Here is a 53,290-nt window from a genome sequence, read left to right as displayed (position 1 = left end):
CCATATTCTGAACATCGGACGAACCCCCACTCGGGTTCGATACAAAGTTCAGACATCAGAAAGTAAAAAAGCCCTAGCCTTTCGGCGCGGACGGCCAGTCTAGGGCTTCAATAGTGGTCGGTGAAGAGCCATATTCTGAACATCGGACGAACCCCCACTCGGGTTCGATACAAAGTTCAGACATCAGAAAGTAAAAAAGCCCTAGTCTTTCGACTAGGGCTTCAATAGTGGTCGGTGAAGAGGGATTCGAACCCCCGACCCTCTGGTCCCAAACCAGATGCGCTACCAAGCTGCGCTATTCACCGACTTGTGTTTTATCTCGACTTTCATCAAGAATGGAAGCAAAGCTACCATAATAATGGGGTGGCTAACGAGACTTGAACTCGCGACAACCGGAATCACAATCCGGGGCTCTACCAACTGAGCTATAGCCACCATCAATTTTAGGTTTACCGCTTTAATGTAGCCATAAACTAAGATAGTGGTCGGTGAAGAGGGATTCGAACCCCCGACCCTCTGGTCCCAAACCAGATGCGCTACCAAGCTGCGCTATTCACCGACAAGTTATTTTTTTACTTGGTTTACGTTATAGAGGGTCAACCCTCTGGTCCCGCTTATTCCAAGAGCCGAGATGCGTTACAAACGACCTATTCACCGACTTGTGTTTTATCTCGACTTTCATCAAGAATGGAAGCAAAGCTACCAAAATAATGGGGTGGCTAACGAGACTTGAACTCGCGACAACCGGAATCACAATCCGGGGCTCTACCAACTGAGCTATAGCCACCACTGAAATTTTTACCGATACACCTTTAGACGAATGGCACGCCCGAAAGGATTCGAACCTTCGACCTTTGGCTCCGGAGGCCAACGCTCTATCCAACTGAGCTACGGGCGCATGCCCTATCGGCGGAGTGGAATAATACGTATATCACACAATGTCGTCTAGTACTTTTTCAACTTTTTTTATCGTTTGGTGCCTTTTTGGGCAATTAAAGTGTGATAAACCCCTATTTCCCACCAGATATACCCCTTGATGCGGTTAACTTGTTGTTTATTGCAACAAGTTATCAGGATATAATCACCCATTATTTACATTGATTTAACAGCAAATCATCTTATGAAGGGCTGTTGGTCAGTCACAATCTAATAATAGGTAAGCACGAACTTACCTTCAGGAATGTAAAGTGAGTTTAATGGATATGTCTCGAAAATTATTAACCGCTTTGGTCGCTGCGATTACTTTTTCTAGCGCCTCTTTTGCAGCCAGCGTAAGCCAAGAAGAATATGATGCAATTGCAGAACGTATCAAACCTGTTGGTGATGTCTATCTTGCAGGCGCAGAGCCAGTGAAAGCTGAACCTACTGGTCCACGCGATGGTGCGACAGTGTACGGTACTTTCTGTATCGCTTGTCACTCTTCAGGCGTAAGTGGTGCACCAAAAACCGGTGATGCTGGTGACTGGGCTCCGCGTATCGCTCAAGGTAAAGACGTGCTAACTAACCACGCAATAAATGGCTTCAATGCGATGCCTGCTAAAGGTTCATGTATGGACTGTTCAGATGACGAAATCATCGCTGCAATTGAGCACATGATTAAAGATCTATAAACCGTTCTATATCGATAAGATGGAAAAGGCTTGGATTGTCCAAGCCTTTTTTGTTTTTGCTACTTTTTGAACATCGCTCTTAGATTGGCGATATGTGCTTGGCCTTTTGCCATCCGTTCTTCGGCAGAGACTGGTTTCTTCGTTTGTTCCCACTCAACGTCGTCAAAAGGTAGTTCATCTAAGAATCGACTTTGAGTCGGCTTAATCAACTCACCAAACTGACGGCGCTCCTTACACATGGTAAAAGTCAGCTCTCGCTGAGCTCGAGTAATACCTACGTACATCAAACGGCGCTCTTCCTCGACATTGTCTTCATCTATGCTGGTTTGATGTGGCAGTATCCCCTCTTCACTACCAATTAAGTAAACATAAGGAAATTCCAGACCTTTAGAGGCATGCAATGTCATCAGTTGAACCGCATCGCTATCATCGTCCTCTTCACCACGCTCCATCATGTCGCGCAGGGTCAAACGCTGAACCACCTCTTTAAGGCTTTTCTCTTCTTGGTCATAGTTGTCACCTTCAAGATCCGCCACTATCCAAGAGTACAGATCGGAGACGTTCTTCATGCGCATTTCTGCCGCTTTCGGACTCGACGACGTTTCGTACAACCAATCTTCATAGTTAATGTCTCGAACCAAAGAGCGTACTGCCTCGACGGTATCGCCACGCTCAGCCTGATCCGCAATTTTAACCAACCAAGTCGTAAAGCGACGTAGGTTTTCTAGCCCTCTCCCTGAGAGCGTTTGCTCTAAGCCCATTTCGAAACTTGCGTCAAATAAGCTTTTGCCGCGCATGTTGGCATAACTGCCCAGTTTTTCTAAAGTTACTGGACCAATTTCACGTCTTGGCGTATTCACAATGCGCAAAAAAGCATTGTCATCATCAGGATTCACCAACATTCTCAGGTATGCCATGATGTCTTTAATTTCTGCGCGGGCAAAAAATGACGTTCCTCCCGAGAGCTTGTACGGCACACGGTTTTGCATCAACGACTTTTCAATTAAGCGTGACTGGTGATTACCACGATAAAGAACAGCATAGTCCTTGTAATCGGTCCGATTAAGAAACTTATGAGCAATCAGTTCGCCCGTGACACGTTCCGCTTCATGATCTTCATTCTTAGCCAGTAGGACTTTGAGTTTTTCCCCATCTGGAATTTCAGAGAACAATGATTTTTCATAAACGTGTGGATTGTTGGCGATTAAAATATTCGCCGCTCTCAGGATGCGGCTCGTTGATCGGTAGTTTTGCTCTAACTTAATCAAACGAAGATTCGGAAAGTCTTCACCAAGCAGAACAAGGTTTTGAGGCTTTGCTCCACGCCATGAGTAAATTGACTGGTCATCATCACCAACCACGGTTAAGCGTCCACGTTCACCTACGATAAGTTTGACCAAATCATATTGGCTAGTGTTGGTGTCTTGGTACTCATCCACCAACAAGTAACGAATTCTATTTTGCCAACGCTGACGAACTTCTTGATTGGTTTTTAGTAGCAATACTGGCAATGAAATCAGATCATCAAAGTCGAGCGCGTTATAGGCTTTCATCTGTTTCTGATACATCTCAAAGCAGAACGCAAACAGTTGTTGCTGCTCACCTTTCGCCTGAGCTTTTGCTTGCTCCGGCGTCAACATGTCGTTCTTCCAATTCGAAATAGTGCTCAACAATTGGCGTAACAGGTCTTTATCACCATCGAGCTGTTTCTCTGTCAGCTCTTTCAGTAATGCCATTTGGTCCTGATCATCAAACAGAGAAAAACCTGCTTTTAAACCGAGCGCTTTGTATTCGCGTTTAATGATGTTGAGACCAAGGGTATGAAAAGTCGAGACCATCAACCCCTTTGATTCTTGCTTACCCAATGTCTGGCCAACCCGTTCTTTCATTTCCCGGGCGGCTTTATTCGTAAAGGTCACAGCGGCAATGTTACGAGCCTTGTAGCCACACTGCTGGACCAAATAAGCGATTTTATTGGTAATCACGCGCGTCTTACCTGAACCCGCGCCCGCTAATACTAGGCATGGACCAGATACATACTTTACCGCTTCGTCTTGATTTGGATTCAGCTTCATCGTGTTCTCAGGTGAATAATTCAAATGGTGTCTATAATAATGCTGCAACACAGTGATTGCTATGCTCTCAACAACAAGAATTTTGCTTAGTTAGCTAAATAATTTGTTGCATATAACCATCCCTTTTGCATTATAATGAATGAACGTTCATTCACAACCAGATCAATGTAGAATATGTCTGACTCTGAACTCAACGTAGATAAAAGGCAAAAGATCATGGATGCCGCTGAAAAACTGATTGCAGAATCAGGATTTCAGGGACTATCGATGCAAAAGCTAGCTAAAGAGGCTCGTGTAGCTGCGGGCACAATTTATCGCTACTTTTCAGACAAAGAGGATCTCTTGCTGCAAGTTCGCCTAGCTGTCGTTCAACGCAATGCTGAGACTATTCAGCAAGGTGTTACGAACGAAATGACTCTCAAACAGCGTTTTCGAAAAATGTGGTTAAACATTTTCGATTTGTCAGGGTCGAATATCAGCACTTTGAAAAATCGAGCTCAATATGACTCTTTACCATGTGTTCGTAGCCATGAAACTAAAGAGCTTGAGCGCGCGATGTTCAGCAAAGTCGAACAACTGTTTGAAGAAGGGCGTGAACAAGGGATATTTAAACCTTTGGAAAATCCAGTACTTGCTGCTCTCAGTCTTGAGGTTAGCGTCACTCTGGCACGTAAACAATCTCTCGGATATTACCACCTGGATGAAAAAGCGATTGAAGCCGCTATTGAAGCCAGTTGGGATGCGATTACAAAACACTAATTTGGAGTTCTTATCAGAATGAAAAAGTGGACATTCTTTATGCTTCTTATCGCGGTACTGCTGTTTGGCAGCGTGATAGGTTTCAACTTATTTAAACAACAGAAGATTGCCGAGTATATGGCTAATCGCCCCGAGCCAGAGTTTCCTGTCACCGTTACAGAAGTCAAACCGGTTGATTGGGTTCCTGTCATTGAAGCCATTGGTTTTATTGAACCTAACCAAGGTGTTACGGTTGCCAATGAAACCAGCGGTGTCATTGATAAAATCGCATTTGAATCCGGTACTCAAGTTCAAGAAGGCCAACCACTGGTGTTACTCGATTCTGCGGTAGAAAAAGCGAACCTAAAGAGCTCTCAGGCTCGCTTACCTGCAGCTGAAGCGAAATACAAGCGCTACAAAGGTCTATTCACTAAAGGTTCTATCTCTAAAGAAGCCTACGATGAAGCAGAAGCTAACTACTTCTCTCTTCAAGCAGATATTGAAAGTCTAAAAGCTTCAATTGACCGCCGTGAAATCAAAGCGCCATTTGCTGGTGTCGTCGGTATTCGTAATGTTTACCTAGGTCAATACCTGCAAGCTGGTACTGATATCGTACGTTTAGAAGATACTAGCGTTATGCGTCTGCGCTTTACGGTTCCACAAACGGACATTTCTCGTATTTCACTTGACCAAGAAGTCGATATCTTTGTTGATGCTTACCCTGAAAAACCATTTAAAGGTTCTATTTCAGCAATCGAGCCTGCGGTAAATATCCAAAGTGGTCTGATTCAAGTTCAGGCAGATATTCCAAACAGCGATGGTCAGCTACGTAGCGGCATGTTTGCACGTGCGAACATCATCCTACCTAAACTTGAAAACCAAGTGACTCTGCCTCAAACCGCAATCACATTTACGTTATACGGCGACAACGTCTACATCATTTCAGATAAAGATGGTGAAAAGCGCGTAATACAGCAAGTCGTAAAAGTGGGTGAACGCACTCAAGATATCGCACACATCCTTGAAGGTGTTAAACCAGGTGATGTTGTGGTTACTTCGGGTCAAGTGCGTCTAAGCAACCACGCTAAAGTTCGTGTAGTAGAAAGCGATGCAACTACTCCACCAGCTGAAACACCAATGCTGTAACTGGAGGCCTCATGCGCTTTACTGATGTTTTTATTAAACGTCCAGTTTTAGCGGTATCGATCAGCTTTTTGATTGCGCTGCTTGGTTTACAAGCAATCTTCAAAATGCAGGTCCGTGAATACCCTGAAATGACGAATACGGTAGTTACGGTTTCGACCAGTTACTACGGTGCGAGTGCAGACCTAATCCAAGGCTTTATTACTCAGCCTTTGGAGCAAGCGGTCGCACAAGCAGACAATATCGACTATATGACTTCACAATCGGTTTTGGGTAAATCAACCATTACCGTCAACATGAAGTTAAATACGGATCCAAATGCGGCACTGTCAGATGTTCTAGCAAAGACTAACTCGGTTCGCTCTCAACTTCCTAAAGAGGCCGAAGACCCAACCGTTACTATGTCTACCGGTTCAACAACCGCGGTTCTTTACATCGGTTTCACCAGTGATGAGCTTTCTTCAAGCCAAATCACTGACTACCTTGAGCGTGTAATCAACCCGCAGTTATTCACGGTTAACGGTGTATCTAAGGTCGACCTCTACGGTGGTATGAAATACGCACTGCGTATTTGGTTAGATCCATCGAAAATGGCGGCGCTAGGCCTGACGGCTACTGATGTAATGGGCGTACTCAACGCCAACAACTATCAGTCAGCGACAGGTCAAGCAGTTGGTGAATATGTTCTGTACAACGGTAGCGCGGATACTCAGGTATCAAACGTTGATGAGTTGTCGAATCTTGTTATTAGTACAGACGAAGGCGATGTAACTCGCCTAAGCGATATCGCTAAAGTAACGCTAGAGAAAAGTCACGACGTTTACCGCGCAAGTGCTAACGGTCAGGAAGCGGTGGTTGCAGCAATCAACGCAGCACCAAGTGCTAACCCGATCAATATTGCTGCAGATGTACTAGACCTGTTACCTCAGTTAGAGCGTAACCTACCAAGTACAATCAAGATGAACATCATGTATGACTCAACGATTGCAATCAATGAGTCGATTAATGAAGTAATCAAAACGATTGTTGAAGCAGCGGTTATCGTACTTATCGTGATCACCCTGTTCCTAGGTTCGTTCCGTGCGGTCATCATCCCTATCGTGACTATCCCGCTTTCACTAATCGGTGTAGCGATGGTCATGCAAGGTATGGGTTTCTCGTGGAACCTGATGACACTACTGGCAATGGTACTGGCGATCGGTCTGGTAGTAGATGATGCGATCGTTGTTCTGGAGAACGTCGACCGCCACATCAAGTTGGGTGAGTCTCCGTTCCGTGCAGCCATCATAGGTACGCGTGAAATCGCAGTGCCTGTTATTGCCATGACACTCACGCTAGGTGCGGTATATGCGCCAATCGCGTTAATGGGCGGTATTACTGGCTCACTATTTAAAGAGTTCGCATTAACTCTGGCAGGCTCGGTGTTCGTATCTGGTATCGTGGCACTAACACTATCGCCAATGATGTGTTCAAAAATGCTCAAAGCTAACGAAGAGCCAAGCAAGTTTGAGCAGAAAGTTCACCACATACTGGATGGTATGACTAATCGCTACGCGAAGATGCTTGCAGCAGTTATGCAGCATCGTCCTGTTGTCATTGGCTTTGCTGTCATTGTATTCGCCAGTCTGCCTATGCTGTTCAAGTTCATCCCAAGTGAACTTGCACCATCGGAAGATAAAGGCGTTGTGATGTTGATGGGTACTGCGCCGTCTAACGCAAACTTAGACTTTATGCAGAACACCATGAATGACGTGAACACGATTCTATCTGACCAACCAGAAGTTGCGTTTGCCCAGGTGTTTACTGGTGTACCTAACTCGAACCAAGCGTTTGGTATTGCATCAATGGTACCTTGGAGTGAGCGTGAAGCGAGTCAGTCTGAAGTCGCAAACCGCGTAGGTGGCCTAGTTAAAAATGTCCCAGGTATGGCGGTTACTGCTTTCCAGATGCCAGAACTACCAGGCGCGGGTTCAGGTCTACCGATTCAGTTCGTTATCACCACACCAAATGCGTTTGAAAGTTTATTCTCTATCGCGACAGACGTACTGACTGAAGTGAAGTCTAGCCCTATGTTCGTTTATTCAGATCTCGATCTGAACTACGACTCTGCAACGATGAAAATCAACATCGACAAAGACAAAGCGGGTGCATACGGCGTCACAATGCAAGACATTGGTATTACGCTAAGTACTATGATGGCTGACGGTTACGTAAACCGTATCGACCTGAATGGTCGTTCTTACGAGGTTATTCCTCAGGTTGAACGTAAGTGGCGTCTAAACCCAGAGTCGATGAACAACTACTACGTACGCTCGGCCAATGGCAAAGCAGTACCTCTAGGCAGCTTGATTACTATTGATGTTGTGGCAGAGCCTCGCTCTCTCCCTCACTTCAACCAGCTTAACTCTGCAACTGTGGGTGCGGTTCCTGCACCAGGCACTGCAATGGGTGATGCAATCAACTGGTTCGAAGGTATCGCAGCCGACAAGCTGCCAAGTGGTTACAACCATGACTACATGGGTGAAGCACGTCAGTACGTAACAGAGGGTAGCGCACTTTACGCTACCTTTGGTCTAGCACTAGCGATCATCTTCTTGGTTCTGGCGATTCAGTTTGAATCACTAAAAGATCCATTGGTTATCATGGTGTCGGTGCCCCTCGCGATTTGTGGTGCTCTGATCGCTCTAGCTTGGGGTGCAGCAACGATGAACATCTACTCTCAGGTAGGTCTAATCACGCTGGTTGGTCTGATCACCAAGCACGGCATCTTGATCTGTGAAGTCGCGAAAGAAGAGCAGCTACACAACAAACTCAGTAAGACTGAGGCGGTAATGGAAGCGGCGAAAGTACGTTTACGCCCTATCCTAATGACAACAGCAGCGATGATTGCTGGTCTTATCCCGCTAATGTACGCAACAGGTGCTGGTGCTGCTCAGCGCTTTAGTATTGGTATCGTAATCGTTGCTGGTCTAGCAATCGGTACTATCTTTACGCTGTTTGTACTACCTGTTATCTACAGCTACCTAGCTGAGAAACACAAGCCACTGCCTGTGTTTGTAGAAGATAAAGATTTGGAAAAGCTGGCACGAGTTGATGAAGCGAAAGCGGCTCAGCGTGAACTGTCAGAAAGCAAATAATCTTGAGTAAATGAAAAAGGTCACTTCGGTGGCCTTTTTTATTGGGCACATTCACTGATGGTCGCTTCGAATTTTTACTATCCAAATAGCGACTTTCCCGTATCAATTACATAGAATGAGGGCAAATTGAAAGGAGTTTTAGTCACATGTTTGATCCAAAGAAACTAGAGCAAATTGCTAAACAAATTCACGACTCTATGCCAACACCAGTAAAAGAGCTTGGCGCAGACGTTGACCAAAAAGTGCGTCAAGTTATTCAAGGCCAACTGAACAAACTAGACGTTGTTAGCCGTGAAGAGTTCGATGTCCAAACTCAGGTTCTACTGCGTACTCGTCAGAAGCTTACTGAAATGGAAAAGAAGCTGGCAGATCTAGAAGAGAAGCTAAGCGAGAAAGAATAGCGAGAAGCAAAGCGTTCTTTAAAAAAAAAGCTTGGTCAACGGAGACCAAGCTTTTTTATTAGATGTTGTGTTTTATGTTGTATTTATTGACCCCAGTCTACCCGGAGTTCTTGCCTAATTTACGTTAACAGATAACGCAAATTAGAGATTCTAAGCTAAGAAGATCAGCCGCCTACCGCGATATTTTTCATATCAGTCATGTAACCACGTAGCTCTTCACCAATGTATTCAACTGGGTGGTTACGGATAACATCGTTAACTTCGATAAGACGCGCGTTATCGACTTGGTTAGATGTTTCACCTAAGCCACGACCGATTACGTCAGTACCAATTGAAGGCATGAATTTCTCACGCAGTAGCGGTGTTGCTACGTTTGCAAATAGGTAGTTACCGTATTCAGCCGTGTCTGAAATAACCACGTTCATTTCGTATAGACGCTTACGTGCAACCGTATTAGCAATTAGCGGTAGTTCGTGTAGAGACTCGTAGTACGCAGACTCATCAATGATGCCTGATGCTGTCATCGCTTCGAATGCGAGCTCAACACCTGCACGAACCATTGCAACCATTAGGATACCGTTGTCGAAATACTCTTGTTCAGAGATCTCAACGTCCCCTGCTGGGTAGTTTTCGAATGCTGTTTCGCCTGTCTCAGCACGCCAGCCAAGTAGGTTCGCGTCATCATTAGCCCAGTCAGCCATCATAGTACTTGAGAAATGACCAGTGATGATGTCATCCATGTGCTTGTTGTATAGCGGACGCATTAGCTCTTTTAGCTCTTCAGAAAGCTCAAATGCTTTGATTTTTGCTGGGTTCGATAGACGATCCATCATGTGTGTGATGCCACCAAACTTCAGTGCTTCTGTGATGGTTTCCCAACCGTATTGCAGAAGTTTACCTGCGTAGCTCGGGTCAATACCGTCAGCAACCATTTTCTCGTAAGAAACGATAGAGCCTGCTTGTAGCATGCCACATAGAATAGTTTGCTCACCCATAAGGTCAGACTTAACTTCAGCAACAAATGAAGACTCTAGACAACCCGCGCGGTGACCGCCTGTACCAGCTGCCCATGCTTTCGCGATATCCCAGCCTTCACCTTTAGGATCATTTTCTGGGTGAACAGCGATCAGGGTTGGTACACCAAAGCCACGTTTGTATTCTTCACGAACTTCTGTACCTGGACATTTAGGAGCAACCATGACAACCGTTAGGTCTTTACGGATTTGCATACCTTCTTCAACTACGTTGAAACCGTGTGAGTAACCTAGTGCTGCCCCTTCTTTCATTAGCGGCATGACTGTTTCTACTACGTTAGTGTGCTGCTTGTCTGGCGTTAGGTTGATCACAAGATCTGCGTCAGGGATTAGGTTCTCGTAGCTGTCTACTTCAAAGCCATTTTCTTTTGCATTTTTGTATGACTGACGTTGCTCATCAATCGCAGCCTGACGTAGTGCGTACGCGACGTTGAGACCTGAGTCACGCATGTTGAGACCTTGGTTTAGGCCTTGAGCACCACAACCAACGATAACGACTTTTTTACCTTTCAAGTAATCCGCTTCAGTCGCGAATTCGCTGCGATCCATGAAACGACAACGACCTAATTGGTCTAGCTGCTCGCGTAGGTTTAAAGTATTGAAATAGTTAGCCATATGGGCGCTCCTTTAAAGAATTTTTCCGTTGAGGTCGGTAGCTCTGGTACCGAATGAGTTCATACTAAAACAGACAGACTGTTGCCGAAAGTGATATATTCACAATTAGTAATTGCAATTAATGCAACAAAGGTGTGACCATTTCATGAACATTAAATGTCTCCAGCTATTTATTCACCTGTGTGATAGTAAAAGCTTTGCTAAGACGGCTTCTGCGATGCATATCAGCCCTTCAGCGCTAAGTCGCCAGATTCAAAAGCTGGAGAGTGATACCAATCAGGTTCTTTTTGTGCGTGACAACCGTAGTGTCGAACTCACGCCCGCGGCCAAGAAGCTTCTCCCCGTCGCACTTAAAATTCTCGGTGAGTGGCAAAACTATAACGCTCAGTTAAAAGGCCATGAGCAGGAGCTTAGAGGAGAAATTCGCTTATTCTGTTCAGTAACCGCCAGCTATAGCCATTTGCCAGAACTGTTGTCTGAGTTTCGTCTGCAACACCCATTTATCGAGTTTAAACTCTCTACCGGCGATCCAGCACAAGCCATAGAGAAAGTGCTCGCCAACGAAGTAGATATTGCTATCTCTGCCAAACCGGAACAGCTGCCAGCTCGAATCGAATTCGAAACCATCAGTGAAATCCCCCTTTCCGTTATTGCACCAGCCGGGATCAGTAACTTTGCCGAAGAATTACAGAGGGACCAGCCAGATTGGTCTGCGATCCCTTTTATTGTTCCAGAATCAGGAACGGCACGTGACCGTGCCAATGCGTGGTTTAAGGCGATGAAGATTAAACCGACCATTTACGCACAGGTATCGGGGCATGAAGCGATTGTTAGTATGGTGGCCTTGGGGTGTGGTGTTGGCATAGCACCGGATGTTGTCATCAACAATAGCCCGGTGAAAGAGAAAATACAGCGCCTAAAAGTCGCCTCTATTAAGCCATTTAAACTCGGAGTGTGCTGCAACCGTTCACAGCTAGACAATCCCTTGGTGAAGGCGTTGTGGGAAATGGCACACGATACCTACATCGCACCATAAACTGATGGCAGCGACAAAAAAGCCACCGTGACCGGTGGCTTTTCAGATTCAACATCGTCCAATCGAATAATGGCTAGATGACTCGAGAGAATTGTTGCTGTCTTGCCTTAGCTCTTAGATACTTATCGAAACACATACAGATGTTACGGATAAGCAAACGGCCACGCAGTGTGACGCGAATTTCTTGGTCATCCACTTCAACCAATTCATCATTGATAAAGGTCTGAAGTAACCCTAAGTCTTCTTTGAAGTACGTATTAAAGTTCACACCGAATTCTGACTCTATCTGAGTTTTATCAAGTTTGAAGTTACAGATAAGCTGTTTAATGACTTCACGGCGTAGTAAGTCATCACTATCAAGAGCTACGCCTTTCCATAGAGCATGGCGCTGATCGTTGACTTGCGCATAGTATTTCTTGAGCTCTTTCTGGTTCTGAGCGTAAGCATCACCAATCATTGAGATAGCAGAAACACCAAATCCGACCAAATCCGCTTCACCTTGTGTGGTGTAACCCTGGAAGTTGCGGTGCAACACACCATTTCGCTGAGCAACCGCTAGCTCATCATCCGGCTGGGCAAAGTGATCCATACCGATAAACTGATAGCCTGCGTTAGTGAGCGTCGCAATGGTATCTTGCAAGATAGCCATCTTCTCTTCAGCTACTGGTAGATCTTCATCTTTGATTTTACGTTGAGCAGCAAAGAGTTGTGGCATGTGAGCGTAGTTAAATACAGAAAGACGTCCTGGGGTCATCTCCAGTACTTGCTTCAGAGTCGCCGCAAATGACTCTTTTGTCTGCTTAGGCAAACCGTAAATAAGGTCTAAATTTGTCGAACGGAAGCCAAGCTCTTTCGCTCGCTCAACCATAGCAAAGATAAACTCCTCATCCTGCTCTCGGTTAACTAGCTTCTGAACTTCTTTATTGAAATCCTGAACACCGATACTCAGACGGTTAAACCCTTCGCTACGCAAGTGATCCAGCATATCCAGTTCAATTTCTCTTGGATCAACTTCGATACTTATTTCTGCTTCAACCTCAAAGAAGAACTCACCACGGAGAATGGCCATTAAACGGCTAATCTGCGCTTTGGTTAAGAAGGTTGGTGTACCACCACCAAAGTGAAGCTGAGTCACTTTTCGCCCTTGCAGTAGTGCCGCACGCGTTCTAATTTCCAGTTCCAGTACATCAAGGTACTCATCCGCTTTATGAGCATGACGAGTAATCACCTTATTGCAACCACAGTAGTAACAAAGCTTGTGGCAGAAAGGGATATGAATGTATAGCGATAAAGGACGCTCAGGATACTGCGTACAAGCCATATCATAGTCAGCGACAGTGAAGGCCTCGTGAAACTCCAACGCGGTTGGGTATGAGGTATAACGAGGACCAGAGTAGTTGTACTTATCTAGAACGGCTTGATCCCAGACAATTTGTTGGCTTGCGACGACAGGCTGCGACATGATGGTAGTTCCGTTTGGGCTGTAAGACTTAATTTGGCTTAAGAAGCCATTGTAGTTAGCAGGCTATTTTGCCACACCTAGATGATAGTCGTCGGGGGACTGGCTGCATTTTGAGTGGCAATACTCAGAATTGATAACTCGATCACTACCCTTTTAGGATAGGTGATCGAGCTATAATACCAATCTAGATCATTTGAATATTGATCTGATTATTCAGCGGTTGCACCTTTTTCTGCAGTTGCTTCAATTCTTCAACAATCGCATCCTGAAGACGAGACTCTGCTTTGTGACGTTCTAGGTTTTGTTTCATGCGATCTTGCTTAGCAAGTTTCTGGCGTTCTTCTCCACGCGCCATATCTTTAACGATATGGAACAGTTCCGATGTCGCCGGATACTCTTTATCAAAATCAACCCTATCTTCACCCTGAACATAATCCATGATGTTGTATAGGCGGATACTCACCTCAGATAAGTCACACTGCTCTTGGATGCCCGCTAAGCAAAGGACGTGGACGCTTTCAAAAATGTTGGCATTACGTTTTTCAATTGCAAGCTTTTGATGCTGCAATTGCAATTCCTTTTGCTTTTTAAGCTTGAGCAGAAGGTAACCCGCATATGATGCTAAGCCGAGAATAATCACTCCGCCCGCGATGGCTAATAAGGTTACATTCATTGGCTCACTTATCCTTTAAATTGGTTCAAATCCAGATCTTCAAACTGAGAGAGTAAATCGTCATCCGATTGTGCTTTCTTGTAGCTTGCTTCCACCATTGGTGATTCATCCGCTGGTTGCTCTGAATCATCTTCATCATAGATGCCCAATTGCTTCATCAACACTTCAATGCGCGCAAGTTTCTCATCAACGTATTTCTGTAGGCCTGCACCCAGGTTTTCACCTTCATCAATACGGTCAAGCAACACGTTCAGTTGAGCGTCATTTTCTAGCATCTCTAGCTCTTGTTCAGCATTGAGACGTCGCTCTGATTTGGTTAGCTTCTTCTGCGGCTCGACAATCAAAGGAATCTTTTTCTTGCTGCCTAAACGCGGATCACGCTGCTGGCCAGCTGTTTGTGACTTGTGCTGTTTTTCGTCAGAGTTGCGGCTGCCAGTCTTTAGGCCTTTGCGCTTTTTATCTCTTTTACGTAGACGTCCTTCAACGTCTGATTGTGTGCGGTTACGTACAACGATAACGTCGTTGTGACCACCAGATCTCTTTTTCTTACTACGGCTCATTACTGGGCTTTCCTTAGTAAAATTACATCATTACCAATAAATTCAAGCTCGAGCTGATCCCGCTCTGCCAGATAGCGAAACGTATTGCGACTAAAAAAGACCACATGCGTAGGATCATTTTTATAGTGCCATGAGGCAAACGCTTCAACATCAATGACCATTTTGGTCATTAGACCAATCCAGCCACCTGGCTTAACTAAATTCAACCATTGCTGCCACACTTGGTTAGGCTGATATAAGTGCTCTATTACTTCAGTGGCAGTCATAAAGTCATACGTTTTACTCAACACCTCAGTATCTGGGTGATAGTAAATATCGTACAAACTCATGGTATGTCCCTGCTCTTGCAACATTAATGATAATGTTGGTCCCGGGCCACAACCAAAATCAATTCCGTGAGAACTTGGCTCAATACGCTCTAATATGGGGTCAGAGACCCTAGATAAAAAGCGTCGATACCCTTCATCGGCTGGATCATTCTCATGCAAATCGTAGTGGGCTTTTTCTTCTTTTGCATCTAAACGATGATCAGGATTAACGAAAACAAGCTCACACTGCTGACAACGAAGATACTCTCGTCGCTTATCTGCATAGTAGTGTTCAATCTCCAAGCTTTGGCAAAGGGGGCAGTTATGCATTGTTCCATCCTCAAACGGGGATGCGAAACATACCAGAAAGTCTCCTTAGAGTGGAGCACTATTGTGCAAATATTCATCGATTCATGAAAATTAGGAATAAAAAAAGCGATAGAGCTACTCTATCGCTTTCTAAATGCCTTTCGGCCAAACTGTGTTGCACTTATTTTAGCGCATCAATATTCCATTTGTTTTAGGTGCTTTCCCTGCCAAAAGTGTTGTTTGCCACCATCCTGGTGAGTTTTGGCTTTCCTTTTTACTTCCTGCTACCTGAGCTATTCCTTAGCCTGATCCCTTCCATTGTCTTTAACCATTAGACAAGGTGACCATCCTTATCAAGTAGGTGTCCTACCTACCCTGTATCCATTCTTCAACTACCAAGCGTCCATTACTTGCTTCCATGGAGACTTCCTAGTCTGGTATCCGATATCAACGTCCTGCTGATGAACACACTTTAGCGTTTTACTCTCATTGAACAATCCACTAACAAGAAAAAATACGATTATTTTCTTGTGATTTTTTTATTCATTTATTTTTCAGTTACTTATAAAAACACATAAGAGAAATGAAGTGCAACATATGGTCGATCTCTCACAAACAATAGGGATAGATCATCCATCGTTGACCAAATTGAAATGTGACCAAGCGCAAACGAAAAAGCCCAGAACTGAGTCTGGGCTTTTTCTTTACAACTTTATGCTCGAACGGATAAGTAGGGCTTAGTGTAGGCCACCAACGTATTTAGAAAGCGTATCAATATCTTCATCCGTTAGCTTTTTCGCGATATCACGCATCATAGCGTTCATGTCGTTAGCGCGATTGCCATCACGGAATTTCTCAAGTTGGGCTTTGATGTAATCTGCATGCTGGCCAGAAATTTTAGGGAAGCCAGACAATTCAGTACCATTACCACGAGGGCCATGACACGCAATACATGCTGTTAAACCACGCTCAGCATCACCTGCGGAGTATAGCACCTTGCCTTTTTCAACAACATTCTCTGGAGTTGTGTTGTTAGAAATAGGAAGTGATGCGTAGTAAGCAGACAGATCTTGCATGTCTTGCTCTGTCAGCGGCATAGCCATGCCACTCATGACAGGGTCGTAACGACCTTGCTTTCCACCACTGGTCATACCCAGTTTCAGATCTTTAAGCTGCTTTTCAATATATTTAGCATGCTGACCTGCTAGCTTAGGGTACATTGCGAGTTGACTGTTGCCATCAGCACCATGGCAGGCAACACATGTTAGGGATTTTGCTTTACCAGCTTCAATGCTGCCTTGGGCCCACACAGAGCAGCTGGCTAAAAGACTCAAGATTAGCGCTAATTTCTTCATGACATTCCATTATAATTATCAAGCTTCCGGTACCACTCATGGTACAATAGGCGACCTTATGCCGAGCACGGTTATTTTACACAATTTCACAAAAAAGTAATCAATCGACTACACAAAGTCGAGATGGAGTTAACAGTGAGCGTAAAAATTCATTATCAAAACACGCATTTCATCACTAGTGCACCTGATATTCGTCATTTGCCAGAGGATGAAGGTATCGAAGTTGCGTTTGCTGGACGCTCCAATGCGGGTAAGTCGAGCTCTTTAAATCGTCTGACTAATCAACGTAGCCTTGCGAAAACCAGTAAAACCCCAGGTCGAACACAACTTATTAACCTTTTTAAAGTGACAGAGGGTTGCCATATTGTCGATCTTCCTGGATACGGCTTTGCTCAAGTTCCTCTAGAAATGAAGAAAAAGTGGCAAAAGTCTTTAGGCGAGTACCTACAAAAGCGTCAATGTTTGAAAGGTCTGGTCGTGCTGATGGATATCCGCCATCCAATGAAAGACCTAGACCAGCAATTAATTTTCTGGGCGGTAGACAGTGGCATTCCTGTTCAAGTCCTGCTGACTAAAGCTGACAAGTTAAAAAGCGGTGCTCGCAAAGCCCAAGTGTTGAAAATAAAGAAAGACGCTGTCGGCTTTGGCGGAGATGTTAGTGTCGCTGCTTTCTCATCGCTTAAAGGCATTGGTGTTGACGTATTACGTAACAAACTTGATGAATGGTTTGCACCAGCACTAGCAGAAGCTCTGATTGATGAGATTGTTGACGAAGAAAATAGTGACAACGAAATCGAATAAGCCCGGATTGTCGTGATATCTAGCCCTGCCTCACTGGTGGGGCTTTTTTATTTGGGCTATCTGAATCCGATAATAAAAGCCCCACCTTGTCAGATGGGGCAACGGGAGAGAATAGGTATTATTAGTTATTATTCGCTAAGGATCTGTTATCTGCCGTTGCAAATCAACTTAATCTCTCCAACTAGAATCCTTCATCAATCAAAAGACAATCAATGACAAACCATTGATTTGATTAGTTTTATTTCAAGTTAGATCTACATTTCACGACGCAGCAAGGTTTTGATTTTCGAGTCAAAATAACCAAAGTGTGACTGGTAATAAGTTACATATTTTCTTTTAGTTACAAAACTGAAGATAGAGATGGTTTGCTTTGATGATATAAGACAGGAATAAAGGCAGCAGAAATGTTACTTGGATAGAGCCACAAAGTTTTACTTGGCCCAATAAAAAACGCCCCAGTCAAAAGCTGACTGGGGCGGCTGAATCAGCCTAATCCAATAACGTGAAACAAAAGGTCTGAAAGATAGAACATCTTACCTCTGTACCCTACGTCGATTAATGTACAACAATTGGTCAGAAATGAAAACCACTTTTGTAAGTTTTTTTCATTAAAATTTTGTTAAGCAACATTTAGGCAGAATGACCCGACACTTTATTCACGCCAAAAAAAAGCCAGCGTTTGTGCGCTGGCTCATATTAATTTCATTAAAATGGCTATTTTTTGTCTAGTGAGCCTGTTCCCAGTTATCACCATGACCCGCTTCAGCCACAAGAGGCACTGCAAGTTCAGCTGCTGATTCCATTAATTCTTGTACTTTACTTTCAATTTCGGTCAAAGCTGACTCTTGAACTTCAAAAACCAGTTCATCGTGAACTTGCATCAGGAGTTTTACTCGACCATCACCTTCAGCTTGAATCCACTGATCGACTAACAACATCGCTTTCTTGATGATATCGGCCGCAGTTCCCTGCATTGGAGCGTTGATTGCTGCTCGCTCTGCAGCTTTGCGACGCATGCCATTACGAGACTGAATTTCAGGCAAATGCAAACGGCGACCAAAAATGGTTTCAACATAGCCCTGCTCTGCTGCTGCGCTACGAGTATCTTCCATGTACTGCATGACACCTGGGTAACGTTCGAAGTATTTGTTCATGTAGTCTTGCGCTTCGCCACGAGGGATACCAAGTTGCTTCGCCAAACCAAAAGCACTCATGCCGTAAATCAGACCAAAGTTAACCGCTTTAGCGCGACGACGTTGTTCAGAACTCACTTGGTCTATTGTGATGCCCATGATCTCCGCAGCCGTAGCAGCGTGGATATCTTTACCTTGCTGGAACGCGTCCAGTAGTGCTTTATCACCCGATAAGTGAGCCATAATACGCAGTTCGATTTGCGAGTAGTCGACTGCCATTATCTTGTACCCGTGAGGCGCCACAAATGCCTGACGAATTCGACGGCCTTCTTCATTACGGATAGGGATATTTTGTAGGTTAGGATCCGTTGATGACAAGCGACCTGTCGCAGTGACAGCTTGATGATAGGAAGTATGCACACGGCCTGTTACCGGATTAATCATCTTCGGTAGCTTATCCGTGTAGGTCGACTTCAACTTCGCTAAGCCACGATATTCTAGGATTACTTTAGGTAACGGATAATCTAGAGCCAGCTCTTGCAGTACTTCTTCATTAGTTGATGGCGTACCAGATGGCGTCTTCTTAATAACAGGCAGAGCCATTTTTTCAAATAATAGAACCTGCAACTGTTTAGGAGAGTTCATGTTGAACTCTTGCTCAGCGATCTCATACGCCTTCTGCTCTAGTTCATCTAAGCGTAGGGCGATTTCCTGAGACTGGGCTGCGAGTTTCATATCATCAATGAGAACACCAGTACGCTCAATACGAGAAAGAACAGGCACCAACGGCACTTCTATCTCTTGGTAGATCGATTTAAGCTTAGCGTCTTGTTCGATGTTTTCCATCAAGCGGTTGTGAAGACGAAGTGTGACATCGGCATCTTCGGCTGCATATGGTGAGGCTTGATCAAGCTCAATCTGGTTGAAGGTAAGTTGCTTTTTACCCTTACCAGCAATCTGTTCAAATGAGATACAGCTATGCTGAAGGAAACGAAGTGCCAAGCTATCCATATCGTGCTTGCCGCCAACGCTGTTATAAACGTATGACGCTAACATGGTGTCATGCTTGATGCCTTTCATCTCGATACCATAACGAGCGAGCACGCTAGCATCGTATTTCAGGTTTTGTCCCACTTTCGCTTGGTTATCGTCTTCTAGTATTGGCTTCAACTGCTCCAACACCCAATCACGGTCTAGCTGCTGAGGTGCGTCAAGGTAATCATGGGCAACAGGAACATAAGCGGCTACGCCCTCTTCTGTCGCAAACGACACACCGACTAAATTTGCGACCATGTAATCTAGGCTGTCAGTTTCTGTGTCGAAAGCGAAGACTTCCGCTGATGTTAGTTTCTCTAGCCAAACGTTGAATGTCGCTTCATCCAGAATCGTCTCATACTGACTACGATCTATGGTCACTGCCGATGTATTCATATCTGGCACTGAGCTTGCTGATGCACTATTAATCTGAGCACCTGACTTTTCGTCGGCTGCTACGACACCCGTACCACCATCAAGCAGCTCATTTAACCATGATTTAAACACTAACTGACCGTAGAGCTTAATCAATTCATCTTTATTCGGTTCCGCCTTGAGAAGTGATTCAGGCGTGCAATCTAACTCAACATCCAGTTTGATGGTTGCCAATTGGTAAGAAAGCTCAGCATTCTCTTTGTTATCAATTAGCTTCTGCGCCATGGTCTTAGAACCACGGAACCCTAAGCCTGCGATATCATCAAGGTTTTCATAAAGTTTATCGATACCACCGATCCCTTGTAGCAGTGCCGTGGCCGTTTTATCACCAACACCAGGAACCCCAGGAATGTTATCCACTTTGTCGCCCATTAAAGCGAGGTAGTCGATGATCAACTCAGGAGGAATACCAAACTTCTCAACCACTCCTTCACGATCCATTACCACGTTAGTCATGGTATTGATCAGTGTGATGTTGTCGTCGACCAACTGAGCCATGTCCTTGTCACCCGTACTAATCAGTACTGGCATGCCTTCTTGCGATGCTTGGTAAGCTAACGTACCGATGACATCATCCGCCTCAACTCCAGGAATGCAGATCAATGGTAAGCCCATTGCACGAATGACGTTGTGCAATGGTTCGATCTGACAGCGTAGATCATCGGGCATCGGTGGTCGGTTTGCCTTGTACTCTGGATACATGTCATCACGGAAAGTTTTACCTTTCGCATCAAAAACCACAGCAATACGGTCTGAAGCAAATTGACGCATCATGCTGCGCAACATATTCACCACACCATAGACAGCGTTGGTAGGAATATCACCATTGCTCATCGTGCCTGGATAAGCATGGAATGCGCGATAAAGGTAAGAAGAACCGTCGATTAGGATTAACGGATTATCAGGAATATGAGCCATAGCTTGTACGTATCCAAAGAGAATGCAAATAAGATCTGCCTAGGATGCCATGACTGCGAGAGTGAATCCATTTTAACTCTTTGCGACCGACTCACACATTTGCACATTCCTTTTTCAACACAACGCCAAAATTGTGGATAACTCTGTTTATATAATTTACCCACAGGATATAAATGGTTAGCAAAAAGACAACCAACACAACCTAACTACATGTAATAAAAGAATATTTAATTAGATCGATCATTCCCAGCTCGATCTAACAATGATCCTTGACTGTGGAAAAGACTATTGGTGTCCTTTTGTTCATCCAAAAATCTTAGCTATAAAAAAAGCGACATCTTTCGATGTCGCCTAGCAAAAAGGGGTCAAAGCATATTCAGGTGAATGTCTCTGCTTTGCCATAAAGCTATAAATTACACTGGAAGCAATGTGAGCAATGTCGTGTCAAAAAGAACTCGTGCAAGTTCGATTAAGTTCAGTGTCATCACCGTCTCCATATTGAATCTGGTAACTCAACGTCCTTGTGAACTTCTCTCATTCCCTAAGACGAGATAAATAATAACCATTCTCATTTAATGCGTCAATAGTTAAATGAGAAAAAATCTCATTTAATTTTTATGACAGTGCTATAACTGCTTTACGAAGTGGATTCTACTCTCTATCAGAGGATGCTTTTCTTCAAAATTTTCAATCAGATATCCATTTCTAACCAGCAGTCTTAACATCGCAGGAAATTGATTTCTCGATTTCACTTTTAGCTGCTTATAACCCTGCTCTGCTACCCACTGTTCTTGAATTTCCAACAGTTTTTGCGCCACACCTTTATTACGAGCCAGCGAAGAAACACCTCCGAACCAGCTGTAAAAGGTGTGCTCATCCAATTGATAGCCAATTTTAAAGCCAAGCAGCTTGTCCCCTTCTTGCGCGACCTGAATCAGAGATCGAGCTTTACCTTCCAAGCGCGCCGATAAGCTTTCGAGCGTCTCTTTATGAGCAAACTCTTGGATCTGCTCTACAACTTGGACACACTCTGCGAGCGTTCCCTGACGATAAACTACACTCACTATCAAACTCCTAAACGAAAAAAGGCTGACAACTGCCAGCCTTTCGAAATTACAAACTCATCACAACTATTCTTGCTCTTCTCGTAAGAAAGTCGCTGCTTGAGCATTTTCTTCCGCTAGCCACTCTGCTACGTCTTTGGCAAAGTAGGTCAGAATGCCATCAGCACCTGCGCGCTTAAAGCACAACAGAGATTCCATCACCGTCTCACGCTCTTTCAACCAACCATTGGCAAAGGCCGCTTTGTGCATCGCATACTCACCAGAAACCTGATAAGCAAATGTTGGAACTTGTAGTTCAGACTTAACACGACGAACGATATCAAGATAAGGCATGCCTGGCTTAACCATAACCATATCGGCGCCTTCGTTGACGTCCATCGCGACTTCGTGAATCGCTTCATCACTGTTCGCCGGATCCATTTGGTAGTTCTTCTTATTGCCACCTTTAAGGTTGCTCGCACTACCAACCGCATCGCGGAATGGGCCGTAGTAACATGATGCATACTTCGCAGAGTAAGCCATGATCTGAGTATTGATGTGACCTGCCTGCTCAAGCGCTTCTCGAATTGCGCCGATACGACCATCCATCATGTCAGAAGGCGCGACGACATCTGCGCCTGCCTCTGCGTGTGATAGCGCCTGTTTAATCAGAACTTGAGTGGTTTCATCGTTAAGTACGTAACCCTCTTCATCGATGATGCCGTCCTGACCATGTGTGGTGAACGGATCAAGAGCCACATCTGTGATAACACCGATTTCTGGGATGTGCTCTTTTAGAGAGCGTACTGCACGTTGCACCAAACCTTCTGGGTTGTACGCTTCCGCTGCGCACACACTTTTTGCGTCTTGATTCACAACAGGAAATAGAGCAATCGCAGGCACACCCAACTGAGCAAGGTATTGAGCTTCTTCTAACATCAAATCAATAGAAAGACGTTCAATGCCTGGCATAGATTCCACGGTTTCGCGGCGATCTTTACCCATTAAAATAAACATTGGGTAAATCAAATCATTTACAGACAGTTGGTTTTCAGCCATTAGACGGCGGCTAAAGTCATGCTTGCGCAGACGGCGCATGCGACGGCCAGGGAACTGACCTTGAATCGAAACTGACACTCTATTCTCCTTGTCTGGTGAAAGTGCTTGGATTGCATAATATCACTCCTTGGTAGTGACGCTAGCAACAAAGCAGAAAAATGCAAAAAATGACCAAATGCTCACACTGCCGTATACTGGCATCCATTCAATGAGTTCCAGAGACAGACCATGATCGATACCCATGCGCATATCTATGCCAGTGAATTTGATGCAGACCGTGATGACGTAGTTAAACGGGCCCTAGCCCAAGGCATTGATAGAATATTGTTACCTAATATCGACTTAGATTCGATAGAGCCAATGCTCGCCACTGAAGCGCAATACCCACAGATTTGCCGTTCGATGATGGGACTCCACCCTTGCTATGTCGATGGTAATGTCAAACAGACGCTAGATATCATCTATTCATGGTTTGAGAAACATCGCTTTATTGCCGTAGGCGAGATCGGTATTGACCTTTACTGGGATAAAACCTTTAGAGCAGAGCAAGAGATGGCCTTCATCACACAGCTCAATTGGGCTAAAGAGATGAAACTGCCGGTTGTCATCCATACGCGAGATTCGATCGAAGAAACCCTGGGCTTACTAAGTCAGGAACAAGACGGTTCCCTATCAGGCGTGTTCCACTGCTTTGGTGGCAGCCTCGAAGAGGCTAAAGCAATCAATGGCCTCGGATTCCACCTCGGCCTTGGAGGCGTGTCTACTTTCAAAAATGGCGGAATGGACAAGGTGATACCTCATCTTGATATGAACTATGTCATCCTTGAAACAGACTGCCCTTATTTAGCGCCCGTTCCTCATCGTGGTAAGCGTAATGAGCCCGCTTATACCGCTTTGGTTGCCCAACGCATCGCTGAGCTACGTCAAATCAGTGTCGAGCAGGTAGACCAGTTAACCACACAAAACGCAACAACCCTGTTTGCCCTTTGAATCAACATCTCTTAAACGAAAAAGGCTTGCCGATTGGCAAGCCTTTTATGTCTTTGGCAGAAGATTAGACTTCTTCTTCCTGTTCATCAGTCTCGTCCTTGCGAACATAGAAACGAGCAAAGAATAAACCCACCTCGAAAAGCAAACACATCGGTATTGCCAGCAAGGTTTGTGAAATCATATCTGGTGGCGTTAGCATCATACCAACGACAAATGCGCCGACCACAATATATGGACGTTTTTCACTCAAACTTTTCGGTGTGGTTGCACCTGTCCAACACAACAAAATAATTGCGACTGGAACTTCAAATGCAATACCAAATGCGAGGAATAGAGCCAGTACAAAATCGAGATAACTCGAAATGTCTGTCGCAAACTCCACCCCACCCAACGAGATAGCGGTGAAGAATCCAAACACTAACGGAAATACCACAAAGTAGGCAAAAGCAACACCACAGTAAAACAGTAGTGAACTTGAAAACATAAGTGGCATGATGAGTCTACGTTCATGTTTATATAAGCCCGGTGCAACGAAAGCCCAAACTTGATAAAGAATAAACGGTACCGCGAGAAAAATAGACGCTATTAATGTCAGCTTTAACGGGGTAAAGAACGGAGATGCAACATCAGTTGCAATCATCGTTGCCCCTTCAGGTAAACGCTCTACCAAAGGTGCAGAGATAAACTCATAGATATCATTGGAGAAATAGATCAGCCCTATGAACACCACCAACACGGCTAGAATTGCACGTAATAAGCGATTTCGTAGCTCCAATAGGTGACTGATCAAAGGCTGTGTCTGCTCAACAGAAGACATGGAAACCTCTACTCAAAAAAATCGAAAAGGAGCTGCAATTAAACAGCTCCTCCTAATGCGAGACTATTCGGCTTTTTTATCTGCCTGTGGCGATGGTTGAGGAGATAAACTCTCAACCTTCTCCCCGGAGTCATTGGCGCTTGGAACGGATTCAATACTCTCATTCACTGTCTCAGACTTATTCAATGCTGAGTCGCTTTTGCTCGCATATGGGCGCTGTACATCTTGCGCAGCTTGCTTCAATTGCTCTACCGAAGCCTTCAGATCTGGGGAAAGGTCTTCCATCCCCATTTGTTCCGCTTTACGCAAGTTTTCTTGCAGTTCTTGTATCTTAAGCTCGTGAGAAAGCTCGTCTTTCACACTGTTCGCCATATTCTTTGCTGCGCCTATAAACTTAGAGACACTGCGAATTGCATGAGGCAAACGCTCCGGACCAAGAACCACCAGCCCAACGACAGATATTAATACCAGTTCCCAAAAACCGATATCAAACACGAGTTACGCCTGCTCTTTGTCTTTCTTAGTTTCAGCAGTCGCGTCCGTTTTCTGCTGCTCTAGGTTCTTTTGCTCGAAGTCAGCGTCTTTCTTAGCTGCATCATCTTCACTCATCGCTTTCTTAAAGCCTTTTACTGCGCTACCAAGATCGCCACCAATGCCACGTAGTTTCTTAGTACCAAACAGTAGAACAACGATGACAGCAATAATTAGAAGTTGCCAAATACTAATACCACCCATTCTTTTTACCTCGGGTCTTATTAAACAAAATTATTTCAAGAGTTTAACGTCTATCGACGATAAGCTCGCCAACTAAGCAACCAAAATGTGACGCCACCTAGTGCACTCACCATTGAAAGTTGCTCATATGTGCTGTTGACCAATATTGCCGAGCATACGACTAATGTGGCACCAACACCAAATAAAAATTTTCCTGTCGCTTGCTGACGCTTGCTGGAACGATAACCTTGATATAGCTGATCGATACGCTGATTCATCATCTTGCCCTGACGCAAGCTGTCATACAGAAGCTCAGGCAGCTCTGGCAATTTTTCTGCCCAGAACGGCGCTCTATCTTTCACCGCATTAATCACCGCCTGAGGCCCTACTTGGTTCATCATCCACTCTTCGAGGAATGGTTTAGCGGTTTCCCACAAATCCAATTGAGGGTATAGCTGTCGACCTAGGCCTTCCACATAGAGCAAGGTTTTTTGTAGCAAAACCAACTGAGGCTGAACTTCCATATTAAATCGTCGTGCTGTATTGAAGAGATTCAATAGCACATGACCAAATGAAATTTCGCACAAAGGCTTTGCAAATATAGGTTCACATACAATACGGATAGCAAATTCAAACTCATCCACATTGGTTTCACGTGGAACCCAACCTGACTCAACATGCAGTTCAGCAACTCGGCGATAGTCTCGGTTAAAGAAAGCTAAAAAGTTCTCTGCTAAATAGCGTTTATCTTCACTATTAAGCGTACCGACAATGCCACAGTCTAAGCCTATCCAACGAGGATTCTCAGGGTGCTCCGGCTCAACAAACACATTGCCCGGATGCATATCAGCATGAAAAAAGCTGTCTCGAAATACCTGAGTAAAAAACACGCTCACACCACGTTCCGCTAGCAGCTTCATGTTGGTGCCATTCGCCTTCAGACCTTCGATGTCCGATACTTGAATGCCGTATATTCGCTCAGAAACCATGACAGTTTTATTACTGAAATCAGTAATCACTTCTGGAACGTAAAGTTCTTCACTTCCTTCAAAGTTTCGTCGCAGCTGAATCGCGTTCGCCGCTTCACGTCTTAGATCAAGCTCATCAAGTAAGGTTTTCTCGTACTCACGCACGACCTCGACCGGTTTTAAACGACGTGCTTCAGGAAGTGCTTTTGCGACTATACGCGCCATGCGGTACATCAGTTTTAGATCTGCATCAATGACCGGGCGAATATCTGGCCTAATGACCTTTAATACCACTTCTTGGTTAGTCGACTTAAGCTTAGCCGTGTGAACCTGAGCAATGGAGGCCGAAGCCAGCGGTTTAATATCAAAATCATCAAACCAAGTGTCAAGTGCACCGCCTAGCGCCTGCTCTATTTGCTGTTTAGCTAGCTGACCATCAAATGGGGAAACCTGATCCTGCAATAAGGCAAGTGGATCGGCAATCTGAGGAGGAAAAAGATCGCGACGTGTCGACATCATCTGACCAAACTTGATCCATACCGGACCAAGTTCTTGCAGCGCTAGTCGCAGTCTATCGCCAAGTGGCTTGTCTGGATGTTGATTCTTAATCCAGAACAGACTTTTTCGTGCTAACAGAGGCGCTTTAGTTAATTGATGATTGGGTAGCAACTCATCAAGACCATATTCCAATTGGACTCGGATGATTCGGTATAAGCGACGCAGCTCAGTTAAGGTCATGCACGCTCCAATAGCTGATTAAGTTTCGCTTCCACACGTGCAGCTTGGCTTCTGACATCATCAACTTGATCACAGAAGTGAGCAATTTCAAGTGGCGCAGGAGCTATTTTCCATTCTTCAGTTAAGACTTGAGCAAGGTGGTTTTGATGCTTAGTCGCTTGTGACTTAATCATTTGACCCACGTTGGCAGCGCCTTTCACGACAGTGTGAGCAACCACATCACCAGTCACTCTAGACAACCACTCTTCAATGTCAGGTTTGCAATCCGTCATAAGCTGAGAGAACTTCTGTGCCAGTTGGATATCACCTTCAAGAATCAACTTATCTTGTTTGATCAAACGAGTAATGTTGGATTGCTCACGCAATTCTGGAAGCACAGATAGATTGAGGGATAAGTAACAATCTGGCTCGCCTTCATAGTTTGCCAACACATCAATTTGCTGGCTAAAGATAAAGGTTAGTGTTTTATTCAGTTCTTTGAGATGAACTTGAATAACCTGACCTTTTAAACGGGCAAGACGACGACCCAATTCTGGGTCATCCTTAATTAGAATGTTGAGCGATGTTTCAATCACTGCCGTTACAAGTGGTTCAAATGGCATAGCGGATAACCTTAGAATTTGTAACCACGGTGCAGCGCAACGATGCCACCAGTCAGATTGTAGTAACTGGTTTGCTCAAAACCGGCTTCGTCCATCATCCCTTTTAGCGTCTCTTGATCTGGGTGCATACGGATAGACTCTGCAAGGTAACGGTAACTCTCTGCATCGTTGGCCACCAGTTCACCCATTTTTGGCAATAAATGGAAAGAGTAACTGTCATAAACCTTTGATAGAGGTTCAAATACTGGCTTAGAGAACTCAAGCACAAGCAGACGACCACCCGGCTTTAATACACGGTACATGGAACGCAGTGCTTTATCTTTGTCCGTTACATTACGTAAACAGAAGCTGATTGTAATTGCATCAAAATAGTCGTCAGGGAAAGGGAGTTCTTCCGCGTTAGCCTGAACATAATGAACATTACCAACAATGCCATTGTCACGTAACTTATCACGACCCACGTTAAGCATCGAGTTATTGATATCCGCTAGAATGACATGACCTTTTTCGCCGACGATACGTGAGAATTTAGCCGTCAGATCACCTGTACCACCACCAAGGTCAAGAACACGCTGACCAGGACGAACACCACTGCAGTCGATCGTAAAACGTTTCCATAAGCGATGGATACCACCTGACATCAGGTCATTCATGATGTCGTACTTAGCTGCCACAGAGTGGAAAACTTCAGCAACTTTTGCGACTTTCTCTTCTTTCGCTACGGTGGTGAAACCAAAATGCGTGGTTTCATTAGATTCTAAAGCTGTATTCGATTGCACGCTTGTATCCGTCATTGTGATTCCTCTTCGTACAGTGCATTGAATTAATACGACCTAAGCACTGCGGGCGATTAGTTTACTTTATCCTCATCCGTATGTCTTTCAGCGAACGAGTCATTTTTATCCAAGCTTGCATTTTCTGTGAATTGATCATGATGTGCGAGCTGAGCTAAGTCATTTGAGATGGATTTTTTCACCTCCACTCCGAGCTGCTTAAAGCTTTCTGCCTGACGAATCACATTACCTCGTCCGGTAACAAGCTTATTCATCGCCCCTTGATAATTCTGATTCGCTTTGTCGAGCGCACCACCTAAACTCTCCATGTCGTCAACAAACAAACGCAGCTTGTCATAGAGCTTACTAGCCCGTTCAGCAATGATTTGTGCATTTTGGTTTTGACGCTCATTACGCCATAAATTATCAATGGTGCGTAAAGCAACCAACAAGGTCGTCGGACTGACTAAAATGATGTTCTGCTCCATTGCATCTTTGACTAGGCTTGGGTCTGCCTGAATCGCAACTTGGAAAGCAGGTTCGACGGGAATGAACATCAATACGTAATCTAAGCTCTGGATACCTTTTAGTTGATGGTAGTCTTTCTGGGATAACCCTTTGATATGAGCACGAATTGCAAGTAAGTGGTCACTTAAAGCACGCTCCCTATCATGGTTAGTTTCCGAGTTGAAGTAACGCTCGTAGGCGACCAGTGCCATCTTCGAATCCACCACGACTTGCTTATTCTGCGGTAAATGAACAATGACATCTGGCTGATAGCGTTTTCCAGCCTCGTTCTGTAAGCTGACTTGAGTCTGATACTCATGTCCTTCACGTAATCCCGATTCCGCTAACACCCTTGCAAGTACCACCTCACCCCAGTTGCCCTGCTGCTTGTTATCACCTTTCAAGGCTTGAGTGAGATTCAACGCTTCCTTACTCATCTGTTCATTGAGACGTTGTAGATTCTTAAGCTCATGAACTAAGGTATGGCGCTCTTTCGCTTCTTGATTGAAGCTATCACTAACCTGTTTCTTAAACCCTTCGAGTTGCTCTCTTAGCGGCGTCAGCAAACCATCGAGGCTTTGACGATTTTGCTGATCAACCTTTGCGGTTTTGGCGTCAAACAACTGGTTAGCAAGATATTCAAATTGCTGCTTTAAACGTTCTTCTGCTTGTTCCAGTAACTGTAGCTTCTCATGATTAGATTTATTCTCTTGCTCATGACGTGCTTCCTGCTCACGCAACTGTGCTTCAAGCTGAGATTTTTGTTCACGAAGACGATCTAAATCATCAGCGTACTGCTGGCGTTCTTGTTTCACCGCTTCAAAGTAACGCAGCTTCTCAAGCACCGCCATCAGCTTTCCGTGGGATTGTTTAATTTCAAGAGCCGCTCTATCACGCTCACCATCGAGTTCATCAAGATCTTGCTGAGCTTCTGCCAGCTCCTTCTCTAGTTGTGCTATTTGCGTACTCGCCAACTGTTGATTCGATTCTACTTGTTGTTCAAGGAGCTGTTGGTTAAAACGCATTTTTTGTTTGACCCACCAGCCAACGACCAACCCACTGGTTATTGCACTGATCATTCCACTAACCAGCACGCCTTGATGCTCAAGAATCCATTGCATAATAATGATTTAACTCTTCATATTTCGATAGTTTCAATGGTATTTGACCACTGGATAAATGTCCAGTTTGTCGGCTAGATATCGAACAGCTAGACTAGGCGCTCCGCACTCTGTACCACACCAATGGCTAACGATGTACAAGTCATTGGTTTTATTAAGGAACATCATGAACGAGCGTCGCGCTTTAGGATTAGGTTTATCGGCTGTATTACTCTGGTCAACGGTAGCCACTGCTTTCAAACTCACTCTGGCAGAGTTCTCTCCAATTCAAATGCTTACCATCGCAAGCATTGTCTCTGCCATTGCGCTTTTGGCCATATGTACCGTTCAAGGCAAGCTCAAACTATTACCAAGCACGTTCCTCTCTAACCCTTGGTACTACATACTACTTGGCCTGATAAACCCTCTTGCCTACTACATTATTTTGTTCAAGGCCTATGATTTGTTGCCCGCATCTCAAGCACAGGCTATCAATTACAGCTGGGCGATTACTCTTACTCTGATGGCCGCTGCTTTTTTAGGGCAAAAGATTCGTAAGCAAGATTGGCTTGCCTGTACCTTTAGCTATCTTGGAGTCATTGTGATTGCCACTCAAGGCGATGTTCTCGGTTTGAATTTTGACAGCCCACTTGGCGTTGGTTTAGCACTACTTTCGACTCTGTTGTGGGCAAGCTACTGGATTCTCAATACCAAAAACAAAGCGGATCCAATTGTTGGCGTGCTATTAGGTTTCCTAGTCGCAATCCCTTGTGCTATTGGTTTAACCCTGTATGAAGGCCTTTCCTTTACACAGATATCGACTCAAGGCTGGTTTGCGGTGACCTATGTGGGGCTTTTTGAAATGGGTGTTACTTTCGTCTTATGGCTAAGTGCATTGAAACTCACGCAAAATACGGCGCGTATTAGCAACCTAATTTTCGCCTCACCTTTTATCTCATTGATGCTACTGGCAAGCATTATCGGAGAGCAGATTCATCCATCCACTCTCATCGGGTTGGTCTTAATTATAGTGGGCTTGGTGATCCAGCAGATAAGATTTGGCAAAAAGGATGTTAGCAAACAAGCCATCTAACAAATTCACAACCAATCACTGGCCTATCTATTTAGAACAATTGATAGGCCAGTTCGCTTCCCTGACCACGCACTTTATCAATTTTGGACGCCAGTTCTGGCGATACATGCAGAGCTTGAGCCGCTTTGCTATTGGCTAAATAGCGTTGCTTTTCATGTTCGTCAAACATCGCGTCCCAACTCTGATGAGCATCACGAGCTAAGTACATCAGACAAGCGAGTCGTTTGGATTCAACCGCTTTGGCAGGGTGATTAACATTGGCTATCGCATCCACCAGCTCATTAGGAAACTTCCAACTTTCTGCCAATACTGCGCCAAGCTGCTGAGCATCAACACCAAGCACTTCTCTCTGCACCAAAGCCGCATTTTCTCCATTTGCGACACGCTGACTAATCGCAACCGCTTTTTCCGGTTCTAATGTGTGAATCATTAACTCGCCGATGTTATGCAGAATACCCGTTGTGAACGCTTCATTGGGATCGAGTTTGATATCTTTTGCGATGGTACTGGCGATAGTGGCCACTTCAAACGTGCCAGCCCAGTAGTCTTTAATATTGAGAGTTTCTATTTTTGGAAAGCTACAAGCCAAAATAGAGGATGAGATAAGATTGCGAATGGCTCCGATACCGATACGAACAATGGCATCATTAATATTGGAGGTACCTTTAACGCCTCCAAACTGAGCTGAGTTTGCCATCCTCAACACACGAGCCAGCAGCACCTGATCCATAGCCATTTTATGTGCAAGCTCACTAAAGTCGATTGAGTCACGGTTAACCATCTCGAGCAGTTCTTGCAAAACACTTTCGATACGAGGTAATTCATTTATACGAGATATCAGTGCTTCTTGGCTCATAGAGTTCACTCCTTCGCTACCCTTCACTTTTTATAGGATAAGTGTAGTACCTACGAGTGAACTCTATTCATATTTACTTCACGAAAATTACACCCACTGACCCGCCACAAAGCCCGAGCTCCAGCACCACTGGAAGTTATAGCCGCCGAGCCACCCTGTTACATCCATTACTTCGCCAATAAAGTACAAGCCTTTGATTTGCTTACACTCCATTGTTTTTGAAGAAAGATGATTAGTGTCCACGCCACCCAGAGTCACTTCTGCGGTTCGATAGCCTTCAGTTCCATTAGGCATTACCTGCCAGTTTTCCAAGGTATGGGTGATCTCACCAAGTTGCTTGGTGTTAAATTGTTTAAGCGGCTTATCTTGCAGTACTTTTCTATCGATGAGTACTTCAACTAAGCGCTTAGGTAGCACCTTCGCCAGAGTATTCTTCAGTGTCTGATTTGGGTGCTTCTCAAGTGAGCGTTGTAGCAGTTCATCAATATCAGCTTCAGGCACTAGGTTAATCGTCACCTTTTCTCCTGCCTTCCAGAATGACGAGATCTGTAGTACCGAAGGACCTGACAATCCACGGTGAGTAAATAGCAGCGCTTCCTTGAACATTGTGCCATCTTGAGCAGTGATCTCAGCAGGAACAGCAATTCCAGATAACTCAGCAAATGCTTCTTTATCTTCTTTGTGCAGAGTAAACGGCACAAGACCTGCTGTGGTTGAGATGACCTCTAGACCAAACTGTTCCGCAATCTTGTATCCAAACGGTGTCGCGCCCAGCTTAGGCATAGAAAGTCCGCCCGTTGCAATAACTAACGATTGGCACTCAATCACATTGGTGTTGGCATGCAACACAAAACCATGCTCGGTTTTCTCAATTTGGTGAACATCTTGCTGATAACGTTGTGTAATCGATGGTAAATCGCATTCAGCAAGCAGCATTTTCACTATGTCTTTTGACGTGTAGTCACCAACGCAAAATAGCTGACCATGATCGCGCTCTTCAAACTCAATACCATGTTTGCTGACCATGGAAATAAAATCCCAATTGGTATATTGAGATAATGCCGATTTAACGAAGTGAGGGTTTTGGCACAGGTAGTTATTCGCTGACACATCGTAATTAGTAAAATTACATCGACCACCACCAGCAATAAGAATTTTACGACCTGGCTTTTTAGCATGATCGAGCACTAATGTCTTGCGGCCACGTTTCCCAGCTTCCGCCGCACACATTAGCCCCGCAGCGCCAGCTCCGATGATGACAACGTCAAACTTTTCCGTCATGAATAGCTACTCATTTAAACCAATAAAAAAGGATGTGCGTTATGCACATCCTTAGCAATTTGAAAGGTTATTTTAGCGATATTTACTTTGAATGCCAATTCAACACTCAGAGAATCATCGCTGCGAGCAAGGTGACACCTAGTAGAGAGGTCGACAAGATGAACAGCTCTCGCACTCGATCACACTTACCTGTAAACACTTCATCATGATGGTGATGGTACTCTTTACTCTTGAGGTAGTGAAATAAACGAACTTGCTTAGTGACATTACCGTGGGTAGTAAAGAAGCCGTTGCCATCCACTTGCTGGTAAAGCAAAGGATGAGCCTCTCGCATAATGTAAATGAGTGAGCGCAGCGCGGTAAGATAGCGAACCATGTTCACCAGCGTCACCATCAATAATGCAAATAGAATTGTGTCTGCATTGATCATCTTTTCCTCCCTACATCTTCTAAAATGCCCAGAGAAAAAGACGACCTAAACTAGAGTGTCTTTCGCCGATTACTCAGCAGGGGCATCCATTATTGAAGATGAACCTTCTTTTGCCAAAGCCGCTAAATCTTTATCAATAAAGAACAGCGCTTTACCATCTTCACCAACAAGATCTAACTTATCTAAAATCCCTTTAAATAACTTCTCTTCCTCGTGCTGCTCAGCCACGTACCACTGCAAGAAGTTGAACGTTGAATAGTCTTGTGATGTAAACGCAAGATGAGCGAGCTTATTGATTTTTTCAGTAATCATTTGCTCATGCTCAAAAGTCTCGCGGAATACATCTCCTAGGCTATTGAACTCGTGCTTAGGTGCTTCAATAGCACCCAGAATCGGCATTGATCCTGTTTCACTTACGTAAGTGAAAAGACGTTGCATGTGCTCCATTTCTTCTACAGCGTGCTTACGTAAAAATTCAGCCGCACCTTCGAATCCTTTGTCTTCACACCAAGCACTCATTTGTAAGTATAGATTGGATGAGAAAAATTCGAGATTAATTTGCTCATTCAATTGATCAACCATTGCTTGAGAAAGCATGTACCACTCCTACTAAGTCTATGAAGTTAAATTGACTATATCATGTTCATCACCTTAACACTTTGCTTAGCAAATGTGGATCTGAGATCACTCCTACAAAATTTATCAATCTGAGGTGCTAATCTTTAATCAACACCCTTACAAGGAGATAGCACTATGAGTTATCAACATATTTTGGTCGCTATTGATCTCTCGGAAGATAGCAAGCTCTTGGTCGATAAAGCGGTATCTCTGGCCAAGCCTCTTGATGCTGTAGTTTCATTTATCCATATCGATGTGAACTACGCAGAGCTCTACACAGGCTTAATTGATATCAACCTAGCAGAGACTCAACATCAGGCAATCGAAGCGTCTCAAAAACAACTTCAAGAGCTGGCAGAACACGCCAATTACCCGATTAAGCATACCTTGGTCGGCAGTGGTGATTTGAGTAATGAGCTGTGCGATACAATCAATGAGTTTAATATTGACCTTGTGGTCTGTGGTCATCACCAAGACTTCTGGAGCAAACTGCTCTCTTCAACTCGTCAGCTAATCAACTGTTCTCCTGTTGATATGTTGGTAGTACCACTTAAAGACTGATTGATAGTAAATATTGGTATAAACTGCTCGATAATTTTTGATAATGAGTCTTAGTTATGGGGTATTTATCCGCGGTCACTTTATTGTGGGCTTTCTCTTTTAGCCTGATCGGCGTCTATCTTGCTGGTCAGGTTGATTCTTGGTTTTCTGTATTGATGCGAGTGGCACTGGCCAGTCTCGTCTTCTTGCCATTCTTACGATTTAGAGGTGTCGACAAAGGCCTAATCGTTCGTCTAATGGTCATCGGCGGCTTCCAGCTCGGCCTGATGTATTGCTTCTACTATCAATCTTTCTTGTTACTCTCTGTACCAGAAGTACTGCTGTTTACTGTCTTCACTCCTATTTACGTGACCATCATTTACGACCTCTTGAAGAGACGCTTCTCTCCATGGTACCTCGTGACTGCCGTTATCGCCGTTGCTGGAGCTGCTTTTATTAAATTTGCTGGCGTAAATGAGAATTTTGTTGTTGGTTTCTTGGTCGTGCAAGGGGCGAATATCTGTTTCGCCATTGGACAGGTTGGCTACAAGTACCTAATGGAAAAATATCAGGTAGAACTTCCTCAACACACCATCTTTGGTTACTTCTATCTAGGGGCATTATGCGTTGCAACTGTCGCTTTTGCTCTTATGGGTAATATCGAAAAAATGCCGACAACTAACACGCAGTGGGGAGTCTTGATTTACTTGGGTCTTATTGCTTCAGGTCTTGGCTATTTTGCTTGGAATAAAGGCGCAACCATGGTCAATGCTGGCGCTCTTGCGATCATGAATAATGCCCTCGTACCGGCAGGTCTTATCGTTAACATCGTTATTTGGAACAGAGAGGTTGATGTCACTCAACTCACTATTGGCGGTGCGATCATTTTGCTTTCATTGTGGGTCAATGAAACTTGGGTAAAGAGAAAAGTGCAGCAAAGTCATCAAGCGCTAGAGTGATCTCTTTATAATGCCTCGTACATAAAAAACGCTCTCCTTGTTGGAGAGCGTTTTTTATTGTTCATTTAGTGGATGTTAGAGCCACTTACGACATCCCGCATTTCCGAAATGGTTGCCGCTAAGACCAACGTATTCGGCAATTTTGTCTCAAGCTTTTGCTGCTTTTTGAGCAGTTTTTGTTGCTTCTTGGCCAACTTAAGCAGCTTCTTTTGTTGCTTGTAGTATTTTTTGAGTGTTTTCTTCGCGCGTTTAATTACTCGCTTACTAGGTAAATTACCCAGTTTGGGCAACATAACTTCCGTTTGCTGATTGAGTATTGATGGTTGAGGTTGTGCTACCTTCTCTTTGACACGCTCAACAACCTTTCTAATCGCTTGAGCCTTGTCTGGTGAAGGGATAACTTTAGGTGTCTTCGGCAAAGCTTCGGCAAGTAAAGCACAGTTTTTTTGTTGCTCAATAGGCTGATTTTGACAAGATTTCGGAGGAATTGCCGCTGGTTTACAAAGCGAGGCTTTCGATGATGAAGATCGAGCACATGAACGGCAGACATACTTGGTATCGCTTACCAAGCGGTGAATTTCACCTAAGCTATCAGCGATTTGTTTACGGTTCATCTTACAAAGACGTTTAGTCACGCCACCACCCCAACTAATAATACGAATAATTCTTAGTAAGATATAACCATTTAATCAATAATAAGCAAGCGCAAACATCGCAGAATTAAAACAGCGTTCGCTAAGTCATTGATGCATTGACATAAACATCAAATCGGTTCTTTTTCGTTTCAATCGCCATCGCTGGTTTCTTATCATTCAGCCAGTTTGCGTAGTCCGGTCTTTTCACTACAACCCTTTTAGCTGCAAGGGCTAAGGCAGGTTCTAATAAACCATCAGCGTCGAGGTCTGCCCCAACTAGAGACTGAAAAACTCGCATCTCTTTTTTTACCAGTGCACTCTTTTTTTTGTTTTCTGGGTGAGGATACATGGGATCCAAATACACCACGTCAGGTTGAACAAAGTTAGGATCAGCCGCCAATTGTTCAAGAGCATCATGGCTCGAAGCATGAAGTAATGACATACGTTCACTGACCCAATCGCCGATTTCCGAGTCTTGCTTAGCTCGCTCAAGGCCATCATCTAGGAGCGCTGCGACAACCGGATGACGCTCAACCATTTGAACCTTACAGCCTAATGACGCCAATACAAACGCATCGCGGCCAAGGCCAGCCGTACCATCAAGTACGGTTGGTGTACTGCCTTTGTTTAACCCTGCAGCTTTAGCAATAGCTTGCCCCTTACCACCACCAAACTTACGTCGGTGTGCCACTGCACCACCCGCTAAATCCACATATATCGCACCAAGTTTGGGCTCATCGAGTTTACGCAACTCAAGCCGATGCTCAGTCAGAACTAAAGCAAACTGACTGTCATCACTGTGAGTCAATCCCCAGCGTTGAGTAAGCTCTACAAACCGCTCAGTTTGAGTCTGGTCTTCGCATTGAAGTTGTAGTTGCACGAAGTGCTCCAAAATGTTGTTACGATAAGAGTGCGCAGTGTACTGGATTTTCAATAAGGGTACTAAGTTTTCTCTATCGCCATTAGCTCTTCCACTAACTCCCGCAGTGGCTTAGGTTTGCCAATGATGTATCCCTGAGCATAATCTACGCCCAACTCCATAAGTTGTTCAATGATGTGGGTATTCTCGACAAATTCAGCAACCGTTTTTTTGCCCATCTGACGTGCCAAATCATTGATCGAACGCACCATTAGGTGGTCCATTTCATTCACATCGATATCTCGAACAAATATTCCGTCAATCTTGACGATATCGACGGGTAGCTTCTTCAGATATCCGAATGACGATAGACCTGAGCCAAAGTCATCGAGAGCGATTTGGCAACCCAAAGCTTTTAACTGCGTAAAAAACTCTATCGCTTGATTCATATTACTCATGGCGGCGGTTTCGGTGATCTCTAAGCAGATTTTGTCGCAAGGCACATCTGATTGCGTCAGTTTATCCAGCAAGAAAGCAATAAACTCTTTGTTGCCCATTGAGTGACCAGAAAGATTGATCGCACAGGTACTGAGTTCCTTGAGTGCTTCAGGGTGCGCAGACAGCCAATCTAGTGCTTGTGTCACAACCTGTTTATCAAGAAGGTGAGCAATATTGTATCGCTCTGATGCCGGCATGAAGATGCCTGGAGAGATATACTCCCCATCGGCGTTTTTAATTCGAATTAGAATTTCGAAATGCATGCCCTGCTCTTCACCTGTTAAATCAAGTATTCGCTGGGCAAACAGTTCGATGCGCTGGTTCGCCAACGCTTCATGAACCAGATTGACGCTCTCCATTTCCTGCTCCCGACGACGCAATTCCTTATCGTCGAGACAGTACATGCTGTAGCGATTCCTGCCCTCTTCTTTGGCAACGTGACAGGCTGTATCCGCTTGAGCATGGACCATTTGCGGAGAAGACGCTGTATGGTCAATTAAGCGAATACCAATAGAACAGTTGAGATTAAGACGGATATCTTCCCAAACAAAGGCATGCTCACTGAGAGTGGTAATAATAGTGTCGGCTACTTTCTTAACATCTAGTTCTGTGCAATCCCTTAGCAAGATAGCAAACTCATCTCCTCCCATACGAGCCAAGATGCTGTTGTATGGTAATACCTCTTCCAACATGCTGGCACAAAACTGAATTGCAGCGTCACCAGCCTCATGTCCAGCAGTATCATTGAGAACTTTGAGCTGATCGAGATCGATGTACAGCATGGCATGAGTGCGGGTATAACTTGCTACTTCACTCAGAGCCTTCTCTAGTTCTCTCTCAAAATAGTTGCGGCTGTAGGTTCCAGTAAGCAAATCATGTTGCGCTTGATACTGAAGCTGTTCTGACAATGTGCGCGTTTCAGTTACATCTTCCCCGACAATCAGAATGTGTCCAGATTCAACCAAGGGTCTAATATTTTCCCTAACCCAGACGGTATGACCGTCGGCATGTCGATATTCGATATCACGTCGCCACACACCCTTTATCGCCTGCTTAGGTTGCAATAATACTTGTCTAGGAATGAGTTCATCCTGATTAAAATAGAATTCTCTTAGACGATGACCCAAAATCTGATCCGACTTATAACCAAGCAGTTGTTCGGCAAATTGGTTAACTTGTTGAACACGATTCTGCTCATCCAACGTCAACATCATTACTGGTTGCTGATCATAGTAGTGACTTAGATTCGCTTCTCTTTGATAAAGACGTTCTTCGGTGATTTTCCTTGTCGTTATATCACGAGCTTCAAGTAAAAATTGTTTGCCTCCTTGGGGAGAAGGAATAGGTTTAAGCGCGACTTCCAAAACCATAGAACCATGTTCAGCATGCCAAATCTCAGCTTCAAACTGCGTAACAGAGTCATTGGATGTTTGTCTGAAAAACTCCTGTAACTGCTTTGCTGCCTCTGCTTCCCAATGTCGGTGCTGCCAAATAGGTCTATCGACACTAAAGTCCTGATGGTATAGAAGCTCCTGAAGCTTACTATTGCTCGATGTAATGCAACCATCAGCGTCTAAAACACCGATAAAATGATAACTTTGGTCAAACACCATTTCGATCAATGTCTGACTCTCTTTCGCCATCTGTTCACTACGTTTTATGCGACTCAAATAGTAAATCAGCACCATGATGACGATTGATAGGAAGACAGTCAGACTGCCGACCACTTTAAGTTCTTTGGCATACCTATCGGCAAAATTCTGCGGTTTATTGAACAGTGCAGAGTCCGATTCACCTTCGGCTCCCAAACCCCATTTCATCATCGCTTGGTAGTCAAGCTTGATGTCAGGAGTACCCAGTTTGACGCTTGGCAAAGGCTCAGCAGGGTTACTTAAAGCACCAACTAAAAGGTTGGCCGCTTGTTGTCCATGCTGAAAGCCACTTTGAACCACACCCCCAACGGCACCATAGCCCAGTGCAAGATCGTGCACCATATAAACTGGCGCTTTTGATACCTCATTAAGTCGTTTCCATTTGTGGTGCTCTGCGACAAGTTGGCCGTCAATCTCACGATCATAGATCGAGAAGAGAATGCTATCTCGGCGATTTAACTTAGACACATGTTCAAGAAGCTGCTCATAAGTGTCTGGAATGTAGGAAACAATGCGATCTCGATAATGGGGGTAATTAGCAAGAAACATCCCAACCTGTTTTCGAATCCCCGTGCCACTGACCGAGTGATCGCTAACGATATGAATGAGATTTACTTGCGGTTGAATTCGCTCGATGAGAGAGATGTTGCTATAGATGTCGATATCTTCAGCAATCCCTGTCGCATTTAGGTTCTCATGGAGATTCGGGGTGTAGTTGTTGATACCACCAAAAATAACCGGTATATCGCCTAATTCACTGGCTAGTCGATTCATTAATGCTAATGCGTTGTTATCACTAACAATGATCGCTCTAAATGTCTCTTGTTCGAATTTGGTTTTGTACAGTTGGTACAAACGTTCAAAGTAAGTATCACTTTGTATACGCTTGCTATCGAGGTAGAGAACCCGTATTGGGATGCTAGAGCCCTTCAATTGGCTGTCTAAACCACTTTGAAAAGCGTCAGTCCAAAAAAAGCCCTGGTGGTATGAATGCACAACCAGCACGTCTTGCTCATGCGCTTGGGAAAACGAACTCAAAATTATCGCTAGAAGGAATAGACAAAAACGCACTAAAATGTGTCTCAGAACCAAAAAATTATATCTACTATTGTATCACCACTGGTGATGGTTTGTACTAAGGTCGTAACATTTACGTGAATTACAAGGGGTTACATGCAGGCTAACAACATCAAACTGGATGATCTAGATAAGGCAATCCTAAAAACCCTTATGGAAGATGCACGTACTCCTTATGCGGAAATGGCCAAGCAGTTTGAAGTAAGCCCTGCAACCATTCACGTGCGTATCGAGAAGATGAAATCGGCTGATATCATACAAGGAACCGAAGTAATCGTTGATACCAAAAAGTTGGGGTATGACGTGTGTTGTTTTATCGGTATCAATCTTAATGCGGCTCGAGATTATCACTCCGCACTTGAAAAACTGAATGCGTTAGAAGAAGTGGTTGAAGCGTACTACACCACAGGTGCCTACAACATTTTCGTAAAATTAATGTGCCGCTCTATCGAAGAGTTGCAGTATGTTCTGATTGATAAGCTACAAGCCATTGATGAAGTTCAATCTACCGAGACTTTGATCTCGCTACAAAACCCAATCAACCGAAACGTTAACCCATAAAAAAACTCGCCGAAGCGAGTTTTATCAATTTTTGATCTTATTACTTTGAGGCAAGGTAACTCTTAAGGTCTTCAACAGAAATACCTTGATCTGCAATCTGCTTAGCCAGTGATTCGACCTGCTCACCTTTGCGTGACTCAATCACCTGTTGAAACTGGTACACCATATCTCGAAGAATAGGAAGCGGAACCTGTTTCGCCGCACTACGGATGCGCTCGCCACTTTGGTTGCCCAATTCACTCAACAATTTACCAAACATTATTTTTTCTGGAGAATCTTCCAATTGTTCCAGAACTCGAGCCATCTCATAGGTTGTCATTGACATCGTAGCGATTTATCCACACATACCGATATAAAGAAGCACAAATATACAACGTTTCATTTAATTATCAAAGCGCATCTCGTAAGATTACGCCACCGCATGGTGCCAGTAACGGCCAGTTCTAGACCATAGAATAGCAAGTGCAGGTGTGACAATAAGCATTAAGGTTGCGATCATAATTTGTGGTTCCATACCTAGGCGCTGTACGGTACCGACGACTAAACCCGAACCACTCATTTGAAAAAGCCCTAGCAGTGCTGCTGCTGTACCCGCTTTATCGCCAAATGGGGCAAGCGCTTTACCAGCGGCCGCGCCAAGAATCCATGCAAAACCAATCGAAGACATAAAGATTGGTAGCATAAACGCCATCGCTGTCGCTTGACCTTGCAGAAGCATCATCACCACACCAGCAATTGCCAAAGTTACAATGCCGACAGTCAGTGCCATATGCGTTCCAAATCTATCCATAAATTTTGGCGCACTCATACACGCCACAATATTGATTGCCGCATTAATACCAAACCACATGGTGAACTCATTCATACTAAGGCCAAGATTCTCCATCAGTACTACGGGTGCCGATGTTACATAGCCGAGAATGACCGCCATCGCTAACATACACAGAGTTGCATGAAACAAGAATGACGGTGAACGCACAACATCAAGATAGCGATTGAGTTTGAATACCGGCTCTTTACTCATTTGCGGGTTCGTCTCTTTTAACCCAATCCATAGCATCACTAATACGACTGCCGCAAAGCCGGCCATAAAGCTAAAATTCGATCGCCAACCAAACTGCTGTGTTAACCAACTACCGAGTATTGGGGCAAGCGCAGGGATAAAGCAGATTGCACCATTTAAGTAACTAATCATTTTGCCACTTTTTTGTGGACCAAAGATGTCGCGAACTGTTGCAAAGGCTGCTACCGATGTCGCACACGCGCCTAAGCCTTGTAGCAAACGAGAGACCAGCATCCACTCGATATTTTGAGCGCTCCACGCCAATAAAGCACTGACCGCATAGATGCTTACTCCTCCCAATGCAACAGTTCGACGTCCTAGTTTGTCCGCTAAGGGACCTGCAAATAGCTGACCGACGCCCATAGCAAACAAGAACCAAGTAATCGTATCTTGCGCTAACGCATGTTCCACGTGGAACGTTGACGAAATTAATGGCAGTGCAGGCAGATAAATATCAATAGCCAAGGGGCTAAACAGAACAAGTAATGTAAGAAGCATTAGCTGTTGCTTGGTTGGGTTGGGTGAGGTTGCCGTCTGCACTTGTATCTCCGCTGCGCATGATGAAATTGCTTTTATAGTAGGCTAAACTAGATATGCCTGCTAATGACGTATTGTCATCAAAGTTATTCCTCCTGAGAATTTCTAATGAATATAGAGAAACTTGCTCGTCTTGATCTGAATTTACTGGTCTGTTTACGTGTTTTAATTGAAGAACTTAACGTTACTCGCGCAGCACACCGATTGTGTCTTAGCCAATCTGCTGTCAGTAAGAATCTTGCCAAGCTTAGGGCACAGTTTGATGACCCTCTGTTCGTGCGTCACGCCCATGGCCTAAAACCAACACCTAAAGCGCTGTTTCTTAAACCCAAACTCGAGATACTAATAAATCAATTAGAACAGCTAACACAACCAGAAGAGTTTTCGCCTAGCTCGAGTGATTATCGCTACCAGATTGCCGCTGTTGAAAGTGTCTACCCACTGATCTTACCCCACTTCCTTCCCCAGATATTTAACCGCGCACCGGGCGTCACTATCAGTACTCATGCTTGGTCTGACGACACATTTCGTCAAATACAGCGGGGAGAAATTGACTTAGGCATTACAGGGAAAGATATCGACATCAATGATGCAAAACTCACTATGCTGCCACCTAGCGATATTTGCGAGCAGGAAATATACCGTGATAACCAAATGTGTTTAGTCCGAAAAGAGCATCCTGCTCTGGGGCAAGTTTGGAATCTCGATAACTTTTTGGCTCAGCGCCACGTTCAAGTTCGCTGTGACGGCAACGAAAGATGGTTACTCGACTATCGATTAGCCGACATCGGCAAAGAGCGCGATATCGCGATTACCGTACCTGACTTTAACAGTGCGGCAAGCTTATGTTCTTACACAGACTTCGTATTTACCGCACCGAGTCATTTTGTAAAGCTAGCCTCAAAGCAGCTAGACTTGACTGTCCTACCTTTACCGATGGAATTTCCTCCAATGGCATATACGCTGTTCTGGCACCGTGATAGAGAAAATGACCCAGCATTATCTTGGCTACGACAAATCATTCGGGATAAAACCACTGCTCTTAGATAATTTGCAGCCTGACGGTAAAAAGAGTAGCTTATTCTCATCGTCCAACTGCACGCTTAAACGTTGACACGGACAACTAGACAATAATGAAGGATTACCACAGATGCTTATGACTACAGAACAGCGTTTGGCTGCTATTCGCGATTGGCTCGCACAGAATAATTTAGACGCCCTGCTTGTTCCACATGAAGACGAATACCTTGGCGAATACGTCCCCGCTCACAATGAGCGTCTCCACTGGCTGACTGGATTTACAGGTTCTGCCGGTGTTGCTGTCATTACTCAACACAATGCCGCTATTTTTGTTGATGGTCGCTACACGGTTCAAGTAACTAAACAGGTCCCATCAACGTTGTTCGAATATCGCCACTTAATTGAAGAGCCTGCTCTTGATTGGATACTCGAACATCTTGAAATAGGATGTTCAGTCGCGATCGACCCACGTATGCACAACTCAGCTTGGTTAGATTCAGCTCAAGCAAAACTTGCAGGAAAGCTGGAGCTCAATATTTTGCAAAGCAACCCGATTGACCAGTTGTGGCATGATCGTCCTGCCCCCGTCATTTCGGATGTAAGACTGATGGCGACAGAAGCTGTTGGTCAATCTAGTGAGAGTAAGCGTCAAGAGATCGCTCATTTGGTTGCAAAGGCAGGAGGTCACGCCGCTGTGATAACCGCATTGGACTCAATTTGCTGGTTATTAAACGTACGTGGTCTTGATGTCTCACGCTTGCCTGTTTTGCTATCTCACGCGATTCTCCATGACGATGCGAGTGTCGAATTCTTCCTTGACCCAGCACGTCTACCTAGCAACTTCTCTGAACACGTTGGTAATGGTGTAACCGTCCATCACCCAGATTCACTCAAGGCACAGATCGAAGCGCTTGCGGGTAAAAAAGTGCTACTCGATCCAGCGACCAGCAATGCTTGGTTCAAACTGGTTCTGCAAAATAGCGGTGCGTCAGTCATCAATGCCGCCGATCCTTGTCTAATGCCTAAAGCATCGAAAAACGACGTCGAAATTTCAGGCATGAAAGCTTGCCACGTTAGAGATGGCGTTGCGATGTGTAAGTTCTTGAGTTGGCTAGATTCAGAAGTAGCGACGGGAAATCTTCACAATGAGGCGCTACTGTCTGACAAACTTGAGCAATTTAGAAAACAAGACCCGACACTTATGGATCTTAGCTTTGACACTATTTCCGCAGCTGGCAGCAATGCCGCAATGTGTCACTACAACCATGAGAATCAACCTGAGCCTGGAGTACTTCAACTAGACAGTCTTTACTTGGTTGATTCTGGCGGTCAATATCTAGATGGCACCACAGACATCACGCGTACCATTGCTATCGGAAAACCTAGCGACGAAATGATTAAGCAGTTCACGCTTGCATTAAAAGGTCACATTGGTGTCGCTCGCGCTCGTTTCCCTAAAGGTACTCGAGGATACCAGATTGATACTCTAGCTCGTCAGCACTTATGGGCCGAAGGCTACGACTATGACCACGGTACCGGACACGGCGTGGGGCATTTCCTCAGTGTTCATGAAGGACCCGCTAGCATATCTAAAAAGCAAATTGATGTGCCTCTCACTCAAGGTATGGTTTTGTCTAATGAGCCAGGTTACTACCGCGCTGATGCATTCGGTATCCGAATTGAGAACCTAGAGCTTGTTGTCGAAACACCGACTAAAGGCGACTTCCCTGTACTCAGCTTTGAATCGCTAACACGTTGCCCAATTGATATCAGAAACATCAATGTTGATATGCTGACACGTCCAGAACTCGCGTGGCTAAACGACTACCACCAAAAAGTGTGGAATGATATCAGCCCACTGGTCGAAGGTGATGTCAAAGAGTGGCTAAAGAACGCGACTCAGCCTCTTACCCATTCATAGAGTAAGTTCTTATACTTATAAAAAGGCTCTCCGACCGGAGAGCCTATTATTATTCATCAATTCTATGTCGATGTTTCACGTGAAACACTCTAACCAGAATATGCACAATGCCAATCTCGCCACACCGGATCTAAACCTTTCGACCTAATCATTGCTTCAATTAAATCCGCGCCTCTCTCATCACTGATCTCAAACTGTTCAAGCTCCGCGTCATTTGAAGCGTATCCCCCAGGCTGAGTTTTTGACGCCGCTGACATACTCGTAATACCTAGTGATAAAACATTATCTCTAAACTGAGGTGACTCTCTGGTAGAAAGTGACAACTCAACTTCTGGATTGAGCAATCGATATGCGCAAATAAGCTGGACTAACTGTTTATCGCTCATAACAGATTTCGGTACAACGGAGCTTTCTCCCCCCTCACATGGTCGCAGCCGAGGAAAAGAAATTGAGTAACGTGATTGCCAATACGTCCGTTCGAGATAGTCGAGATGTGCTGCAACGTAAAAACAATCAGTGCGCCACTCATCCAAACCAATTAGAGCTCCGATACCAATTTTGTCGATACCAGCCTTAGCTAATCTATCTGGCGTATCCAACCTAAAGTCAAAATCCATTTTATTGCCACGCAAATGATGTTTGGCATAAGTGGAAGCGTTATAAGTTTCCTGATAGACCATGACCGCATCCAAACCGAGTGTTTTAAGCTCTGCGTATTGATGCTCCTGTAATGGCTGAACCTCCATAGCTAAGTAGTTAAAGCGCTGCTTTATTAGTGGAACCATCTCCCTAAAGTAGTTCATGCCTACCTTAGTCTCATGCTCACCAGTTACCAGCAGCACATTGTCAAACTTCATACGCTTTATCGCCTCGACTTCTGCCTCGATTTCTGGCTTATTCAATGTGCGACGTTTAATGCGATTCTCCATAGAAAATCCACAATAGGTACAAGCGTTGGCACATAAGTTTGAAAGATAGAGCGGTATATAGAGCGACATCGTGTTACCAAAGCGTGTACGTGTCGCTGAATATGACAGTTGGGCCATTTGCTCAAGATAGGGCTCTGCTGCTGGAGAGATTAGCGCTTTAAAATCTTCCAAGTCTCGCCGGCTCTTAGCCAAAGCATTCTCAACGTCTTTGGCGGTTTTGGCATAGATCGACATCGAAATATCATGCCAATTGTATTTTTTGTACTGTTCAACAAAACTCATTCGCTCTCCTCACTGCTGTTTACGACAGTTGATCGAGAAATGATGTGAGAGGACTAGATGCAATCGCATGGTTTGCTTTTCCTGCGAGTCCTGCTTCAAATGCCATGCGACCAGATTCGACGGCCAATTTGAATGCTATCGCCATCTCTACAGGATGAGTAGATGCCGCAATCGCTGTGTTGACAAGCACGGCATCTGCACCCATTTCCATCGCGAGTGCAGCATGAGATGGTGCACCAATACCAGCATCGACAACAACGGGGACATTCGCTTGGTCAATAATGATCTCAAGAAAGTCGCGCGACACAACACCTTTGTTGCTGCCGATTGGCGCTCCAAGAGGCATAACAGCAGCGCACCCTACTTCCTCTAAGCGCTTACATAACACCGGATCAGCATGGCAATAAGGTAGAACGATAAAACCATCTTTAACCAGTTGTTCTGCTGCAAGCAGCGTCTCTATTGGGTCTGGCATTAGGTACTTAGGATCAGGATGGATTTCCAACTTAAGCCAGTTGGTTGCTAACGCTTCCCTCGCTAAATGAGCTGCGAAGATTGCGTCCTTTGCGGTTTTTGCACCAGAGGTGTTCGGAAGTAAGTTAACACCTGCATTGATAAGTGGCTGCAAGATATTATCTTGCTTATCGTTAACATCAACACGCTTAAGAGCCATAGTGGCTAACTCAGAGCCAGATGCCTCAATGGCTTTTACCATCAACTCACTATTGGCGAACTTCCCTGTTCCGGTAAACAGACGAGAGCTAAATTTTTTGTCGGCAATTTTAAGCATTGATTCAGCCCCCTGCTATAGCTTGAAATAGAGAGATGCTGTCTCCCTCAATGAGAATGGTATTGCTCCAGTCACTGCGTGGCACAACCTGATTATTGATCGCAAATACGTACCCAGAATCCGTAATGGCAAACTGGGTCACTATGTTTTCTAGGTTACAGCCAAAAGGTACAAGCTGTGGAATTGAATTGATCTCAATGGTTATCGTCGAACTACTGGTACTATCTAGCGAATTAGACGACACCGAAACTTTATTTGATGTACTCATATTTGCACCTCTGAAACTTTAGTCTGACTTAACGACCCACAAGCAGAACATTGACTATCTCTGTTTATCGATAAGGTTTGCCAAGCAAGCTTTAACCCATCAAATAGATGTAAGGTTGCGGGCTGAAAGTGAAACTTGCCGGTAACTAAAAGCTGAATTGCCGCGATGGCTTGATAGTTACCCATTGTGCCAACAACAGGACCCAGCACTCCGCTCTCGCTGCATCTAACCGGATGTGTTAGCTCATCGAACGGGAACAAACAGCGATAACAGCCATTTTCGGAGTCGGAATTACGATAATCGAATACGGAAAACTGACCTTTCCATCCTATTGCCGCGGCCGTGATCAGAGGTTTGCGCTGTTCAATACAAGCTTGATTGGTCATCTGTCGAGTCGTCATGTTGTCGCTACAATCCAAAACGACATCAGCAAGCATGACCTCGAGACTCAATTGCCGACTATCTAGTCGTCTATTGATCGCTCTAATAGCAACGTTAGAATTCAACGCTCTAATTTGCGTTTGAGTCGCAATGACCTTTGGTCTATTGACGTCCTGCTCCCGATATATGACTTGACGATGCAAGTTACTCGGATCAACCACATCATCATCGACAATCACTATCTTTCCTACCCCTGCGCCGGATAGGTATAGACTCGCAGCACTGCCTAATCCACCACAACCGATGATTAATACGTGTGCTTCTGATAACGCCAGCTGCCCTAGTTCAGCAAACTCAGGTAAGGCGATTTGGCGCTGATATCTAACAAATTCTTCATCACTTAGCATGTGTAAGTTCCTCTGAATTGTTTTTGTCTCGAACGCTGTGCTTACTCATTACTTGTTGAAAAAACTCTATAGCCTGCTCTATTGAGTCAGCTTCAGTGATTGCTCTGACTACCGCGAGACTGGAAACCCCACACTGCCAAACTTGATGCGCATTTGTTTGATCAATACCACCAATCGCTACGGTAGGAAGTCCTTGGTTCCCATGATAAGGAATGGTATCGATCAATTGCTGGTATAGAGCCAACCGAACCAATCCTTGTGGTAATGAAGGCATTTGCTTTGTGGTTGTTGGGAATATATGCCCTAAGGCGATGTAACTCGGATAAATCTGCGCTATACGTAGCAACTCATAATACCCATGTGTCGACAGCCCAAGACATACTCCAGCTTCTCTCAGTAGATCGAGGTTGGACTGCTCTATATCTTCTTGTCCAAGATGAACACCGAAGGCACAGTGCTTTATCGCCAGCTGCCAATAGTCATTGATAAACACCTGAGCGTGGTACTGGCGACCAAGCGCTACAGCTCTTTCTATTTGCTGCTCTAAATCATGCCGATGTGGATCTTTAATTCGTAGCTGAATCGTCTTCACGCCTAACTCAAGTAAACGCTCGATCCATTCAACACTGTTAACAACAGGATATAGACCCAACGCTAACTTCGATAACGATGGAAAAGATAAGGCTTGATTTGCAGTCGACCAATTCACATCAATACCAAGTCGTGAATCAGTTAAAACAGGTACAGGAAAATGAGCATAGGAACTTGGCCATGTTTTGTTGAACCCCATCCTTGGATTGGAAAGTGTTTCACGTGAAACATCATCACAGGAAGCCAACATTGCTCGGGCTAATGTCAGTGCATCTTCAATAGGAAAGTCCAGAGCAAGTAGTGTCAGCACCCACACAAAATGCGCTTTGGGATGAAACAAGAGCGAAGGCGCAGCGGAAAGTGCTCGCACCTCCCCTGTGTCTGGATGCCTCCAGATATCGAACTGCGACAGAATGCAACTTACATCGCCTTGCTCAGCATCTTCTACATCGATATAAATAGAATTCTTGGGTTGCTCTAGATATCTCTCAATATCAATCGAACCATGATAGTAAAGCACGTAATCTAGAAGCACCTGACCATCATGCTTAGATATTAAGTCTGTACTGATGTGAGTGATATGTTGGTCGCGAACAAGTTGGAAATGTAGAGTTGGGCTAACGCCCAACTCAATACACTCGATATCAAATCCTTGTTCTCTAGCCAACAACAGACATTGCTGAACATTCCCCGTCATTGCAATACATGACGCAGGTATAAGGATTTTCATCACTACTCTGCTACCTCTGGCTGAACAGCAGGATGGTACAACTCTGAACCTGTAGAACGAAATTCTGCCGATTTTTGACGCATTCCTTCCAGCGGGTCATCGAGCATTTTTATCGATATAGCTTGATCTGCTGCCACCTGTTCGGTGTCTTTAGCATACTCACGAACTTCCTGTGAGATCTTCATAGAACAGAACTTAGGACCACACATTGAACAGAAATGAGCAACTTTGCCCGACTCTTGTGGCAGAGTCTCATCGTGGAAAGCACGCGCTGTATCTGGGTCTAGCGCTAGGTTAAATTGATCCTCCCAACGGAACTCAAAGCGAGCTTTTGACAAAGCATTATCACGAACCTGGGCACCAGGATGCCCTTTCGCTAAATCTGCCGCATGTGCAGCAAGCTTGTAGGTAATCATCCCGGTTTTAACATCTTCTTTGTTAGGCAAACCAAGATGCTCTTTTGGCGTCACATAACAAAGCATTGCGCAGCCATACCAACCTATCATCGCAGCTCCAATACCAGAGGTAATGTGGTCGTAGCCTGGAGCAATATCAGTTGTGAGCGGACCAAGTGTATAAAAAGGGGCTTCATGACAGTGTTCTAGCTGCTGATCCATATTCTCCTTGATCATATGCATTGGGACATGGCCTGGCCCCTCAATAATGACCTGAACATCGTATTCCCAAGCTATCTTGGTGAGTTCACCAAGCGTGCGTAGCTCAGCAAACTGAGCTTCATCATTAGCATCAGCAACTGAGCCTGGGCGAAGACCATCACCTAACGATAGTGCGACATCATACTTCGCGCAGATCTCGCATATCTCGCTAAAGTTCGTGTAGAGGAAGCTTTCTTGATGATGAGCTAAACACCATTTGGCAATAATGGAACCGCCCCGCGAAACGATACCTGTTACTCGTTTGGCCGTCATTGGCACATATCGAAGAAGAAGTCCGGCATGAATAGTAAAGTAATCAACACCTTGCTCCGCTTGTTCGATTAGCGTATCACGCATCACCTCCCAGTTAAGGTTTTCGGCAATACCGTTCACTTTTTCAAGAGCCTGATACATAGGAACCGTACCAATTGGCACTGGACTGTTACGCAATATCCACTCTCGTGTTTCGTGTATATTGCGCCCTGTTGAGAGATCCATAACCGTATCGCCCCCCCAACGAGTGGCCCACACCAACTTCTCAACCTCCTCCTCGATAGACGATGTAACCGATGAATTGCCGATATTAGCGTTGACCTTAACTAGAAAGTTTCGGCCAATAATCATAGGTTCAGACTCTGGATGGTTGATATTAGATGGGATTATTGCGCGTCCATGAGCAACTTCATTACGAACAAACTCAGCGGTAATGTCTTTGGGCAAGTTGGCACCGAAACTTTGACCAGGATGTTGTTGATTAAGCACTTCATCACGATACTTGGCGCGTCCCATATTCTCGCGCAAAGCGATGTACTCCATCTCAGGAGTAATTAATCCTTTACGGGCGTAGTGCAGTTGAGTCACACAGTGACCGACTTTAGCGCGTCGAACTCTTGGTAGATTGCCGTAACGAAGGTCATCTAACGTTTCGTCTGCCAATCGCTGCTTAGTGTAAATCGAACTGACATCGTCAAGAATTTCAGTATCGCTACGCTCTTCAATCCAAGTTTCTCTAAGCTTAGGGAGTCCGTTATACAGATCTATTTTGTGGTTTGGATCGGTATAGACACCGGAAGTGTCATAGACGCGTACAGGTTCATTAGGCTCAAAGATGGGGGATTCTTTAGTGCCACCGATTAGACTATCAGACAGCGTGATTTCTCGCATAGGGACCTGAATGTCAGGACGAGTGCCCTCTACGTACACTTTTTGTGAATTAGGATACGGTTGAACAGACAACGTATCGATGAATTGTTTAGCTTCCAGTCTCGCTTGTTTGCGACTCGACATAGCATTTTTCCTTGCTTGTTATTCTAGATAAAAAGATTTTGGATAAAAATGCTTGGCGGAAAGATGCGACAAGAGGTATCGAAAACAGTGCTAAAAGTATGACTGTTTACAGAATCGATATTTGATATTAACCAGTTTGATACTGGTTAAGGTATCTTCTCTTGTTCCCTTCGCAGATACTAATCTGATCAGGTTCAACGGATCCCGAATTAACGGTCTCAGCCTTATGGCACTCCGACAAGTAAAGCGAGTATATAAAATCGGCTTGGTTAAACCAAGCCGACCTGTACAAAAATTGTTAAAAAAATGAACAAAAAATCACTACGAACTTTTGACCAGTAGATGAAATCCTACCCAAGCAGCAGAGATACTCAACGCGACATTGAGCAACACGTTCAGTCCCATCTTGAAAAATGCGCCTTGCTGCATGAGTAAAACGTTATCCATCGAAAAAGTAGAAAACGTAGTCAAGGCACCTAAGAAGCCAAGACCGATAATCTGTCTCCATGGCTCTGGTGCAAGAAGCTCGTTCTCAAACGCTGCAATCAGCAAGCCCATTATAAAAGAACCCACCACATTAACGGTTAGCGTACCGTATGGAAAGCCTCGACCAAACAGCATGATACATAACTCAGATATCAAATAACGCGAACAAGCACCAAAGGCACCCCCCACTGCGATAAAACCAAGAATAGAAAGCTGACCCATAACTCCCCCAAAAACTATTTTCTGGTTGATATTGTATCGATCATCGATAAATAATCGACCAAAATTCATAGCATCTTAAATCAAACAAAGTTTGAAATTTAAAAGGTTACAGGTGTCACTAATGGAGCTGGAATATTATCTTTGCTCATACCCTCCCACTCAAATACAAAATCAATTAACTCTGCATTATTAAGATCAAGCTTAGGAATTGGATTCAAGGGAATAACGGGAATCACTGACTGATCAGGCAGATCAGATTCGATCACCGAAAAGGAACAGAGAGGAAATGGAAAAGGCCCTTTCATCTGACGCACAAAAATGCGCTCTCCAGCCGCTGGAGCGATAAAGGTGATATCAACCCTCATTCCGGGTCTAATCTTATGCTGAGATAGCTTATAGAGCGTTCTAATCATAGACATAATTACCCAGCTCATCCCGAGACCCAATTAGCGTACAAGCCGGAAGAACAGAAAGGGCTGAGAATGCAAAAAGGCCCTAGTCTTTCGACTAGAGCCTTCTTAATTATGGCAGGGGTGGAGAGATTCGAACTCCCAACACGCGCGTTTTTTTGG

General features: G+C 44.6%; 47 protein-coding genes, 5 tRNA genes, 1 pseudogene and 1 riboswitch. Of the genes and pseudogenes, 14 read left to right on the top strand and 39 right to left on the bottom strand.

The window, feature by feature from the left end:
- Positions 1-228: 228 nt before the first annotated feature.
- From ACQEXT_RS17815 to ACQEXT_RS17795, 5 genes are all read right to left on the bottom strand, one after another.
- A tRNA-Pro gene (locus tag ACQEXT_RS17815) sits at positions 229-305 on the bottom strand.
- Positions 306-359: 54 nt separating this feature from the next.
- Positions 360-435 (bottom strand) — tRNA-His (locus tag ACQEXT_RS17810).
- Between the two features lie 47 nt (positions 436-482).
- Positions 483-559 (bottom strand) — tRNA-Pro (locus tag ACQEXT_RS17805).
- A 152-nt stretch (positions 560-711) separates the two neighbouring features.
- Positions 712-787: transfer RNA gene (locus ACQEXT_RS17800), tRNA-His, on the bottom strand.
- Positions 788-821: 34 nt separating this feature from the next.
- Positions 822-898, bottom strand: a tRNA-Arg gene (locus tag ACQEXT_RS17795).
- A gap of 298 nt (positions 899-1,196) precedes the next feature.
- Here ACQEXT_RS17795 and ACQEXT_RS17790 point away from each other — a divergent pair.
- Complete coding sequence (locus ACQEXT_RS17790; RefSeq protein ID WP_331417641.1) at positions 1,197-1,610, top strand: cytochrome c5 family protein; 414 nt, start codon at positions 1,197-1,199, stop codon at positions 1,608-1,610.
- A gap of 59 nt (positions 1,611-1,669) precedes the next feature.
- On the opposite strand, the gene rep is transcribed toward ACQEXT_RS17790, so the two are convergent.
- Entirely contained in the window at positions 1,670-3,685 is a 2,016-nt protein-coding gene (gene rep / locus ACQEXT_RS17785) for a DNA helicase Rep (RefSeq protein WP_331427893.1), read from the bottom strand.
- 174 nt (positions 3,686-3,859) lie between these two features.
- Between rep and ACQEXT_RS17780 the strand changes: the two genes are divergently transcribed.
- The 4 genes from ACQEXT_RS17780 (at position 3,860) to ubiK (ending at position 9,104) form a co-directional block, all read left to right on the top strand.
- Positions 3,860-4,444 (top strand): TetR/AcrR family transcriptional regulator, encoded by a 585-nt coding sequence (locus tag ACQEXT_RS17780; RefSeq protein WP_331417643.1) that lies wholly within the window; start codon positions 3,860-3,862, stop codon positions 4,442-4,444.
- Positions 4,445-4,462: 18 nt separating this feature from the next.
- On the top strand, positions 4,463-5,569 hold the full coding sequence (locus ACQEXT_RS17775) for an efflux RND transporter periplasmic adaptor subunit (protein ID WP_331417644.1): 1,107 nt from the start codon (positions 4,463-4,465) through the stop codon (positions 5,567-5,569).
- 11 nt (positions 5,570-5,580) lie between these two features.
- The gene (locus ACQEXT_RS17770; protein ID WP_269378123.1) at positions 5,581-8,703 is read left to right on the top strand and encodes a multidrug efflux RND transporter permease subunit; all 3,123 of its coding nucleotides are present in this window, start codon (positions 5,581-5,583) and stop codon (positions 8,701-8,703) included.
- Between the two features lie 146 nt (positions 8,704-8,849).
- On the top strand, positions 8,850-9,104 hold the full coding sequence (gene ubiK / locus ACQEXT_RS17765; protein WP_138972059.1) for a ubiquinone biosynthesis accessory factor UbiK: 255 nt from the start codon (positions 8,850-8,852) through the stop codon (positions 9,102-9,104).
- Positions 9,105-9,268: 164 nt separating this feature from the next.
- Here the strand turns inward: ubiK and ilvC are convergent, their stop codons facing one another.
- Positions 9,269-10,753 carry a ketol-acid reductoisomerase gene (ilvC, locus tag ACQEXT_RS17760; protein ID WP_138972058.1) on the bottom strand — a complete coding sequence of 495 codons (1,485 nt, stop codon included), beginning with the start codon at positions 10,751-10,753 and terminating at the stop codon, positions 9,269-9,271.
- Positions 10,754-10,898: 145 nt separating this feature from the next.
- Between ilvC and ilvY the strand changes: the two genes are divergently transcribed.
- Positions 10,899-11,789 carry an HTH-type transcriptional activator IlvY gene (ilvY, locus tag ACQEXT_RS17755; RefSeq protein ID WP_426953098.1) on the top strand — a complete coding sequence of 297 codons (891 nt, stop codon included), beginning with the start codon at positions 10,899-10,901 and terminating at the stop codon, positions 11,787-11,789.
- A 73-nt stretch (positions 11,790-11,862) separates the two neighbouring features.
- On the opposite strand, the gene hemN is transcribed toward ilvY, so the two are convergent.
- From hemN to ACQEXT_RS17730, 5 genes are all read right to left on the bottom strand, one after another.
- Complete coding sequence (gene hemN, locus ACQEXT_RS17750) at positions 11,863-13,251, bottom strand: oxygen-independent coproporphyrinogen III oxidase (protein WP_331417770.1); 1,389 nt, start codon at positions 13,249-13,251, stop codon at positions 11,863-11,865.
- A gap of 184 nt (positions 13,252-13,435) precedes the next feature.
- Positions 13,436-13,924, bottom strand: coding sequence for a DUF2489 domain-containing protein (locus ACQEXT_RS17745; protein WP_138973707.1), 489 nt, complete (start codon positions 13,922-13,924; stop codon positions 13,436-13,438).
- An 8-nt stretch (positions 13,925-13,932) separates the two neighbouring features.
- Positions 13,933-14,484: a Der GTPase-activating protein YihI gene (gene yihI, locus ACQEXT_RS17740; RefSeq protein WP_331417771.1), complete on the bottom strand. Its 552-nt coding sequence runs from the start codon at positions 14,482-14,484 to the stop codon at positions 13,933-13,935.
- Complete coding sequence (locus tag ACQEXT_RS17735) at positions 14,484-15,122, bottom strand: class I SAM-dependent methyltransferase (protein ID WP_269378128.1); 639 nt, start codon at positions 15,120-15,122, stop codon at positions 14,484-14,486. Before ACQEXT_RS17735 ends, yihI begins: the two co-directional genes overlap by 1 nt.
- A 716-nt stretch (positions 15,123-15,838) precedes the next feature.
- On the bottom strand, positions 15,839-16,456 hold the full coding sequence (locus tag ACQEXT_RS17730; RefSeq protein WP_331417773.1) for a c-type cytochrome: 618 nt from the start codon (positions 16,454-16,456) through the stop codon (positions 15,839-15,841).
- A 135-nt stretch (positions 16,457-16,591) separates the two neighbouring features.
- Here ACQEXT_RS17730 and yihA point away from each other — a divergent pair, with 135 nt between their 5' ends.
- On the top strand, positions 16,592-17,257 hold the full coding sequence (gene yihA / locus ACQEXT_RS17725) for a ribosome biogenesis GTP-binding protein YihA/YsxC (protein ID WP_331417774.1): 666 nt from the start codon (positions 16,592-16,594) through the stop codon (positions 17,255-17,257).
- 725 nt (positions 17,258-17,982) lie between these two features.
- On the opposite strand, the gene polA is transcribed toward yihA, so the two are convergent.
- The 3 genes from polA to hemB all read right to left on the bottom strand — a co-directional run bounded on the left by polA (position 17,983) and on the right by hemB (position 22,958).
- Positions 17,983-20,778 carry a DNA polymerase I gene (gene polA, locus ACQEXT_RS17720; protein WP_331417775.1) on the bottom strand — a complete coding sequence of 932 codons (2,796 nt, stop codon included), beginning with the start codon at positions 20,776-20,778 and terminating at the stop codon, positions 17,983-17,985.
- A gap of 626 nt (positions 20,779-21,404) precedes the next feature.
- On the bottom strand, positions 21,405-21,842 hold the full coding sequence (locus ACQEXT_RS17715; protein ID WP_426953097.1) for a GNAT family N-acetyltransferase: 438 nt from the start codon (positions 21,840-21,842) through the stop codon (positions 21,405-21,407).
- Positions 21,843-21,908: 66 nt separating this feature from the next.
- Entirely contained in the window at positions 21,909-22,958 is a 1,050-nt protein-coding gene (hemB, locus tag ACQEXT_RS17710) for a porphobilinogen synthase (protein WP_138973700.1), read from the bottom strand.
- Between the two features lie 150 nt (positions 22,959-23,108).
- Between hemB and ACQEXT_RS17705 the strand changes: the two genes are divergently transcribed.
- The gene (locus tag ACQEXT_RS17705; RefSeq protein ID WP_426953096.1) at positions 23,109-23,870 is read left to right on the top strand and encodes a TatD family hydrolase; all 762 of its coding nucleotides are present in this window, start codon (positions 23,109-23,111) and stop codon (positions 23,868-23,870) included.
- A 64-nt stretch (positions 23,871-23,934) separates the two neighbouring features.
- On the opposite strand, the gene tatC is transcribed toward ACQEXT_RS17705, so the two are convergent.
- From tatC to rmuC, 7 genes are all read right to left on the bottom strand, one after another.
- A complete protein-coding gene (gene tatC, locus ACQEXT_RS17700; protein ID WP_138973698.1) occupies positions 23,935-24,687 on the bottom strand; it encodes a twin-arginine translocase subunit TatC in 753 nt (250 codons plus the stop codon).
- Positions 24,688-24,750: 63 nt separating this feature from the next.
- Complete coding sequence (gene tatB / locus ACQEXT_RS17695; protein ID WP_426953095.1) at positions 24,751-25,182, bottom strand: Sec-independent protein translocase protein TatB; 432 nt, start codon at positions 25,180-25,182, stop codon at positions 24,751-24,753.
- A gap of 3 nt (positions 25,183-25,185) precedes the next feature.
- Complete coding sequence (gene tatA, locus ACQEXT_RS17690) at positions 25,186-25,422, bottom strand: Sec-independent protein translocase subunit TatA (RefSeq protein WP_138973696.1); 237 nt, start codon at positions 25,420-25,422, stop codon at positions 25,186-25,188.
- A gap of 50 nt (positions 25,423-25,472) precedes the next feature.
- Positions 25,473-27,107, bottom strand: a complete 1,635-nt coding sequence (gene ubiB, locus ACQEXT_RS17685) for a ubiquinone biosynthesis regulatory protein kinase UbiB (protein ID WP_138973695.1) — start codon at positions 27,105-27,107, stop codon at positions 25,473-25,475.
- A complete protein-coding gene (locus tag ACQEXT_RS17680; protein ID WP_138973694.1) occupies positions 27,104-27,709 on the bottom strand; it encodes a ubiquinone biosynthesis accessory factor UbiJ in 606 nt (201 codons plus the stop codon). Before ACQEXT_RS17680 ends, ubiB begins: the two co-directional genes overlap by 4 nt.
- A gap of 11 nt (positions 27,710-27,720) precedes the next feature.
- Positions 27,721-28,503 (bottom strand): bifunctional demethylmenaquinone methyltransferase/2-methoxy-6-polyprenyl-1,4-benzoquinol methylase UbiE, encoded by a 783-nt coding sequence (gene ubiE / locus ACQEXT_RS17675; protein ID WP_138973693.1) that lies wholly within the window; start codon positions 28,501-28,503, stop codon positions 27,721-27,723.
- A gap of 56 nt (positions 28,504-28,559) precedes the next feature.
- Positions 28,560-30,110, bottom strand: a complete 1,551-nt coding sequence (gene rmuC / locus ACQEXT_RS17670) for a DNA recombination protein RmuC (protein WP_426953094.1) — start codon at positions 30,108-30,110, stop codon at positions 28,560-28,562.
- A 166-nt stretch (positions 30,111-30,276) separates the two neighbouring features.
- On the opposite strand from rmuC, the gene ACQEXT_RS17665 reads away from it, so the two are divergent.
- Entirely contained in the window at positions 30,277-31,182 is a 906-nt protein-coding gene (locus ACQEXT_RS17665) for a DMT family transporter (RefSeq protein ID WP_331427877.1), read from the top strand.
- A gap of 31 nt (positions 31,183-31,213) precedes the next feature.
- Here the strand turns inward: ACQEXT_RS17665 and ACQEXT_RS17660 are convergent, their stop codons facing one another.
- The 4 genes from ACQEXT_RS17660 to ftnA all read right to left on the bottom strand — a co-directional run bounded on the left by ACQEXT_RS17660 (position 31,214) and on the right by ftnA (position 34,346).
- Complete coding sequence (locus ACQEXT_RS17660) at positions 31,214-32,038, bottom strand: HDOD domain-containing protein (protein WP_138973690.1); 825 nt, start codon at positions 32,036-32,038, stop codon at positions 31,214-31,216.
- Positions 32,039-32,125: 87 nt separating this feature from the next.
- Entirely contained in the window at positions 32,126-33,319 is a 1,194-nt protein-coding gene (locus tag ACQEXT_RS17655) for an NAD(P)/FAD-dependent oxidoreductase (protein ID WP_138973689.1), read from the bottom strand.
- A gap of 106 nt (positions 33,320-33,425) precedes the next feature.
- Positions 33,426-33,749, bottom strand: coding sequence for a universal stress protein UspB (uspB, locus tag ACQEXT_RS17650; RefSeq protein ID WP_269378141.1), 324 nt, complete (start codon positions 33,747-33,749; stop codon positions 33,426-33,428).
- Positions 33,750-33,818: 69 nt separating this feature from the next.
- The gene (gene ftnA / locus ACQEXT_RS17645) at positions 33,819-34,346 is read right to left on the bottom strand and encodes a non-heme ferritin (protein ID WP_138973687.1); all 528 of its coding nucleotides are present in this window, start codon (positions 34,344-34,346) and stop codon (positions 33,819-33,821) included.
- A 156-nt stretch (positions 34,347-34,502) separates the two neighbouring features.
- Here ftnA and uspA point away from each other — a divergent pair, with 156 nt between their 5' ends.
- Positions 34,503-34,928: a universal stress protein UspA gene (gene uspA / locus ACQEXT_RS17640; protein ID WP_269378142.1), complete on the top strand. Its 426-nt coding sequence runs from the start codon at positions 34,503-34,505 to the stop codon at positions 34,926-34,928.
- Positions 34,929-34,984: 56 nt separating this feature from the next.
- Positions 34,985-35,866 (top strand): carboxylate/amino acid/amine transporter, encoded by an 882-nt coding sequence (locus ACQEXT_RS17635; RefSeq protein ID WP_426953093.1) that lies wholly within the window; start codon positions 34,985-34,987, stop codon positions 35,864-35,866.
- Between the two features lie 65 nt (positions 35,867-35,931).
- Here ACQEXT_RS17635 and ACQEXT_RS17630 read toward each other — a convergent pair whose 3' ends face one another.
- From ACQEXT_RS17630 to ACQEXT_RS17620, 3 genes are all read right to left on the bottom strand, one after another.
- On the bottom strand, positions 35,932-36,501 hold the full coding sequence (locus ACQEXT_RS17630) for a hypothetical protein (RefSeq protein WP_426953092.1): 570 nt from the start codon (positions 36,499-36,501) through the stop codon (positions 35,932-35,934).
- A 100-nt stretch (positions 36,502-36,601) separates the two neighbouring features.
- Positions 36,602-37,381 carry a class I SAM-dependent methyltransferase gene (locus ACQEXT_RS17625; RefSeq protein ID WP_331417787.1) on the bottom strand — a complete coding sequence of 260 codons (780 nt, stop codon included), beginning with the start codon at positions 37,379-37,381 and terminating at the stop codon, positions 36,602-36,604.
- Positions 37,382-37,443: 62 nt separating this feature from the next.
- The gene (locus ACQEXT_RS17620; RefSeq protein ID WP_426953091.1) at positions 37,444-40,581 is read right to left on the bottom strand and encodes an EAL domain-containing protein; all 3,138 of its coding nucleotides are present in this window, start codon (positions 40,579-40,581) and stop codon (positions 37,444-37,446) included.
- A 102-nt stretch (positions 40,582-40,683) separates the two neighbouring features.
- Here ACQEXT_RS17620 and asnC point away from each other — a divergent pair, with 102 nt between their 5' ends.
- Positions 40,684-41,148 (top strand): transcriptional regulator AsnC, encoded by a 465-nt coding sequence (gene asnC / locus ACQEXT_RS17615; RefSeq protein WP_138973682.1) that lies wholly within the window; start codon positions 40,684-40,686, stop codon positions 41,146-41,148.
- A gap of 40 nt (positions 41,149-41,188) precedes the next feature.
- Here asnC and ACQEXT_RS17610 read toward each other — a convergent pair whose 3' ends face one another.
- Positions 41,189-41,473, bottom strand: coding sequence for a hypothetical protein (locus tag ACQEXT_RS17610; protein WP_138973681.1), 285 nt, complete (start codon positions 41,471-41,473; stop codon positions 41,189-41,191).
- 84 nt (positions 41,474-41,557) lie between these two features.
- Positions 41,558-42,751, bottom strand: coding sequence for a multidrug effflux MFS transporter (locus tag ACQEXT_RS17605; protein ID WP_426953090.1), 1,194 nt, complete (start codon positions 42,749-42,751; stop codon positions 41,558-41,560).
- A 105-nt stretch (positions 42,752-42,856) separates the two neighbouring features.
- Here ACQEXT_RS17605 and ACQEXT_RS17600 point away from each other — a divergent pair, with 105 nt between their 5' ends.
- Together ACQEXT_RS17600 and ACQEXT_RS17595 are read left to right on the top strand one after the other, a co-directional pair.
- Entirely contained in the window at positions 42,857-43,798 is a 942-nt protein-coding gene (locus ACQEXT_RS17600; RefSeq protein ID WP_138973679.1) for a LysR substrate-binding domain-containing protein, read from the top strand.
- Between the two features lie 100 nt (positions 43,799-43,898).
- Positions 43,899-45,689: an aminopeptidase P family protein gene (locus ACQEXT_RS17595; RefSeq protein ID WP_426953089.1), complete on the top strand. Its 1,791-nt coding sequence runs from the start codon at positions 43,899-43,901 to the stop codon at positions 45,687-45,689.
- Positions 45,690-45,778: 89 nt separating this feature from the next.
- On the opposite strand, the gene thiH is transcribed toward ACQEXT_RS17595, so the two are convergent.
- The 8 genes and pseudogenes from thiH to ACQEXT_RS17555 form a co-directional block, all read right to left on the bottom strand.
- Positions 45,779-46,900, bottom strand: coding sequence for a 2-iminoacetate synthase ThiH (gene thiH, locus ACQEXT_RS17590; RefSeq protein WP_331417791.1), 1,122 nt, complete (start codon positions 46,898-46,900; stop codon positions 45,779-45,781).
- Between the two features lie 19 nt (positions 46,901-46,919).
- Entirely contained in the window at positions 46,920-47,690 is a 771-nt protein-coding gene (locus ACQEXT_RS17585) for a thiazole synthase (protein WP_426953088.1), read from the bottom strand.
- Between the two features lie 4 nt (positions 47,691-47,694).
- Positions 47,695-47,958 (bottom strand): sulfur carrier protein ThiS, encoded by a 264-nt coding sequence (gene thiS / locus ACQEXT_RS17580; protein WP_426953087.1) that lies wholly within the window; start codon positions 47,956-47,958, stop codon positions 47,695-47,697.
- Positions 47,955-48,746, bottom strand: coding sequence for a HesA/MoeB/ThiF family protein (locus tag ACQEXT_RS17575; protein ID WP_426953086.1), 792 nt, complete (start codon positions 48,744-48,746; stop codon positions 47,955-47,957). The genes thiS and ACQEXT_RS17575 overlap by 4 nt, the downstream gene beginning before the upstream one ends.
- Positions 48,736-50,070 (bottom strand): thiamine phosphate synthase, encoded by a 1,335-nt coding sequence (locus tag ACQEXT_RS17570; RefSeq protein ID WP_426953085.1) that lies wholly within the window; start codon positions 50,068-50,070, stop codon positions 48,736-48,738. The genes ACQEXT_RS17575 and ACQEXT_RS17570 overlap by 11 nt, the downstream gene beginning before the upstream one ends.
- The gene (gene thiC, locus ACQEXT_RS17565; protein WP_426953084.1) at positions 50,070-52,010 is read right to left on the bottom strand and encodes a phosphomethylpyrimidine synthase ThiC; all 1,941 of its coding nucleotides are present in this window, start codon (positions 52,008-52,010) and stop codon (positions 50,070-50,072) included. Before thiC ends, ACQEXT_RS17570 begins: the two co-directional genes overlap by 1 nt.
- Positions 52,011-52,158: 148 nt before the next feature.
- Positions 52,159-52,257: riboswitch (TPP riboswitch) on the bottom strand.
- Positions 52,258-52,331: 74 nt separating this feature from the next.
- Positions 52,332-52,718: a fluoride efflux transporter CrcB gene (crcB, locus tag ACQEXT_RS17560; RefSeq protein ID WP_138973671.1), complete on the bottom strand. Its 387-nt coding sequence runs from the start codon at positions 52,716-52,718 to the stop codon at positions 52,332-52,334.
- 113 nt (positions 52,719-52,831) lie between these two features.
- Positions 52,832-53,149: pseudogene (locus ACQEXT_RS17555) on the bottom strand (multicopper oxidase family protein); the annotation flags it as partial.
- Between the last annotated feature and the right edge of the window lie 141 nt (positions 53,150-53,290).

The organism is Vibrio sp. TRT 29B02, from assembly GCF_050113655.1.
In the GTDB taxonomy this organism is placed as follows: Bacteria; Pseudomonadota; Gammaproteobacteria; order Enterobacterales; family Vibrionaceae; genus Vibrio.
This window is presented reverse-complemented; position numbering and strand designations above follow the sequence as displayed.

Excerpts from the sequence above, each read along its gene's own strand:
- ACQEXT_RS17790 (WP_331417641.1), top strand. The coding sequence starts at position 1,197 with ATGGATATGTCTCGAAAATTATTAACCGCTTTGGTCGCTGCGATTACT.
- rep (WP_331427893.1), bottom strand. The coding sequence starts at position 3,685 with ATGAAGCTGAATCCAAATCAAGACGAAGCGGTAAAGTATGTATCTGGT.
- ACQEXT_RS17780 (WP_331417643.1), top strand. The coding sequence starts at position 3,860 with ATGTCTGACTCTGAACTCAACGTAGATAAAAGGCAAAAGATCATGGAT.
- ACQEXT_RS17775 (WP_331417644.1), top strand. The coding sequence starts at position 4,463 with ATGAAAAAGTGGACATTCTTTATGCTTCTTATCGCGGTACTGCTGTTT.
- ACQEXT_RS17770 (WP_269378123.1), top strand. The coding sequence starts at position 5,581 with ATGCGCTTTACTGATGTTTTTATTAAACGTCCAGTTTTAGCGGTATCG.
- ubiK (WP_138972059.1), top strand. The coding sequence starts at position 8,850 with ATGTTTGATCCAAAGAAACTAGAGCAAATTGCTAAACAAATTCACGAC.
- ilvC (WP_138972058.1), bottom strand. The coding sequence starts at position 10,753 with ATGGCTAACTATTTCAATACTTTAAACCTACGCGAGCAGCTAGACCAA.
- ilvY (WP_426953098.1), top strand. The coding sequence starts at position 10,899 with ATGAACATTAAATGTCTCCAGCTATTTATTCACCTGTGTGATAGTAAA.
- hemN (WP_331417770.1), bottom strand. The coding sequence starts at position 13,251 with ATGTCGCAGCCTGTCGTCGCAAGCCAACAAATTGTCTGGGATCAAGCC.
- ACQEXT_RS17745 (WP_138973707.1), bottom strand. The coding sequence starts at position 13,924 with ATGAATGTAACCTTATTAGCCATCGCGGGCGGAGTGATTATTCTCGGC.
- yihI (WP_331417771.1), bottom strand. The coding sequence starts at position 14,484 with ATGAGCCGTAGTAAGAAAAAGAGATCTGGTGGTCACAACGACGTTATC.
- ACQEXT_RS17735 (WP_269378128.1), bottom strand. The coding sequence starts at position 15,122 with ATGCATAACTGCCCCCTTTGCCAAAGCTTGGAGATTGAACACTACTAT.
- ACQEXT_RS17730 (WP_331417773.1), bottom strand. The coding sequence starts at position 16,456 with ATGAAGAAATTAGCGCTAATCTTGAGTCTTTTAGCCAGCTGCTCTGTG.
- polA (WP_331417775.1), bottom strand. The coding sequence starts at position 20,778 with ATGGCTCATATTCCTGATAATCCGTTAATCCTAATCGACGGTTCTTCT.
- ACQEXT_RS17705 (WP_426953096.1), top strand. The coding sequence starts at position 23,109 with ATGATCGATACCCATGCGCATATCTATGCCAGTGAATTTGATGCAGAC.
- tatC (WP_138973698.1), bottom strand. The coding sequence starts at position 24,687 with ATGTCTTCTGTTGAGCAGACACAGCCTTTGATCAGTCACCTATTGGAG.
- tatA (WP_138973696.1), bottom strand. The coding sequence starts at position 25,422 with ATGGGTGGTATTAGTATTTGGCAACTTCTAATTATTGCTGTCATCGTT.
- ubiB (WP_138973695.1), bottom strand. The coding sequence starts at position 27,107 with ATGACCTTAACTGAGCTGCGTCGCTTATACCGAATCATCCGAGTCCAA.
- ACQEXT_RS17680 (WP_138973694.1), bottom strand. The coding sequence starts at position 27,709 with ATGCCATTTGAACCACTTGTAACGGCAGTGATTGAAACATCGCTCAAC.
- ubiE (WP_138973693.1), bottom strand. The coding sequence starts at position 28,503 with ATGACGGATACAAGCGTGCAATCGAATACAGCTTTAGAATCTAATGAA.
- rmuC (WP_426953094.1), bottom strand. The coding sequence starts at position 30,110 with ATGCAATGGATTCTTGAGCATCAAGGCGTGCTGGTTAGTGGAATGATC.
- ACQEXT_RS17665 (WP_331427877.1), top strand. The coding sequence starts at position 30,277 with ATGAACGAGCGTCGCGCTTTAGGATTAGGTTTATCGGCTGTATTACTC.
- ACQEXT_RS17660 (WP_138973690.1), bottom strand. The coding sequence starts at position 32,038 with ATGAGCCAAGAAGCACTGATATCTCGTATAAATGAATTACCTCGTATC.
- ACQEXT_RS17655 (WP_138973689.1), bottom strand. The coding sequence starts at position 33,319 with ATGACGGAAAAGTTTGACGTTGTCATCATCGGAGCTGGCGCTGCGGGG.
- uspB (WP_269378141.1), bottom strand. The coding sequence starts at position 33,749 with ATGATCAATGCAGACACAATTCTATTTGCATTATTGATGGTGACGCTG.
- ftnA (WP_138973687.1), bottom strand. The coding sequence starts at position 34,346 with ATGCTTTCTCAAGCAATGGTTGATCAATTGAATGAGCAAATTAATCTC.
- uspA (WP_269378142.1), top strand. The coding sequence starts at position 34,503 with ATGAGTTATCAACATATTTTGGTCGCTATTGATCTCTCGGAAGATAGC.
- ACQEXT_RS17635 (WP_426953093.1), top strand. The coding sequence starts at position 34,985 with ATGGGGTATTTATCCGCGGTCACTTTATTGTGGGCTTTCTCTTTTAGC.
- asnC (WP_138973682.1), top strand. The coding sequence starts at position 40,684 with ATGCAGGCTAACAACATCAAACTGGATGATCTAGATAAGGCAATCCTA.
- ACQEXT_RS17610 (WP_138973681.1), bottom strand. The coding sequence starts at position 41,473 with ATGTCAATGACAACCTATGAGATGGCTCGAGTTCTGGAACAATTGGAA.
- ACQEXT_RS17600 (WP_138973679.1), top strand. The coding sequence starts at position 42,857 with ATGAATATAGAGAAACTTGCTCGTCTTGATCTGAATTTACTGGTCTGT.
- ACQEXT_RS17595 (WP_426953089.1), top strand. The coding sequence starts at position 43,899 with ATGCTTATGACTACAGAACAGCGTTTGGCTGCTATTCGCGATTGGCTC.
- thiH (WP_331417791.1), bottom strand. The coding sequence starts at position 46,900 with ATGAGTTTTGTTGAACAGTACAAAAAATACAATTGGCATGATATTTCG.
- ACQEXT_RS17585 (WP_426953088.1), bottom strand. The coding sequence starts at position 47,690 with ATGCTTAAAATTGCCGACAAAAAATTTAGCTCTCGTCTGTTTACCGGA.
- thiS (WP_426953087.1), bottom strand. The coding sequence starts at position 47,958 with ATGAGTACATCAAATAAAGTTTCGGTGTCGTCTAATTCGCTAGATAGT.
- ACQEXT_RS17575 (WP_426953086.1), bottom strand. The coding sequence starts at position 48,746 with ATGCTAAGTGATGAAGAATTTGTTAGATATCAGCGCCAAATCGCCTTA.
- thiC (WP_426953084.1), bottom strand. The coding sequence starts at position 52,010 with ATGTCGAGTCGCAAACAAGCGAGACTGGAAGCTAAACAATTCATCGAT.
- crcB (WP_138973671.1), bottom strand. The coding sequence starts at position 52,718 with ATGGGTCAGCTTTCTATTCTTGGTTTTATCGCAGTGGGGGGTGCCTTT.